Here is a 56,548-nt window from a genome sequence, read left to right on the forward strand (position 1 = left end):
CCATCAGCAGCGAACCGATGGCCAGGGTCTCGCCCATGCCCCAGTCGATCGTGCCGTTCTCCACCGAGGCGGCGCGGCGCTGCATCTGCGGGAGCCGAAGCCGGGGCGGTGCCACCCCTCGTCATGCTGCCGGGCGAGTCGCCTTGAGCGAGTACATCAAGGGGATGCGAGGGCGGTCCGGCGGGTAACGGAAGAAGTCGTCCGCGCCGCGTTTCAGAACCGGGAAACGGGCGAAGAGTGAGGCGTCGTGCTCGTGCAGGAACTCGATCCGCAGGCCCGCCGCGGCCAGCGCGGACACCACACTGCCCACCGGGTGCTGCCACTCGACGCTGCGGTTGTGGACGGTCGGAGCGTCGAAGTCCGCGTACGTGCCGGGCGTCTCGTCCACCCATGCCTCGCGGCTGAAGTAGTCGTGCACGATCCGCGAGCCCGTCTCGTCGTCGAGACAGTCCGTGAGCGGATGGAACTCCGCCAGGTAGAGGAAGCCACCCGGCGCCACCAGTGAAGCGGCCGTCTCCGCCCAGCGGTCGATGTCGGGCAGCCAGTTCAGCGCGCCGACGCCCGTGTAGACGATGTCGTACGAGGAGTCCGGTACGGCTTGGGCCGCGTCGTACACGTCGGCGGCGACGAAGGCCGCGCGGTCGGGGCCCAGCCCCAGGTCCTGGGCGAGGGCGCGGGCGGTCTCGACGGCCGGTTCGGAGAAGTCGAGACCGACGACCTGAGCCGCACCGTGCCGCGCCCAGGAAAGCGTGTCGAGTCCGATGTGGCACTGCAGGTGCAGCAGCGACCGGCCGGTCACATCGCCGACCTCGGCCAGCTCGAAGGGCCGCAGGGCGTCCTTCCCCGCGCGGAAGGCGTCGAGGTCGTAGAAGTCGCTGCCTGCGTGGATGGGCACACGCTCATCCCACATCCTGCGGTTGGCTTCGCGCCAGTCGGACGGTATCGGAGCGGTGGACATGTCGGCGAGGTTATCCACAGGCTGCGGACGAAGCGAACGGATTGTCGGGCGTACGACGCAGAATGGGGTCATGACTGAGGCAACTGGTTCGTCGACGACCGCATCCGTACCGGTGTGGGAACAGCGTTTCCGGGCTCCCCGGGTGTCGCTGCCCGACTGGGCCGAGGAGGCACCGGACCGCGCGTTGTTCGTGTCCAACGCGACGGGCACCTACGAGTTGTACACATGGGACCGGGCGACCGGTGAGCAGCGACAGGTGACCGACCGGCCGAACGGGACGACGGACGGCGTGCTGACGCCGGACGGCGAGGCCGTGTGGTGGTTCGACGACACCGACGGGGACGAGTTCGGGTTGTGGATGCGCCGGCCGTTCCACGGCGGGGTGGACGCGGTGACCGAACCGGCCGCCCCCGGCCTCGGACCGTCCTACCCGGCCGGCCTCGCGATCGGCCGGGACAACACGGCGGTGATCGGCCGTTCGACGGACGAGGACGGCACGACGGTCCACGTCGTACGGCCGGGCGCGCCCCCCGTCGAGATCTACCGCCACCGCGAGTCGGCCGGGGTCGGCGACCTCTCGCACGACGGGACGCTGATCGCGCTGGAGCACACCGAGCACGGGGACGCGATGCACTCCGCGCTGCGCGTGGTGCGGCCGGACGGGACGACGGTGGCGGAGCTGGACGACACAGAGGGGGGTACGAAGGAGCTGGGCCTCGCGGTCCTCGGGTTCGCACCGGTCGCCGGGGACACCCGGCTGCTGGTCGGGCACCAGAGGCGCGGGCGCTGGGAGCCGATGATCTGGGACCCGGTGGCGGGGACGGAGACGGACCTGGCCATCGATCTGCCGGGAGATGTGGGCGCCGAGTGGTATCCGGACGGCTCGGCGCTGCTCATCGAGCACGGCTTCGAGGCCCGCAGCGAGCTCTGGCGGTACGAGCCCGCCACGGCCGAGGGGAGGCTGGTGCGGGTGGAGACGCCCACCGGTACGGTCTCGGGTGCCACGGCCCGGCCGGACGGGACGGTGGAATACCTCTGGTCGTCGGCGGCCGAGCCGCCCGTCGTCCGGTCCACGACCGGTGCGGTGGTGCTCGATCCGCCGGGCGCCAAGGCTCCGGGGTCGGTGCCGGTCGAGGACGTGTGGGTGGACGGGCCCGGCGGCCGGATCCACGCGCTCGTCCAGCGTCCGCCCGCCCCCGCCGAGGGGCCGTTCCCGACGGTCTTCGAAATCCACGGCGGCCCGACCTGGCACGACAGTGACGCCTTCGCGGCCGGCCCCGCCGCCTGGGTGGACCACGGTTACGCGGTCGTCCGGGTCAACTACCGCGGCTCGACCGGTTACGGACGGGCGTGGACGGACGCGCTCAAGCACCGGGTCGGGCTGATCGAGCTGGAGGACATCGCGGCGGTGCGGGAGTGGGCGGTGAAGTCCGGCCTCGCGGACCCGGCCGCTCTGGTCCTGGCCGGCGGCTCCTGGGGCGGTTACCTCACCCTGCTCGGCCTCGGTACGCAGCCCGGCGACTGGGCCCTCGGCCTGGCCGCGGTCCCCGTCGCGGACTACGTCACGGCGTACCACGACGAAATGGAGGCCTTGAAGGCGATGGACCGCACACTGCTGGGCGGGACACCGCAGGAGGTGCCCGAGCGGTTCGAGGCATCGTCACCCCTGACGTACGTCGACGCCGTGCGGGCCCCCGTCTACATCTCGGCCGGCGTCAACGACCCGCGCTGCCCGATCCGCCAGGTCGAGAACTACGTGGACCGGCTGAAGGAACGCGACGCGGTGCACGAGGTCTACCGGTACGACGCGGGGCACGGCTCGCTCGTCGTGGAGGAGCGGATCAAGCAGGTCCGGATGGAGCTCGACTTCGCCCGGCGCCATCTGGCGGGGCTCTCGCCCGCAGGGCCCGCCGGCCCGGCCGGTCCGGGTGAGGGGACGCCGGCCGGCGGGTAGGGGCCGGATAAAGGGTGGCTTTCCGGGTGCCCCCGCTCCGGCCGAGCGGAGCGGGGACCGTACCGTGGAGGGGTGTACCGGTTCCTGCTGACCCCGCGATGGTGGGGGATCAACCTCTTCGTCGTACTGGCCATTCCGTTCTGCGTGTTCATGGGCACCTGGCAGCTCGGCCGCTTCGAGGACCGCGTGCACACGCACGACGCCGCCGAGAAGCAGCCCGCGCCGGGCACCCGGGCCGCCAAGCCGCTCGACAGTTTGCTGCCCGTCGACACGAAGACCTCCGGCCGGCCCGCCACCGCGACCGGACGGTACGCGGACCGCTTCCTGGTACCCGGCCGCGAGCTGGACGGCCGGAAGGGCTTCTACGTCCTGGACATGCTGCGCACCGACACCGGCAAGGCCCTGCCGGTGGTACGCGGCTGGCTGCCCGGGAAGCCGGGACAGACCCGGGTGCCGCCCGCGCCTTCCGGCCGGGTCACGGTGACCGGCGAGCTCCAGGCTTCGGAGAACGCGGGCACCGCCGGGGTCGGCGCGACGGGCGGGCTGCCGGACGGTCAGGTGGGCATGATCAGCGCCGCATCACTGGTCAACCTCGTGCCGTACGACGTGTACGACGCCTGGGTGACGCTCCCGAAGAGCGACGCGGACGGCTCCGAGAAGGCCGCGGGCGCCTCGGGCACCTCGGCGGACGCGGCCGGTGATGCCGCCCGGGCCGGCACGACCGCGCTGCGCCCGGTTCCGGCCACCGCACCGGAGGGCAGCGGACTCGACCTCAAGGCCTTCCAGAATCTCGGCTACACGGGTGAGTGGTTCGTCTTCGCCGGGTTCGTGGTCTTCATGTGGTTCCGCCTGCTCCGCCGCGAGGCCGAGGCCGCCAGGGACCTGAAGCTGGGACTGGTCCCCGACACGGAGAACCCTTCCGGGGCGTGAGCGAGGAGCTCAGGGACCCACCGGGCAGCGGTCCCGGCCCGCGGTTCGTCCCAGGCCGGGCTCCCGGGCCTGCACTCCGGTCCGGTCGGCTGTGCCGGCCGGCCCCGGCCCCGGACCTGCGCTCCCGGCATGCCTCGCCCGGCCCCCGCTCCTACGACGAAGGTTCCAGGACGCCCGTCCGGTAGATCGTGCCCGCGCAGGCATTGTCGATCTTCGTCGCGGCGACCGGTGCCCCGGGCTCCGGGGTGTGCTGCACAGAGATGCTGCCCGGTGCGGTGCCCGCGCCGTCGGCGGTGCCGAACTGCGTCTCCGTACCCGTCTCGCTCTCCTCGGTGCCGCCGGTCGCCGCGGTCCCGGCGGAGGAGCCGCCGTCGCCGGCGCCCTCCGCGCCGTCCGTCGGCGTCGGGGAGGGCGAGCCGCCCGTGGAGGGGCAGGTGTCCTCGGGGACCCAGGCGAACTGCACCTCGTAGACCATGTCCGGCTTCAGCAGGACGGTGGCCTCCTCGGTGTCGGGGTCGGGCAGACCGGATGCCGGATCGCCCTCGGTGTGCCGGACGACCTCGATCCGGGTGGGGTCGGCGGCGCCCATCGCCTCGAAGCCCACGGTGCCGCCGCTGCTCACCGAGCAGTCCGTGCCGGACACATTGGCGATGCGGAAGGCCCCGTACACCGTGCCGTCGGCACCCGCGGCCCCGGCCGTGGCCGCCTTCACGCCGAGCTGCCCCGGGTCGCACGCGGGCAGGTCGCCCTCCGCGCTGACGGTGGGATCGGGGGACGCGCCGGTCGTGTCGCCGTCCTGCCTCTGGCCGGTGCTGCCGGTCGGGCTCACGGTGCTCTCCGGGAGCCCCTGGCCGCCGTTGGGGTGTCCGCCGCCGCTCTCGCCGCCGCTCCCGTTGCCGGAGTCCGCGCCGTGGGGGTCGCCGTTGCCGCCCTGCGTCTGTTCGCCGTGGCCGGCGATGGCGGGGCTGGCGGTGCTCGCTCCCCCCGAGTTGGCGACGTGGACGAACGCGGGGATCGCGGTGCCGACCAACAGGACGGCGGCCGCCGCACCCACCAGGGCCTGCCGTCGCCGGGCCCGCCGTGCGGGCACCGCCCGCTGCAGCCGGTCGAGGCTGCCCTCGCTCGGTTCCAACCCCTGCACGACGCCGTGCATCATGCGGCGCAGCGCATCCTCGTCGACGCCGTTACCGTCGTCGTCGAGGGGGCCGCTCCCGCCGGACGAGCTGCCACCACCGAACGGCCCGTCGCCGAACAAGTCGGCAGGGGTCGTGAAGCCCACGGTGTCGCCGTCCCCTGCGCCCCGGCCGCCGTGCAGCGGGTCCTGTTCATGATCGTGATCGTGGTGGTCGCCACGCCGGCTCATACCTGCGCCTCCATCACCACGCGCAGGGCCGCGATGCCGCGGGACCCGTACGCCTTCACCGAGCCCAGGGAGATCCCCAGCGTCTCGGCGACCTGGGCCTCGGTCATGTCCGCGAAGTAACGGAGGACCAGCACCTCGCGCTGGCGCCTCTGCAGACCGCGCATCGCCTTGATCAGCGCGTCCCGCTCCAGCTGGTCGTACGCGCCCTCCTCCGCGCTCGCCATGTCCGGCATCGGCTTCGAGAGCAGCTTCAGCCCGAGGATGCGGCGGCGGAGCGCGGAACGGGAGAGATTGACGACGGTCTGGCGCAGGTACGCGAGAGTCTTCTCGGGTTCGCGGACCCGGTTGCGCGCGGAGTGCACGCGGATGAACGCCTCCTGCACGACGTCCTCGCAGGACGCCGTGTCGTCCAGCAGCAGGGCCGCGAGGCCGAGCAACGAACGGTAGTGGGCACGGTAGGTTTCGGTGAGATGGTCGACGGTGGTTCCGGCTGCCACCCTCTCCTCAGCGCCCTCGCGCTGCGAAGGCAGCCCCGTCCGACGCGCGGCGGGCACGGGCGCGATCACCGGCATGCCGCCGGCTGCACGGGTCCGTCGGAGCGGTCGCACCGAAGCGCCGCGCAAGGGGCCCACCACTGTGATATCGAGAACCTCTGCCACGCCAGTTGGACACGCTTCCCCCCGTCAGGGTTGTACGCATACGGCACCGCGTTTGAGGCCCTGCGATATGCCTTCATACGTACCCGCTCTTCCCCAGATGCCCCGCACATGCGCCCCGCCGCGCAAGAAGTGACCGCTTAGACGCCTGGCGCCCGACCCGCGGTTGCAACGAACCGAAAAGGTCATCGTCGGTTACGGCGACTCCCCAGCTCAAGAGGTTCAGACCAGCAAGTTGCTCACAGGCCGTTCACAGAACGTACAAAACTGGCTCGATCCGGGCCTCGTGACCGTGCCCGGTCAAGGCCGGGGAAATTCGGCGGCCACCGATTCGGCGATCTGCGCCACGTTGAGTGCCGCGCCCTTGCGGAGGTTGTCGCCGCAGACGAAGAGCTCCAGCGCCTGCGGATCGTCCAGCGAGCGCCGGACCCGGCCGACCCAGGTCGGGTCGGTGCCCACCACGTCGGACGGGGTGGGGAAGTCACCGGCGCCCGGACTGTCGTACAACACCACTCCGGGAGCCGTCGCCAGGATCTCGTGGGCCCGGTCGACCGCGACCTCGTTCTCGAAGCGGGCGTGCACGGACATCGAGTGCGCGGCGACGACGGGCACGTAGACGCAGGTGGCTGTCACCCGCAGGTTCGGCAGGCCGAGGATCTTGCGGCATTCCTCACGGATGGCCAGCTCCTCCGACGACCAGCCGTCTCCGGCGTCCGTTCCGGCCCACGGGACGACATTGAGCGCGACCGGCGCGGCAAACGGGCCACCATGCGTGTCACCCACGATGCGGCGTACGTCGCCCGGCTTCGTACCCAGTTCCGTGCCGGCCACCATCGACAGCTGTTCGCGCAGCACGGCGACTCCGTCGCGTCCGGCGCCGCTGACGGCCTGGTACGAGGAGACGACCAGTTCGCTCAGGCCGAATTCGGCATGCAGGGCACCGACCGCGACGATCAGCGCCAGCGTGGTGCAGTTCGGGTTCGCGACGATGCCGCGCGGTCTCATCCGTACGGCATGCGGGTTGATCTCGGGCACGACGAGCGGAACGTCGTTGTCCGTACGGAAGGCCGCGGAGTCGTCGATGACGACGGCGCCCTTGGACGCGGCGATCGGGGCCCAGCGCGCGGAGACATCGGCGGGCACCAGGAAGAGCGCCACGTCGATGCCCTCGAAGACGTCCTCGGTGAGTTCGAGGACCTCGCTCGCCTCACCGCGTACGACCAGCTTGCGGCCGGCCGAGCGCGGTGAGGCGACGAGTCTGACCTCGCCCCAGACGTCCGCGTGCTGCGAAAGGATCTGGAGCATGACGCCACCGATCGCCCCCGTCGCGCCAACGACCGCGAGCGAAGGGCGGCGTACGGTCATCGGCCGGTGCCGCCGTACACGACTGCCTCGTCGGAGTCGCTGTCGAGGCCGAAGGCGGTGTGCACGGCGCGCACCGCCTCGTTGACGTCGTCCGCACGGGTGACCACCGAGATGCGGATCTCGGACGTCGAGATCAGCTCGATGTTCACGCCGGCGTCGGACAGTGCCTCGAAGAAGCCCGCGGTGACGCCGGGGTTGGTCTTCATACCTGCGCCGACCAGGGAGATCTTGGCGATCTGGTCGTCGTAACGCAGCGAGTCGAAGCCGATCACACCGCGATTGCGCTCCAGAGCGTCGATGGCCTTGCGGCCCTCGGACTTCGGGAGCGTGAACGAGATGTCCGTCAGGCCGGTCGACGCGGCGGAGACGTTCTGCACCACCATGTCGATGTTGACCTCGGCGTTCGCGATCGTACGGAAGATCGCGGCGGCCTCGCCCGGCTTGTCGGGCACGCCGACGACGGTGATCTTGGCCTCGGAGACGTCATGGGCGACTCCGGAGATGATCGCGTGCTCCACCTGCTGGTCCCCTTGCGGCTCGTTGCTGACCCAGGTGCCGCGCAGTCCGGAGAAGGACGAGCGGACGTGGATCGGGATGTTGTAACGGCGTGCGTACTCGACGCACCGGTGCAGCAGCACCTTGGAGCCGGACGCGGCCAGCTCCAGCATGTCCTCGAAGGAGATCCAGTCGATCTTGCGGGCCTTCTTCACGACCCGCGGGTCGGCGGTGAACACGCCGTCCACGTCGGTGTAGATCTCACAGACCTCGGCATCCAGCGCGGCCGCGAGCGCGACGGCAGTGGTGTCGGACCCGCCTCGGCCGAGAGTGGTGATGTCCTTCTTGTCCTGGGACACACCCTGGAACCCCGCGACGATCGCGATGTTCCCCTCGTCCAGCGCCGTACGGATACGGCCCGGCGTCACATCGATGATGCGCGCTTTGTTGTGGACCGAGTCGGTGATGACGCCTGCCTGGCTCCCGGTGAACGACTGGGCCTCGTGGCCCAGGTTCTTGATCGCCATGGCCAGCAGCGCCATGGAGATCCGCTCTCCCGCGGTCAGCAGCATGTCGAACTCACGCCCGGCCGGTATCGGGGATACCTGCTCGGCGAGATCGATCAACTCGTCCGTCGTGTCGCCCATCGCTGACACCACGACAACCACCTGGTTGCCGTTCTTCTTGGCATCGACGATTCGCTTGGCGACGCGCTTGATGCCCTCGGCATCGGCTACGGAGGAGCCTCCGTACTTCTGCACGACAAGGCCCACGTGCGCTCCTCGCTCAGTCCATTACTGCGGTCAGCTCAGTTTAACGAGCAGCCGGGAAACGCCCCGCTGATACCGCATGCTGAGATATCCCGCTCACCACGTGATCACCGACGTGTCGCCCCGAACCCCTCGTGCCCGACTGCTGCCCACCGGACACGTACGCATTCCCCTTTGTGGCCCAGCCCACACGTGACCGGGCCACGGGTTCCTGACCTTCGTGGCGCTCAGGTGCCGCAGGTGTAGCAGACGTCGGTGCCCCACTCGAGCTGCCCCACGTCGCCCTCGCTCAGCGCACCGGAGAAGACCTGTACCTCGTCGAGCGCACCGTGGAAGTACCCCCCCAGCCGTCAGCCGTGTGCCCGCGTCCCACCTGGAGCCCTCCCGTACTGGTCCACGCCGAACGGAAAGCCGTGTCGGACGCCATGCCGTCCACGTACAGCGTGACCCGGTCTCGGCTCGCGTCGTGCACGACGGCGATGTGGCTGCCGTTCCCGCTGCTGGACGCCGCCTCTTGGCGGCCGACCACCGTCTCGTCCGTTCCTTGGGCGTCCGCGTGGCCCATCACCAGCTCGAACGTGTGCGTGGAAGGCACGTAGCGCACCTTGAACGCGTCGCCGTGTTCCCCGCCCTGCGAGAGCACGGTCATCGGATGCGCGGGTTCCTGGTCCGCGAAGCGGACCAGGGCACCGAAGGTGAAGCTGTCACCGGTGTCGACGGCCGGGCCGTCCGTGGCCGCGTACCCACCGGCGCCGTCCAGCTCCAGGTGCCCGGAGCCGACAAGAGCATCGGCGCCACTCGACAGGGGGTCGCAGCCGGGGTCGGCCGCCGGGTCGCACGGCTGGGCGGGCCGCGTGTAGATCGAGGCGCCCGGCGCGAGCCTCAGCGACTCCCCACCGTGGACATCGGGGCTGAGTCCGTCGGCCGTGCCCTCCAGGGCCCAGTGAGCGCGCTCCTGCGGGGCACGCATGGCGAGCTCCGCAGCCTCCTCGGGCACGACGACCCGGTCGTACGCACGGACGTCACCGATCTCGCCCTGCCGGCGGTCCCGGTACCCGGCCTTGCCGCGTGCCCGGCCGATCTGGAAGTCCCCGGGGCCGTCGAGGGCGCGACCTCGGCCGGGGCACCCGTCTCCTCACCGTTCACGTAGAGGTGCGCCTTGCCCGTCTCGGCGTCGTACACACCGAGCACGTACAACCACTCACCCACCTCGGGACGGGCGCCGCTCACCTGCTCGCCATCGGTGCCGAACGACCAGACCGGAACGAAGCCCGTGATCATCACAGACTGTGAGGGAGGCTAATAGCGAGCACTGAGAACGTCGGTGACGTTGGGGGAACCACCTGGCCGGATGGACCGAGCACCCGCTACTTCACCGGCCGCAGGCCCAGCGGCCCCGCGATCTCCTCGACCATGACACGGCCCGCCTCCTCCGCGAGGTCGACGTCGGCGGCGTCCTGGTCGGTGTCCAGGCCGTCCAGCTCCTGGAGGGGCTGGTTGAGGCGGATGTGGGCGATCAGGGACTGGAGGGCGCGCAGGGTGGCGGAGGCGGTGGAGCCCCAGTTGGAGAAGTAGGAGAACTGCCACCACCACAAGGCCTCGGTGGTCCGGTCCTCCTCGTAGTGGGCCAGGCCGTGGCGCAGGTCGGTGACGAGGTCGGCCAGGTCGTCGGAGATGCGGGCCGCGACCGGGGCCTTGCGGGGCTCGTACGGGTCGAAGACCTCGGAGTAGACATCGATCGGCTCCAGGAGGACCGCGAAACGCTCGCGCAGGCCGTCGGCATCCGGCTCGGCGCCCAGATCCGGCTCATAGCGGTCATCGGGGACGATGTCCTCGTACGCGCCGAGCCTGCCACCGGCCAGCAGGAGCTGGGAGACCTGGAGGAGCAGGACCGGAACGGCCTCTTCCGGCTCCTCGACCCTGGATACCTCGGTGACCGCGACGATGAACGTCTTGATCTGGTCCGCGATCTGGACCGCGAAGTCGCCGGGGTCCTGCGTGACGGTGTTCAGCGTGGCGTCAGACATCGAAGAGACCTCCCGTGTGCACGGTCGGAGACGGTGAGTAGAAGATAACCGCGCTGAGCGTAAAGCCGTCGTGAGATGCGGGGGCAAAACCGTCAGACATCCAGCAGTCGCCTCCCCTCGAAAGCGCGGCCGAGCGTGACCTCGTCCGCGTACTCCAGGTCGCCTCCCACCGGCAGGCCGCTGGCCAGCCGGGTGACGCGGAGCCCCATCGGCTTGACCATCCGCGCCAAATACGTCGCGGTGGCCTCGCCCTCCAGGTTGGGGTCGGTCGCCAGGATCAGTTCGGTGATGGAACCGTCGGCGAGGCGGGCCAGCAGCTCGCGGATGCGCAGGTCGTCCGGCCCGACGCCCTCGATGGGACTGATCGCCCCACCCAGCACGTGGTAGCGGCCACGGAACTCACGGGTCCGCTCGATCGCGACGACGTCCTTGGGCTCCTCGACCACGCAGATGACCGACCGGTCGCGGCGCTGGTCGCGACAGATGCCGCACTCCTCCTGCTGGGCCACATTGCCGCAGACCGCGCAGAAGCGGACCTTGTCCTTGACCTCCAGGAGGGCATGAGCCAAGCGCCGTACGTCCGTGGGCTCCGCCTGCAGCACGTGGAAGGCGATCCGCTGCGCGCTCTTGGGACCGACGCCGGGCAGCCTGCCCAGTTCGTCGATGAGGTCCTGAACCACGCCTTCGTACAACGGAACGCCTTCCTGACTGAGTCGGCTGAGTCCTGATACGTACCGTAGGGGGTACGTACGGTCTTGGGTATGCGGCCGGTCAGAACGGCAGGCCGGGCATGCCGCCGCCCAACCCCTGGGTCAGCGGGCCGAGCTTCTGCTGCTGAAGCTGCTGGGCGTTCTCGTTGGCCGCCTGGACCGCCGCGACGACGAGGTCCGCGAGGGTCTCGGTGTCCTCCGGGTCCACCGCCTTCGGATCGATCACCAGGCCACGCAGCTCGCCCGAGCCGTTGACCGTCGCTTTGACCAGGCCGCCGCCCGCCTGACCGTCCACCTCGGTCCTGGCGAGCTCCTCCTGGGCCTGGGCGAGCTCCTGCTGCATCTTCTGGGCCTGCTGCAGCAGCTGCTGCATATTGGGCTGACCACCACCGGGAATCACGGTCACTCCAGGCATTTCGACGACAGATGTTTCGGTACGCCGAGCCTACGTTGTCCCCGGGCGACGCGCCCCACCCGCCGAGGAGCAACTCTTTCGGGTGAGATCGGGAGAGCGGTGCCGAGACTCCTATACCTGACCAGAGGCCGTATGCACCCGGGAATACCGCGATTTCGACCCCACGGCCCACCATTCGGCGGTAGGAAGGGCATGCGTCCCGATACGCACGCGCATACCCCTTGTCACGCATGGTTACGCACGGGGGACTGCCCGTTGTGTCCGGACGCATGGAGCAGCCAGGGAGCAGAGCAGAGATCCGCCCCGTCGTCGAGTACGCGGTCGTGAGCACGCGTCGCTATGCAGCATGCAGAGGAGTACCCCGGTGAGTCAGCCGGAGATGCAGCCCGAAGTGCCGCCCCGCAAGTCCGGCGCGTCCGGTCCGGCGGGTGCGGCCGCTCCTTCCGATACGGGCTCCGGCGCCGAGGGCCGTGCGGGGCGGGGCCGTGACCTGACCGGGGAGCCGTTCCCGCTGGGCGACTGGGGAGAGCCCGCCCAGCGGCTGGACGAGCTCTACCGGTGGCTGGAGGCGGACGCGCTGCGCACCGCCGACTGGTATCTGAACGACCGGCTGTGGAAGCGGCGCGGGGCCAGGGCGCTGCGGATGGGCACCGCGGCCGGGGTGGTCGCGGGCGCCGCCCTGCCGCTGCTCGACCTGACCGGCGCACTGCACGGCGCGGCCGGCTGGGGGTATCTGTCGTTGCTGCTCGGCGCCGCGTGTATGGCGTGCGACCGGTACTTCGGCCTGACCTCGGGCTGGATAAGGAACCTCGCGACCGCGCAGGCCGTGCAGCGGCGACTCCAGGTGCTCCGGTTCGACTGGGCATCGGAGTGCGTACGGGAGGTGCTCGGCCCGGCCGAGGGCACGGCGAGCGAGGCGACCGAACGGTGCCTGGGGGTGCTGCGGCGCTTCTCCGAGGACATCACGGAACTCGTACGGTCGGAGACCGCCGACTGGATGGTGGAGTTCCGGGCCGGCCCGGCGCCACTGGGTATGCAGGCCCTGGTCTCCGGTGGCTCCGGGAACGGGCGGCCGGAGCCGGGGACGGCACCCGGACGCTTCCCGCTCCAGTCGATGGGCCGGCCGAACATGCCGCGGCAGCGGCCGCCGGAGTCCCCGCGCTGACCGGTCTGCGGCCGGTGCGGGGACTCCGGCGAAAGGCGCCGGACCACCTCAGCTGAAGACGATCATCGATCCCTGGGCGAGGCTGCGGGTGGCCGCGGCGTGCAGGCCGAGCCAGACGTGGCGCTCCCGGGCGAAGGGGTTGTCGTCGTACGGGACGGAGTTCGCCGGTTCCTCCAGTTCGGTGGGTGCGGCGGGCGGCAGGGGTGCGGCCGGCGGGTTCGCCGGGTCGATTCCGATGGCCGGTGCGACGAACTCCAGCTCCCGCAGCAGCCCGTGCGCCGAACCGAGCGGGCCGCCGGCCACCAGCAGCTCGTCGGTGGAGACCGGGGCGGCGAAGTCGAGCGGTACGTACGCCCCCGCGTGGTCGAAGTGCCACACCAGGTGCGACTGCCGGGCCGTCTGCTCGAACATCTCCAGCAACTGCTCGTAGTCCCCGCCCAGCTCGTCGACCGGGGTGACGGCGAGGCCGCTGAGCTGGAGCAGGTAGGCGCGGCGCAGGAAGTGCAGGGCGTCGTAGTCGAAGCCCGCGACCGGGGCGACGTCTCCGGTCAGTCCCGGCATGTACGCGTAGACAGGGACGGACGGCAGGCCAGCCTCGCCCAAGGCCTTGTCGTAGAGGGCGATCTCTTCGGCGAAGGGGTTGTCGGGGCTGTGGCACAGCACATCGACAAGGGGGACCAGCCACAGGTCACAGGCCACGAAGTCTCGCTCTCCAACGGGGGCGTGCAGTGGTCGGGACAGCGTAATGCGGCAGGCTCCGCACGCACAGTGGCCGCTCACGCCCGGTCCGGTGCGGGGGCGGCGGCCGGTACCCGCCGGGGTCGGGGCATCCCCGACCATCGTCAGGGGCGCCCCCAGGCATCCCCCGCGGCCGGTCCCGGATCGGCGAGGCGGTCGGCCCAGCTCAGCGCGTGGCTGTTGTAGCCGTCGATCGCCGCGCGCAGGGCCTCGCGGTCGCGGTGCGTGATTGCGGCGACCAGTTCGACGTGGCCGTTCCACAGCCAGTCCCGCAGCGCGGCGTCGCCCCGCAGGTACGGCACGGCGAACACCCATGCCTGGATCCGCAGCCGGTGCAGGAAGTCGCTGATGTAACCGTTGCTGATGAGGCCGCCCAACTCACGCCAGAAGCGCAGGTCGTAGCCGATGAGGATGTCCAGGTCCCCGCAGCGCGCGGCACGGGCGGCCTCCTCGGCACGGCGGCGTACGGACACGAGCGCGTCCCGGTAGTCGGTACGCCGCTCCGGGGCCGGATCGTGGAAGACGCCCCGGAGGACCCCGTCCATGACCAGGGCGCGGGCCTCCACCATCGCCCGGTAGTCCGCGACCGTGAACTGGTGCACCCGGAAGCCGCGGTGCTGATCGGATTCGAGGAGCCCCTGGGCGGACAGGTCGAACAACGCCTCGCGGACGGGCGTCGCGGACACCCCGTACTGCTCGGCGATCTGCTTGACGGTGAACTCCCGCCCAGGCAGCAGGCGCCCGGCGAGCACCTCGTCACGCAGCGCGTCCGCGATCTGCTGCCGCAGGGTGCTGCGGGTGACGGCTCCGCTCGCGCACATGGCGCCCCTCCCCGATTCGGTTCCGGGTCACCTTAGACCGGCTCCGGATCGGCCCGGAGCCCCGGAGGGCCCCGAGTGGACGAAGCGCGCCGCTATTCTCGTCCCCGTCCGGCGTGTTGTCGTACGGGGGAGGCCGCACACCATGGAGAAGCTCGGGTCCACCGATCCACAGCGCATCGGCGCGTACCGCGTGCTGGAGCGCCTCGGCGCGGGCGGCATGGGTCAGGTGTATCTGGCCCGTTCCGACCGCGGCCGTACGGTCGCACTCAAGCTCGTACGCGAGGAACTCGCCGCTCAGCAGGAATTCCGCGACCGGTTCCGCCAGGAGGTACGGGCCGCCCGCCGGGTGGGCTCCACCTGGACCGCGCCCGTGCTGGACGCCGACACCGAGGCCGACGTGCCGTGGGTCGCCACTGGATATGTGGCGGGGCCCTCCCTCCACGCCACCGTATCGGGCAGGCCGGGCACCGGCCCCGGCCCGGCCCCCGGCACGTACGGCCCCCTGCCGGAACGGTCCGTCCGTATTCTCGGCGCCGGTCTCGCACACGCCCTGAAGGCCATCCACACGGCCGGCCTCATCCACCGGGACCTGAAGCCCTCCAACATCCTGCTCACGATCGACGGTCCGCGCGTCATCGACTTCGGAATAGCCAGGGCCCTGGACACCGTCACCGACGGCGGTCTCACCCGCACCGGTGCACTGGTCGGCTCGCCCGGTTTCATGTCGCCGGAGCAGGTACGGGGCGAGCGGGTGAGCGCGGCGAGCGACGTGTTCTGCCTGGGGTCGGTGCTGACGTACGCCCTGACCGGGCGGCTCCCCTTCGGGGCCGCGGCCAACGAGATGCACGCCCTGCTGTTCCGCATCGCGCAGGAGGACCCGGACCTGACCGGGGTCACAGCGGGCCTCGACGACCTGATCCGGGGCTGCCTCCACAAGGACCCGCAGGCCCGGCCGTCCACGGACGACATCCTGGCCCTGCTGGCGGACGACGACAACAGCACGGAGCCCTGGCTGCCGGGCGCGCTCATCGCCCAACTCGGCCGCCACGCCGTGGAACTGCTCGACTCCGAGGACCCGGAGGACGCGGGGCCGGTCGATGCAGTACCGGGCGCGGGGCCGGTCGATGCAGTACCGGACGGGGGGCCAAAAAACGGGAAGCCGCAGGGCGCGGTGCCCCTCACCAAACCGGCCGCCTCCGATGCCGCGGCGACCGACACCCCCTCCGACCCCAGACCCGAGCCCTCTTCCGAGCCGACGACCGAGGTGTTCGGCGCCCCCACTGGGCCGACCGCCCCGCTCCCCTCCTCCGAGCAGCCCGGGGCCGGCCCCGTTCACGTGCTCCCTGCAGGAGCCGCCTGCGCCGCCGGGACCGTTCCCCCGCCGAGCGGGCACCCGGCCACGACGCCCCCGCCCGGTTACGGCTACCCGCACCAGCCGGCCCAGCCGCAGCCCGTCCAGGGCTACGGCCACCCCCAGCAGCCCAACCACGGCCAAGCGTACGGCTATCCGCAGCAGCCGAGCCCGGACCACGGTTACCCGTACGGCTACCCGCAGCAGCCCGGTCACGGAGCCACTCCCCCGTACGGCCCCGGCTACCTCACCGGCACCCAGCACCCGGCCCCCGCCCCGGAGCCGGCCCGCAGGAGCAACGGCTCCACCATCGCCCTGGTGGTGGTCGCCCTGCTGGTCGCCATAGGGGCCGGCGGGTCCGTCTACGCGCTCATGAACGACAAGGGCAACACCCCCACGGCGAAGCCCACTCTCTCGGCCGGTCCCTCCCCCTCGCAGGCCATCGAGGGCTCTCCCTCCCCCGCCGTCTCCCCGGACCCCTCGCCCAGCGACGACGGGGCCAACGGCGAGGAGGGCGGTGTCCCCGAGGGCTACCTGGGCTCCTGGTCCGGCAGCATCGACAACGACACCGGCCACTCCACCCGTGAACTGGTCATCCGCCAGGGCGAGGCGGGCGACACCGTCCTCACCCTGACCGCCGAGGGCCCGCTCGCCGGCGGCGGCAGCTACCGCTGCGTCTTCGAGGCGCCCCTGACGGCCGAGGCCGTCGAGGGCGAGGCCGTCCGCATCGGCCCGTCCACCGTGACGGAGGGCGAACCGGCGGCTTCCTGCACCCCAGGCGCGCCGACCACGCTCACCCTCCTCCCGGACGGCAGCCTCAGCCGGGAGAACACGTCCAGCGGCGAGAAGCTCACCTACACGAAGACCGGCTGACGGACCGGGCCGAATGGGGCCGCCATGGCTTGCCGGGCAGCCCTCCGGGCCCGGCCCCGCCTCCGTTTTCACTGGACCAGCGGGCGGACGGACATGAGCAGGTGCTGGTGGACCGTGTCCCCTGCCCCGTCCGCCGCGGCCGCCGCGTCCTCGTGGTCCCGGTGCCCGGTGATCATGGCGCGCTGGCCCTGGCCGATGAGCTGGAACCGGACGACCGGAGTATCGAAGGAGGCCAGCGCGTCCATCAGGTACGAGGGGTTGAACGCGACGGTGATCTCGTCGGCGCCCAGAAGCCCGGCGGGCAGGCGCTGGGAGGCCACGTCGTCCTCGTAACCGGCCTGGAGCAGCACGGAGCCCTCGGCGAAGGCGAACTGGAGCGGGCTGTCGCCGTCCGCCACCACCGCGACCCGCTTCACGGCCTCGACCAGCGGCTCGCGCTCGGTCACCGCCTTGACCGGCCCGTCCAGCACGAACAGCTTGTCGTGGCGCGGCAGCCGGCCGTCGAGCAGCCGGACCGTGGTACGCATGCCCTCGCGCTCGAAACCCGCCGAACCGCTGTCCAGGGCGAGGCGGACCGTACCGGGGCGGGCACCGACCGAGCGGGCGATCTCGCTGAGCCGACGGGCCGAGACGACGACGTCGGCCGTCACGCCGCGCGTGGCGGGCCGCCAGTCGAGCGTACGAACCGCGAAGCGGTAGCGGTCCGTGGCTGCCAGGGTCATCCACTCACCGTCGAGCCCCAGGCGGATACCGGTGAGCGTGGGCAGGGTGTCGTCCCGGCCCGCGGCCACCGACACATCGGCGACGGCTGCCGCGAACTCCTGCCCGTCGACCTCGCCAAGGACCTCCGGCAGCGGAGGCAGCGCGGGATAGTCATCCAGCGGGAGGACCGACAAGCCGAATCCCGCGCCGCCGCCCGTCACTGTGAACCGTGAGCCCTCGACCGCGCACTCCACCGGCCCGTCGGGCAGCACCTTGCACACGTCGAGCAGGCGGCGGCCCATGACCAGAACCTTCCCGGGCCGTTCGGTCCGGGCCTGGATCTCGATGCGTGCGGACGCCTCGTAGTCCAGGCCGGAGATGCTCAGTGTGCCGTCCGCCGCCTCCAGCAGCAGCCCGCCGAGGACGGGTACGGGCGATCTGGTGGGCAGCACGCGGGCGGCCCAGGCCACGGCGTCCGTCAGCTCGCCGCGTTCGATCCGGAACTCCATCGTGGTGACCTCTCCTCGTACGCCGACCGCCTGCGGTCCCGACGATTTCGACGCTAGAGGCCACCACTGACAACGAGGTGGGGGATGCCCCCGGCCGCAAGGCCGGAGGCATCCCCCACACGTGTGAATTCGCCGGATGAAAGCGCTGGTCAGCAGCTGAGGTTGGATCCGGGCGCGGCGCCGAGGATCTGCACGAACGCCTGGTACCTGTCGATGCGGTTCTGGACCTGGGCGGGGCTGCCGCCGTTGCACTCCAGCGAGCCGTTGATGGAGCGGATCGTCTCACCGAAGCCGGCACCGTTCACCATGGCGTTGTGGGCGGTCATGGTGCCGGGGCCGTTCTGGGTGTTCCAGTACCAGAGACCGGTCTTCCAGGCCACGGCGGCATCCCGCTCGACCAGATAGGGGTTGCCCAGCAGGTCGATGCCGAGCGCGTCGCCCGCGGCCTTGTAGTTGAAGTTCCAGCTGAGCTGGATCGGCCCGCGTCCGTAGTACGCGGCCCGGCCCGCCGGGCAGCCGTACGGCTGGCTGCTGTCGCAGTAGTGCGGGTAGTTGGCGGTGTTCTGCTCGACGATGTACACCAGGCCGCCGGTTTCGTGGCTGACGTTGGCGAGGAAGGCCGCGGCCTCCTGCTTCTTGACGGTGTCGCTGCCGGTGTTGGCGAAGGCCGGGTAGGCGTCCAGGGCGGCGACCAGCCCGCTGTACGTGTAGAAGGAACTGCGGCCGGGGAACATCTGGTTGAACTGCGCCTCGCTGACCACGAAACCGGAGGAGGAGCCCGGGTCGCCCGGGTCCGTGCCGCCGCCGCTTCCGCACGCGCCCTGGTCGGCCCAGACATCGGAGCCGCCGGGCCTCTCGTTCTGCGTCCACCACTTGGCGGTCCAGTTGTGCCCGTTGTACGAGGCGGTGCCGCCGCCGGTGTACACGGACGAGGCGTTCCAGGCGGCCGCACAGCCGGCGGCCGAAGCGGTGGTGGCGGGGAGTACGACGAGCCCTGCCACAACCGCGCCCAGCGCGGCGAGCAGGCCCATGACACGTCGGAACATCTGCACACTCCTTCGGCGCGGTGCACCGGTCGTCGCGGTGCACCGCTGTGGGGGGGGTACCCGCCACTCAAGCGTTGTTGGTCTGGACCTGTCAAGGCCTAGACCAATCCCGGGAACTCGCCGAGAGAGAACCCCGGGGTCCGCCCACCAGGCGGCAGGGCGGGGCCCCTGAGGTTTGAACTGACGTCAGCAGGTAAGCCCTGAACCCGGATCGACGCCGATGACGTCCGTGATGTGCTCGTACTTGGCGACCCGCGCCTCCACCGAGCCGGGATTGCCGCCGTTGCACTCAAGCGAGCCGTTGAGCGAGCGGATGGTCTCGCCGAAGCCGGCACCGCCGACCATGGCGTCATGGGAGGTCATGCTCCCGGGGCCGTTCTGGGTGTTCCAGTACCAGAGCGCGGTCTGCCAGGCGACCGACGCATCGCGCTCCACCAGCCACGGGTCGTTGAGCAGGTCGAGGCCGAGCGCGTCCCCCGCCGCCTTGTAGTTGAAGTTCCAGCTGAACATGATCGGACCCCGCCCGTAGTACGCGGACCGGCCGGCCGGGCAGCCGAAGGGCTGGCTGTAGTCGCACTTGATCCAGTAGTTGGCCTCGTTGATCTCCTTCACGTACCGCAGGCCGACCGACTCGAAGTCGGCGTGCGTCAGGAACGCCGCAGCCTCCCGGCTCCTGGTCGCCTCGGTCCCGGTGTTCGCGAAGCGGGGGTATGCGTGCAGCGCGTCGATCAGGCCCTGGTACGTGTAGAAGGGGTCGCGCGCGGGGAAGATCTCGTCGAACTCCGCCTCACTGATGACGAAGTCGGAGGCCCCTCCCACACAGGCGCCCGCATCCGCCCAGACAGGGGTGGCGCCCGGGTTCTCGTTCCGCGTCCACCACTTCGCCGTCCAGTTGCGGCCGTGGTGCGAGACCGCGCCGCCGGCCGAGTAGGCGGCCGAGGAGTCCCACAGGGGTGCGCACGAGGCGGATCCGCCAGGGCCCGAGGTGGCAAGGGCGGCGGTGGCGACGCCGGGCAGAAAGGCCGCCGTCGCGACGACTGCGCTCAGTACGGTCAGGATGCTCTTGATGCGGTTCAGCGCTGCTCACTCCTTCGACAAGGACGGGCATGGCTCGCAGCACACCTCAGCGGACGGGCCGTGCGGGCATTCCCGCACCCAATCGCCGCTGGCCTGGACCTGTCAAGGTCTAGACCAGAAGGGGTCGCTGAGAACGCACATGGGTGAGGGCCGGGGCTCAACCACCGCCCCGGCCCTCCCGCACACCCGCGTATCTACAGGAACGAGTTGATCTCGATGGTCTCGGTACGGCCGGGGCCGACACCGATCGCGGAGATCGGGGCGCCGGACATCTCCTCCAGCGCCTTCACGTACGCCTGGGCGTTCTTCGGCAGATCGGCGAACGTCTTCGCCTTGGTGATGTCCTCGGACCAGCCCGGGAGCATCTCGTACACCGGCTTCGCGTGGTGGAAGTCGGTCTGGCTGTACGGAAGCTCCTCGACGCGCTTGCCGTCGATCTCGTACGCCACACACACCGGGATCTGCTCCCAGCCGGTCAGCACGTCCAGCTTGGTGAGGAAGAAGTCGGTGAGGCCGTTGACCCGGGTGGCGTACCGTGCGATGACCGCGTCGAACCAGCCGCACCGGCGGTCACGGCCGGTGGTGACACCGCGCTCGCCACCGATCCGGCGCAGCGCCTCGCCGTCCTCGTCGTGCAGCTCCGTCGGGAACGGGCCGGCGCCGACACGGGTGGTGTACGCCTTGAGGATGCCGATGACCCGGCTGATCTTGGTCGGACCGACGCCGGCACCGGTGCACGCGCCGCCCGCCGTCGGGTTCGACGAAGTGACGAACGGGTACGTGCCGTGGTCGACGTCGAGCAGCGTGCCCTGACCGCCCTCGAAGAGGACGACCTTGCCCGCGTCGATGGCGTTGTTCAGGACGAGCGTCGTGTCGGCGACATAGGGCTTGATCTGCTCCGCGTACTGGAGCATGTCCTCGACGACCTTGCCGGCTTCGATGGCGCGCCGGTTGAAGACCTTCGCCAGAAGCTGGTTCTTCTGCTCCAGGGCCGCCTCGACCTTCTGCTCCAGGATCGACTCGTCGTAGAGGTCCTGGACGCGGATGCCGACCCGGTTGATCTTGTCGGCATACGTCGGGCCGATACCGCGCCCCGTGGTGCCGATCTTGCGCTTGCCGAGGAACCGCTCCGTCACCTTGTCGACGGTGACGTTGTACGGGGTGATCAAATGAGCGTTGCCGCTGATCAGCAGCTTCGACGTGTCCACGCCGCGGTCGTTGAGCCCACTCAGCTCGGAGAGCAGGACCGCCGGGTCGACGACCACACCGTTACCGATGACCGGGATACATCCCGGTGACAGGATGCCGGAGGGGAGGAGATGCAGTGCGTACTTCTGGTCGCCGACGACCACCGTGTGGCCGGCATTGTTACCGCCCTGGTAGCGCACCACATAGTCCACGGATCCACCGAGGAGGTCGGTGGCCTTTCCCTTGCCCTCGTCACCCCACTGAGCGCCGAGCAGCACAAGTGCGGGCACAGGCGTACACCCCTTCCGGGCGGGGCATGTCCAAGGTCAGGGGGCGTACGAAAACGCCGTACATGCCGTACGTCGTTGTACGGCACAGTCCGAACCGTCGAACCGGGTGCCCCGGAATAGACGAAACCCCTGGCGCAATAGCGCAAGGGGCTCTTGCACAAAGATGCTACCCGAGGAAGGTCCGAGGTGTCGGCTGCCCAGCCCTCCGGTAACGGCGCGCCCCATCTGCTGGTGGTGATCGATCCGGTCGCCCGCCGCACGGACGGCGAGTCCGTACGCATCGCGAAGGACGTGCTGAGCGCGGGCGCACACGCCAAGATATGCCTCCCGGACAGCCCCGGTGAGTTCGCCCGGGCCCTCTCCCGCCGGGGCGGCCGACGGCCTGTGGTGATCGGCGACGACCGGGCGCTGCGGCGCGCGGTGTCCCTGTTGCACCGGGAGCGGGAACCCGCCATGAGCGCGCTCTCACTCGTCCCGGTCGGCGCGTCGGAAGCCCTGGAACTCGCTCATTCGCTCGGCGTGCCGTCCAGCGCCGTAGCGGCGGCACGCACGGCGCTGGACGGGGCGGTGCGCCGCCTGGACCTGCTCGTCGACGACAGTGATGGCGTGGTCCTGGGCGCGCTGCGCATCCCCGCCCTGAACGGCGCCCCGGGGACAGGGGCCGACCGCTCGGGCATGACCGCTGTCTGGGACACCTGCCGCTCCCTGGTCCGCACCCTGGTGCGTCCCTCGCCCCCGGAACCGCCCGCCGTACCTCCGACACACCGGTTGCGCGTGGAGGCCGACGGCATCGTGCTGAACGACCTGGACCGCCCGGTCACCTCGGTGACGGTGACCTCCGGATGCGGTGACGACGGCATGGCGGCCGTGACGATCGACGCTCCGGACACCGCCCCGGTCACCACGGAGGCCAAGGCCGTCACGGTCTCGGGGGCGGATTTCCGCTACCGGGCGGACATACAGGTCGCGGGTCCGGTGCGGACGCGGACGTGGACGGTACGGGCGGGAGCCTGGGGGCTGATACTTCCTGCGGGATAGCGGGGCGGGCTGGACCCGGCCGACGGGTGCGGCGCCGGGCGCGCCAGTGGTCCGGCGCGGGCGGCGCCGGATGCTCAGGCGTTCGCGGCCGGCCTGCCCGTCGGCAGATCGAGGGTCTTGCGGCGCTCCTCCCAGCGATCCATCAGTCCCTCCAGTTCCACCTGAAGGAACTCGAAGAACGCCGCCGTCTCGGCGATCCGGGCCCCGGCCGGGGTGTGCTCTCCGAGCGTGCGTGCGCCTTCCTTGAGGGTTCGCTCCCAACGAGTGAGCACCTGATCGCGGCTGGCGAAAGTGGTGTACCAGATCTCGTTGTGCAGCCGGTAGCGGTCGCGGCGCGAGCCCGGTTCGCGTTCGCGGCCGACCATGCTGACCTGGGTGAGGTAGTTGATCGCGCCGGACACGGCGGCGGGGCTGATCTGCAGGGCCAGAGCGAGCTCCGCCGAGGTCATGGAGGCGTCGTCGTCCGCGAGCAGGGCGGCGAAGACACGCGACGCCATGCGCTGCATCCCCGCCTCGGTCATCTCGGACGCGAACCGTTCGACGAAGCGCGCGACCGCCTCCGCGTCCCGGTCGTCCCGCCCCCGGACCGCGCCCTGCGGGGCGCTCTCCTCCACGGATTCGCCGCTCATCCCGCTCCTCTTCCTCGATGCCCCACTGCCTGTCACTCCTTCGAGTTTATACGGTTCCTTAACTTCACAACTTCATGAAAGTAGCGTATGTTCAGAATCATGACGAAGGCAATCGCCGTGGTCGGACTGCGCAAGAGGTTCGGCCGGACGCAGGCTCTGGACGGCCTCGACCTGGCCGTCGAGACGGGTGAGGTCCATGGCTTCCTCGGCCCGAACGGGTCGGGGAAGTCCACCACCATCCGAGTGCTGCTGGGGCTGCTGAGAGCAGACTCCGGCGCGGCTCGACTGCTCGGCCGGGACCCCTGGCACGATGCGGTCGGACTGCACCGGCGCGTGGCCTACGTCCCCGGGGATGTCACGTTGTGGCGCAATCTCTCCGGCGGCGAGGTGATCGACCTGTACGGGCGGCTGCGTGGCGGTCTCGACGAGACCCGACGCGCGGACCTCGTCGACCGCTTCGAGCTCGACCCGACCAAGAAGGGACGGACGTACTCCAAGGGCAACCGGCAGAAGGTGGCTTTGGTCGCCGCCTTCGCCTCGGACGTCGACCTGCTGATCCTGGACGAGCCGACCAGCGGGCTCGACCCGCTGATGGAAGAGGTTTTCCAGAGCTGCGTGGCCGAGGAGCGTGAACGCGGGCGGACGGTCCTGCTCTCCAGCCACATCCTGAGCGAGGTCGAATCGCTCTGCGACCGGGTCAGCATCATCCGCCAGGGCCGGACGGTGGAGACCGGTTCACTGGCGGACATGCGTCATCTGACGCGAACGAACATCAGCGCCGAGCTGATGCGCGATCCGGTCGGCCTGGCACGGCTCCCCGGCGTCCATGACCTCGACATACAAGGGCGGCGGGTCTCGCTCCAGGTCGACACGGACCGGTTGGACGCCGTCCTCAAGTCGCTCTCCACGTCCGGCGTCCGGACGCTGACGAGCACCCCGCCCACGCTGGAGGAGCTCTTCCTTCGCCACTACACAGCGGACGCCGGACATGCACCGGGGGTGGCGCGATGACCGCCGTGCCCCTGACCGCGACGGCCGATGCGCGACGGCAGGCCGGCACCGGGCAACTCGCGGGGACCCGGGCCCTCCTGAGGCTCGCCCTGAGGCGTGACCGCATCGTCGTCCCCGTCTGGGTGCTCGTGCTGGGCGGGTCGTTCTCCTCCGTCGAAACGTCCATCTCCTCGCTCTACGGAACACCCGCTCAGCGAGCCGAGCTCGCCGCGTCGATGAACGGCAACAGCTCCGTGCGCGCGATGTACGGACCCGTCTTCGACGACTCCGTGGGAGGGCTCGTCAGCTGGCGCATGCTGGCCTTCGGCGCCGCTCTGGCCGCGGTGATGAGCCTGGTCGTCGTCGTGCGCCACACCCGGGAGGAAGAGGAGTCGGGTCGTCAGGAGATGCTCTCCTCGGCGATGGTGGGCCGCCGCGCCCCGCTCACCGCCGCACTGCTCGCGGCCCTGATCGCCAACGCCGCCCTGGCCCTGGTGATCGTGGCCGGGATGGCCGGCTCGGGTGCGGGGAGCGCGGGGGCGGTGGCGCTCGCGTCGACCGTAGCCGGGGTGGGTGTGCTGTTCGCCTGCACCGCCGCGATCGCCGCGCAGTTCACCGAGAGCGCGCGCCTCGCGAAGGGGCTCACGGCGGCGGTGGTGGGTGCGGCGTTCGTCCTGAAGGCGGCGGGTGACTCGGCGGCAGACGACGGCTCTTCCCTCCTCATCTGGCTCTCTCCGCTCGGCTGGGCCGAGAACGTCCGGCCGTACGCGGACGAACGGTGGTGGGTGCTCCTGGTGGTCGCCGGCGCGGTGGCCGTGCAGTGCGCCGTGGCGTACGCGTTGGCCGGGCGCCGGGATGTCGGCATGAGCTTTCTGGCGGCACGGCCGGGACCGGCCCGGGGCCGGATCACCACCGCCTCGGGTCTCGCGATACGCCTTCAGCGCAGTGCGCTCCTGGGATGGACGGTGTCCTTCGCGGTGGTCGGCTTCGTCTTCGGCGGCCTGGCCGATGGGGCGGCGGATCTGGTGGGGGACAACGAGAAGGCCAGGGAAATCTTCGAGCGAATGGGCGGTCAGTCCGGACTCACGGACGCGTTCCTCGCCTCGATGGTCTCCGTGCTCGGCACGGTGGCCGCCCTGTACATCGCCGCGTCGGTGCTCCGGCTGCACGGCGAGGAGACCGCCGGACGCGCGGAGCCAGTGCTCGCGGGCGGCATCAGCCGGCTCGGCTGGGCTGCCGGCCATCTGCTCATCGCCTTCGGCGGCGCGGCCCTGATCATGACGGTCGGCGGTCTCGGTCTGGCGGCGGGATACGGGCACGCGCTTCCGGCCGTGCTCGGTGCCTCACTGGTGCAACTGCCCGCCGTCTGGCTGCTGGGCGGGGCCACGGCTCTGCTGTACGGGGCGATACCGAAGGCGGCCCCGGCGAGCTGGGGTCTGGCAGGTCTCTGCCTGGCGCTCGGCTGGATCGGGCCCGCCCTCGACCTGCCACAGCCGGTGATGGACATGTCTCCGTTCACGCATCTGCCGAGGCTTCCGGGGGCGGGGATGGAGTGGGGACCGGTGGTGCTCCTCACCGCGCTGGCGGCAGCGCTGGTGGCCGGCGCTTTGGCGGCATTGCGCCGCCGCGACCTACTGGTCTGAGGGGGCCGGGTGTCGGAAGCCGGTCCAGGGCCGGGGCCGACGGACCGGGTGGAGCGGGCGCCCGCCAAAGTCCGCTCTCCCGCCGCCTCACACCTCGGCCCGCAGCTCTTTCAGGCCCCTGATGACATAGCCCGAGTTCCACTCGGGTTCAGTGACCAGCCGCAGGCCGGGGGCCTTGCGCAGCAGCTCACCGAAGGAGGCGGCCAGCTCGGCACGGGCCAGCGGGGCGCCCAGGCAGAAGTGGATGCCGGCGCCGAAGGTGATGTGCGGGTTCTCCCGCCGGGTGAGGTCGAGTGTGTCCGGGTCCGCGAAGCGGGCCGGGTCGCGGTTGGCGGAGCCGAAGAGCAGGGCCACCTCGGAACCCCGCGGAATGACCGTGCCATCGATCTCGATGTCGTCCAGGACCCAGCGCTCGAACATCTGAAGGGGGGTGTCGTACCGCAGCAGCTCTTCCAACGCCGTGGGCAGCAGACCGTGATCGGCACGCAGGGCGGCCAGTTGCTCGGGGTGGCGCAGCAGCGTCCACCATCCGTTGACCGTGGTGTTGACGGTCGCCTCGTGCCCGGCATTCAGAAGGAGGACGCAGGTGGAGACCATCTCCTGCTCGGTCAGCCGCTCGCCCTCGTCGTGGGCGGCGACGAGGGCCGAGATGAGGTCGGGGCCCGGGTCCGCCCGCCGCTCGGCAATCAGCTGGCGCAGATACGCGGAGAATTCGAGGGAGGCACGGACGGCGGCGCGGGCGGTCTCCTTGGACGGGTTGAGCTCGAACATCCCGCAGATCGCGGCGGACCAGGGCCGCAGCGGGGCGCGGTCGGACTCCGGGATGCCGAGCATCTCCGCGATCACGGCGACCGGCAGCGGCTCGGCAACGGCCGAGAGCAGGTCGCCCCCGCCCTGCTCGACGAAGTCGTCGACGAGTCCGGCGGCCAGCCGTTGGACGGTGGGGACGAGGTGCTCGACGGTGCGCGGGGTGAACGCCTTGGACACCAGGCGCCGGATACGGGTGTGGTCCGGCGGTTCGAGGTCCAGCAGACCTTGTCCGTTGAGCGTTTCGAACGGCTCGTGCTCCGGGGGCGGCGGCGTCCGGCCGAATTCCTCGTGCGTGAATCGGTGCAGATACGTGCGCCCCAGCCGCCGGTCACGCAGCAGGGCCGACACGTCGGCGTAGTGCGGGACGAGCCACTGGTCGGTGGCCTCGAAGTAGTGCGCCCGGCCGGTGGCCCGCAGCTCGGTGTAGGAGGGGTACGGATCAGCGACGAACTCCGCCGACCAGGGGTCGAACGGGGCGGAAGAGGTGCTGGGCTGTTCCATGGCCCGACGCTAACCGGCCACCCACAACCGGGCCAGCCCGGCGGGGGCGCGCAGTGGGTGGGGCCGGCCGTGCCGGAACCGCGTCCGGGCGAGACCAGCCCTGACACGTAGCCGCGCCTGAACGGGGCCGGCCCTACCGAAGCCGCGCCTGGGCGGAGCCGCCGCCCGGAAGCGGGAAATCCGGCCTCGCCCGGCAGTTCACGCCGTCCGCCTCGCCCGGCAGTTCACGCCGTCCGTCTCGCCCGGCAGTTCACGCCGTCCGCCTCGCCCGGCAGCTCACACCGTCCCGCGAGCCGACCTCGCCCGGCCACCTCCTCCCGTAACCGAGCCGGCGTCCGCCCGTCGTCACCGAGCCCGCGTCCGCCCGTCGTCACCGAGCCCGCACCACAGCCGCCCGCCCGCCCCGCAGCCTCGTACCACCGCCCGCACCTACCACCGTGCCCACCACCACCGTGCCCACCACCACGCGCACTGCCGTCATGCGCACTGCCGCCATGCGCCGCCCCGCGCTCAGGAAGGGGTGACCAGGCGGGCCTCGTAGGCGAAGACGGCGGCCTGGGTGCGGTCTCGGAGGCCGAGTTTGACCAGGACGCGACTCACGTGGGTCTTGATCGTCGACTCGGCGACGACCAGGTGCGCGGCGATCTCCGCGTTCGACAGGCCCTGCGCGATGAGGACGAGTACCTCCGTCTCACGCTCGGTGAGGTCGCCGACCCGGGCGAGGGCAGAAGGGCGGGGGGCCGACGCCATTTTGGAGAACTCGGTGATCAGGCGCCGGGTGACCGTGGGGGCCAGCAGCGCCTCGCCGGAGGCGACCACACGTACTCCGTCGGCGAGTTGACGGGCCGAGGCATCCTTGAGGAGGAAGCCGGAGGCACCCGCGCGCAGCGCCTGGTAGACGTACTCGTCGAGGTCGAAGGTGGTGAGAACCAGGACCTTCGCGTCCCTGTCTGCGGCAACGATCTCGCGGGTCGCCTCGATGCCGTTGAGCTCCGGCATGCGGATGTCCATCAGCACCACGTCGGGGCGGAGTGCGGCGACCTGGGAGACGGCCTCGCGGCCGTTCACCGCCTCGCCGACGACCTCGATGCCCGGCATGGCGTTGAGCAGGACCGAGAAGCCCTCACGGACCATCATCTGGTCGTCGACGATCAGGACCCGGATCTGTGCGACGGGCGGCGTCGTCATACCTGCTCCACGGAAGCGCCGGACACAGCGGAAGCGCCGACCGGGCCAGAGGCTCCGAACCCGGTGGGCTGGGCGGGGATGAAGGCCGTGACCTCGTAACCGCCCTCCGCTGTGGCCTCGGCGGTCATCTCGCCGTTCAGCATCGCGACCCGCTCCCGCATCCCGGTGATCCCGTGCCCGGCTCCCGGCGACGGCTTCACCGGAGCGGTCGGCGGCCCGTTGACGACGCGCAGGCCGAGCCCGCCCAGGACATAGCCGATCTCGACCCTCGCGGTGGCTCCCGGAGCGTGCCGCAGGCTGTTGCTGAGCGCTTCCTGGACGATCCGGTACGCCGACAGCTCGACGCCCTGCGGCAGTTCGCGCACCGCACCGGTCACCGCCTTCTCCGTCACCAGGCCCGCATCGCCGACATTGGCGAGCAGCCGGTCGAGGTCGGCGAGGGTGGGCTGCGGCGCATCCGGCGTCTCGTAGTCGTCGGCCCGGACGACGCCGAGCACCCGGCGCAGTTCGGTGAGCGCGGCCACGGCGTTCTCCCGGATCGTGACGAAGGCCTGCTCCAGCTCCGGCGGCGGGTTCTCCACCCGGTACGGGGCGGCCTCGGCCTGGATGGCGACGACGGACATGTGGTGGGCGACCACGTCGTGCAGTTCGCGGGCGATCGTGGTGCGCTCCTCCAGCAGGGTGCGCCGGTCGCGCTCGACGGCGGTCACGGTGCGCTGCACGGTGACCTCGCGTTGTGCCTCCCGCCGGACCTGCACCAGGCTCACCACAAGCAGCGCGAACGCAGAGGCCACCGCCATGCCCGCGGTGTTCGGCCCGCCGGCCCCGCCGCTGACGACGCCCTCGACGACGAGGCCCAGCAGCAGCGTGAGCACCCACATCCAGGCGGCGGTGCGCGGCCGGTTCCTGGCCGCGACGACGAACAGCACCACCAGATGGGAGAAGAAGGTGCTCGGCCCCCACGGTTCGTCCCCGCCGCCCACGACCACGCCCAACGGCACCAGCGCCATCGATATCCAGAACGCCCCGACCGGCCTGATCAGCGTCATCGCCACACAGAGGGCGGGAAGCAGTCCCGAGAGCAGGACGCCGGCGTTTCCGGCACCGGTGAACCCGGCCATGAAGGTGATCAGGGCGGTGCCCAGCACCGCAGCGTGCGGAGTCCACGCGACGCCCGCCCCGAGCCGTTCCGGCAGCCGCCGGGTCAGTGGCCCGTCGGTGCGCATCGGAGCCATCGGCCGGTAGGCGAACGCGTCCTGGAAGAGGTCCTGCCGCAGGTCGTCGATCGCGCCCGCGGCGAGCCGGAGCTCCGGGCTTCTGGTCTTGGTCTCGGTCACACCTTCACGGTAGGCGGGGCGGCGGGCGGGGTCGTCAGCACCGATACGGATTCCCGGCCGTCCGTCGCAAGTACTACGCGCCTACGGCGCAAGCGCCGTCCGGCTGTGGCGCCGCCGCACGGCCTACCAGGCGAGCTGGGCGATCTCCTCGGCGACGACCGCGCACGCGTCGGCGGCCGGGTCGATCAGCGGGAAGTGGCCGACGTCCGGCAGCAGCGTCAGCCCCACCATCTCCCCCTCCTGCGCCGCGGTGTCCACGAACGCCTCGGAGACGGCCGCCGGCACCGTGAGGTCCGTCGTGCCCTGCACGACGACGGTCGCGATGCCGGTGGGCAGCAGCCGGGCGGGATCGGCGTACGCGCTCCGCTCGGCGAAGTCCTTCTCCGGCCCCAGGAGTTGCCCGACCGCCCCCGAGCACACGTCGAACGCGACCGCCGAGGTGAAGTCCGCGATCGGCGCGAGGGCCACCACGCCGCGCAGCGCGGGCGGTCTCGGCAGCCGCCACGGCGCCCCCTCCGGCAGGACGTGCCGGGCTGCGGCCCACAGGGCCAGCTGCCCGCCCGCGGAGTGCCCGGTGACGACGATCCGGCGGCTGTCCGCCGTCGGCAGCTCCCGGGCCAGCAGCTCCGGCAGGGCGTCCATCGCGGCGGCGACGTCGTCGAAGGTCTCCGGCCAGCGGCCCGCGACCGGTTCGGTCCCGCGCTGCTGCGGAAACTCACTGCCGCGCCGGTACTCGACACTGGCGACGGCGAACCCGCGACGGGCCAGGAAGTCCGCGAACGGCGACGTATGGGCCCGGTCGTAGGGAGCCCGCCACGCACCGCCGTGCAGCACGACCACGACGGGCGCGCCGGCCTGACCCCCGCGCGGGGCGTAGAAGTCGATGACCTGGTCCGGGTGGCTGCCGTAGGCGGCGGACGCGTCGGGGGCGACGGCCGGATGCGCGAAGGCCGATTCGGTCTCGGCGGCGTCCCGCTCACGCGCGGCAGAATCCGACATCCCGCTCCCACTCTCCTGTCACCCGGACCAACTGGCCTGACCTGCGGGGACGGTACCAGTACGGGAATCGGGACCGGATATCCCGGCGCACGACAGCAAAGCGGCCGCCCTCCACGACCCGTACGGAACCGGGCACGGCGCCGTCCGGTGACCGGGGCGAGCCGGTCACCGGACGGATTCGGCAGCCTACGCCGCCGAGGCGCCCAGAACCTCCGCGAGCACGCGCGCCGCGCGTTCGACGTCGGCGAACCCCACGTACAGCGGTGTGAAACCGAACCGCAGCACATCGGGCCGGCGCAGATCCCCGACGACACCGCGCGCGATCAGCTCGGCCATCACGGGCTCGGCGTCGTCGCACCGCAGCGCGACCTGGCTACCGCGTTCGGCGTGGGCGGCCGGGGTGACCGAGGTGACCCGGCCCTCGGGGGCGTACGCCTCGACGCACTCCAGGAAGAAGTCCGTCAGCGCCAGGGACTTGGCCCGGACCGCGTCGATCCCCACCCCGTCCCAGACGTCGAGGGACGACTCCAGGGCCAGCATGGACAGGATGTCGGGCGTGCCGACCCGGCCCCGGAGCGCACCGTCGGCCGGGGTGTAGCCGGGTGTCATCGCGAACGGGTCGGCGTGCGACGTCCACCCCGGCAGGGGTGAGTCGAAGGCCGCCTGGTGGCGCTCGGCGACGTACAGATAGGCGGGCGAACCGGGCCCGCCGTTGAGGTACTTGTACGTGCAGCCCACCGCCAGGTCCACGCCGTGCTCGTCCAGGCCGACCGGGAGCGCGCCCGCGCTGTGGCACAGGTCCCAGACGGCGATCGCACCCGCGGCCCGCACCGCGGCGGTCAGCCCCGGCAGGTCGTGCAGCCGGCCCGATCGGTAGTCGACGTGGTTGAGCAGGACGGCGGCGGTCCGCGGGCCGAGGGCGGCCGGCACCTCGGCGGGGGCGACCGGGACGATCCGGTGGCCGGTCATCCGGGCCGCCGAAGCGGCGATGTAGCCGTCGGTGGGGAACGTCTGCGCGTCGACCAGGATCTCGTCGCGGCCCTCCGGTGCCAGCCGGGTCGCGGCGACGAGGGCCTTGAAGACGTTCACGCTCGTCGAGTCCCCGACGACGATCTGGCCGGCCGCCGCCCCGACGATCGGGGCGATGCGGTCACCGATCCGTTCCGGCGCCGTCCACCAGCCGCTCTCACCCCAGGACCGGATGCGCAGCTCGCCCCACTCCCGGGTGAGGACCTCCTGCACCCGGGCGGGCACGTGGCGCGGCAGCGCGCCGAGCGAGTTGCCGTCCAGGTAGACGGTGTCGTCGAGGGTGAACAGCTCGCGCAGCGGCGCGAGGGCGTCCGCCGTGTCGAGCGCCTGTGCACGCTCCTGCAGGTCAGACATGGCTACGGGCCGTCCAGAGCTCGGGGAACACGTTCTTCGTGGCGCGCTTCTCCAGCCAGGCCACGCCCGCCGAGCCGCCGGTGCCGGTCTTGGAGCCCATGGCCCGCCGGGTCGCGAGCAGATGGTCGTTGCGCCATCGCCACACCAGCTCGCCCACATCGGTGAGTACCTCGCCGAGGCGGACCAGCTCGTCGTTCTGGTCCGGGTTGGCGTAGATCTCCGCCCAGACGGCCTCGACCTCGGGCGAGGGCTCGTACTTCCGGGTCAGGTCCCGGCCGAGCACGGCCTCGGGGATCGCGTGCCCGCGCCGGGCGAGCAGGGCGAGGGCCTCGTCGTACAGGCCCGGCTCCGCGAGTGCCTTCTCCAGCTCCGCGTGGACACGGGGCGCGCCCCGGTGCGGCACCAGCATGGACGCGGACTTGTCGCCGAGCAGGAACTCCATCCGCCGGTACATCGCCGACTGGAAACCGGAACCCTCGCCGAGCGAGGACCGGTAGGAGTTGAACTGGGCGGGGGTGAGCTGGGCGAGCGGCGTCCAGGAGGCGTTCAGGGCCTCCAGCTCGCGCAGGGACCGCTTCAGCGCGTCCTGCGCGACGTCCAGGCGGTCCTCGCGCATCGCGTGCGCGGCGGTTTCCCACTCATGGACGATGACGGTGAACCACAACTCCATGACCTGGGTGGTGACCAGGAAGACCATCTCGCCGGGATCGTCCGAGCGGAGGTGCTGGAGGTGGGTCAGGACATCCGCCTGGACATAGTCCTCGTACGGAGTCGTGCCCTCGAAGTCGAGGTGCGGGGTCGCCGCACCGGTGGCTTCGGGGTCGGGGTGAATCGTCGACATCGCTGTCTCCTCGACACGAGCTTCCGGGTAGCGGTCCGCCCCTTCCATGAGGAAGTGGAGCTCCGGTCCCCTGTTCGCATCCTAAACGCCACCCCCGAAGACACGCAGGCCCCGCAGTCGCGGATGCGGAACTGCGGGGCCTGCGGTACGGCGTCGGCTAGCCGAGGGTCTTGGCGGCGGTCGGCGAGGAGTCGCGCAGGAACGTCGAGCAGCGCTCGTACTCCTCCTGCTCGCCGATCGACTGCGCGGCCCGCGCGAGGGCGTGGAGGGCACGCAGGAAACCGCGGTTCGGCTCGTGCTCGAACGGCACCGGGCCGTGGCCCTTCCAGCCGGCCCGGCGCAGCGCGTCGAGGCCGCGGTGGTAGCCGGTGCGGGCGTAGGCGTACGACTCGATGACCCGGCCGCCCTCGAACGCCTCGTCGGCGAGCTGTGCCCATGCCAGCGAGGAGGTCGGGTACTTCGCGGCGACGTCGGCGGGCGCGGTGCCGGCGGCGAGCAGTTCGCGCGGCTCCGGGTCGTCGGGCAGGTGGGTCGGGGGCGGGCCCCCGAGCAGGTTCTCGTGGATCGACATGCTCCCAGTGTGCCTGGCACCGGCGCCCTGCGGGCACCCCGTCGAGCCCTTCCGGCGATCGGGGAGCGGGGACCCGGGGGAAGTGCCCCCGAAACCGGCCGGCCCCGCGCCGCTACGCGGCGGCCCGTACCGCCTCCACGCCCCGGATCAGCGCCGCGAGCCCCGCCTCCACCTTGCTCCGCCCACACCCCACGTTCAGGCGCACGAAGCCTTCCGCCCCGTACGTGCTGCCCGGCATCACCGCGACGCGCTCCTGCTCGATCAGCACGCGCTGCAACGCCTCGTCTTCCTGGACGCCCGCGCGCCGCAGGTCGATCCAGGCCAGGTACCCGGCCTGCGGCGGCTCCCATTCCAGGGCCGGGAAGGCGGTGTTCAGCCGCTCGGCGACCAGGGCCAGGTTCTCCGCGACGTACGCACGTACCGCGTCGAGCCACGGCCCGCCCTCCCGGTACGCGGCGATGTGCGCGGTCAGCGAGAGCACCGCCGGCGAGGCGAGGCCCTCCGCGGTCTCCATCCGGCGCAGGTACTCGGTGCGGTCCTCCGGCCGCCCGATGAGCCCGTACGAACCGGTCAGCGCGGGGAAGTTGAACGACTTCGAGGCCGAGGTGACGACCGCCCAGCGCTCGTCCCCGCCCACCCGGGTCCACGGCACGTGCGGGCGTCCGTCGTGAACGAAGTCCGCGTGAATCTCGTCGCTGATCACGGCCACCCCGTGGCGTGCGGCGAGCGCAGCCATCCCGGCGAGCTCCGCCTCCGTCCATACCCGCCCGGACGGGTTGTGCGGGGAGCACACCACGAGGACCTTGCTGTCCGGCCGCGCGAGCTCACGCTCCAGCGCGTCCGTGTCCCCGAGCGGCACTCCGCGCAGTTCCCGCCCCAGCCCGTGGATCGCCTTGCGGAAACCGTCGTACGTGGGGGTGTGCAGGACCACGCCGTCGCCCTCGGCCGTCCACATCTGGAGCAGTTGGGAGAGCTGGTTGAGCACGGACGGCCCGTAGACCAGCTGTCCGGTGTCGATCGTGGTGTCGTACCGGGTCGCGTACCAGTGGGCGATGGCCGACCGGAAGTCGTCCTGCCGCCAGTCCGTGTAGCCGAACACGCCGTGGTCGAGCCGCGCCCGGAGAGCGGTCAGGACCTCGGGGGCCGTCTCGAAGTCCATGTCGGAGATGGTGAACGGCAGCAGCCCGTCCACCCCGAAACGGTCCGCGACCCCGTCCCACTGGACACACCACGTTCCGCGGCGGTCAATCACGGTGTCGAAGTCGTAGGACGTGCTCACAGCTGTTTCCTCAGATCGTGCGTGCCGGGTCGGGACATGCCGTGGGCCCGGCTCCCCGAGGGGTGCCGGGCCCACACCGCACATCCGTACGGGATTACTTCAGCTTGGTGCCGGTGGAACGCAGGCTGGCGCAGGCCTCCGTGACGCGCTTGGCCATGCCGCCCTCGGCGGACTTGCCCCAGCTGCGCGGGTCGTAGACCTTCTTGTTGCCGACCTCGCCGTCGACCTTCAGCACGCCGTCGTAGTTACGGAACACGTGGTCCACGATCGGGCGGGTGAAGGCGTACTGGGTGTCGGTGTCGAGGTTCATCTTCACGACGCCGTTCTCCAGCGCGGTGGCGATCTCCTCGGCGGTGGAGCCGGAGCCGCCGTGGAAGACGAAGTCGAACGGGGAGGTCTTGCCGTACTTGGCGCCGACGCCCTCCTGGAGGTCCTTGAGGAGCTCGGGGCGCAGGACGACGTTGCCCGGCTTGTAGACGCCGTGCACGTTGCCGAAGGACGCGGCCAGCAGGTAGCGGCCCTTCTCGCCCAGACCGAGCGCCTCGGCGGTGCGCAGCGCGTCGTCGACGGTCGTGTAGAGCTCGTCGTTGATCTCGTGCGTGACGCCGTCCTCCTCGCCACCGGTCGGGGTGATCTCGACCTCAAGGATGATCTTGGCGGCGGCGGCCTTGGCCAGCAGCTCCTGGCCGAGGGCCAGGTTGTCGGCCAGCGTCTCGGCCGAGCCGTCCCACATGTGGGACTGGAACAGCGGGTTCAGACCCTTGGCGACGCGCTCCGCGGAGACGTCGATCAGCGGACGGACGTACGTGTCCAGCTTGTCCTTGGGGCAGTGGTCGGTGTGCAGCGCGACCGTGATGTCGTACTTGGCGGCGACGATGTGCGCGAACTCGGCGAGGGCGACGGCGCCCGTGACCATGTCCTTGTTGTACTGGCCGCCCAGGAACTCCGCGCCGCCGGTCGAGATCTGCACGATGCCGTCGCTCTCGGCCTCCGCGAAGCCGCGCAGCGCAGCGTGCAGGGTCTGCGTCGACGTCACGTTGATGGCCGGGTAGGCGAACTTGCCTGCCTTCGCCCGGTCGAGCATCTCGGCGTAGACCTCGGGGGTTGCGATGGGCATCTGTCCGCTCCTTGGGATGTGCGGGTGTGCGTTGCTGGTTCCCTGACCTGGGGGCGACGTCATCGTCGCCCCCATCTTCCCAGACTCTGGTTCCGGCTCCACCCGGCGGTGCCCCCAGGATGAGCGGTTCCCGTCCGCAGGGAGTACGGCAAAGGCGGTCGGTTTCACGTGAAACCGACCGCCTTCGGAGAAACCCGCAGGTCACGCCAGGTCGAGGTCCGGAACCGTGTAGACGTGGACGTACGGGAGACCCGCTTCGGCGATGGCCGGAGCGGCACCGCGCTCCACGATCACGGCCACGGCGACCACCTCGCCGCCGGCCTCGCGCACGGCCTCGACGGCGGTCAGCGGTGAGCCGCCGGTCGTCGAGGTGTCCTCGACGACGAGGCAGCGACGGCCCTTGACGTCCGCGCCCTCGATCCGCCGCTGCATCCCGTGGGCCTTCTGCGCCTTGCGGACGACGAAGGCGTCCAGCTCCTGACCGCGGGCGGCGGAGGCGTGCAGCATCGACGTGGCGACCGGGTCGGCACCCAGCGTCAGACCGCCCACGCAGTCGTAGTCCAGCTCCGCCGTCGCGTCGAGCATGACCTGCCCGACCATCGGAGCGGCCTTGCCGTCCAGCGTGATGCGGCGCAGATCGATGTACCAGTCGGCCTCCAGGCCGGAGGAGAGCGTCACCTTGCCGTGAACCACGGCCTTGTCCTTGATCTGCTGGAGCAGCTCAGCACGTACGTCAGTCATGGCTACGAGGATAAGGCGCGCGTTTCCCAGGGACGCTCGCGCCGGATCCGGCGCTCGCCCGTCGGCCGGGGCTCCGCGCTCAGAGCCGGCGCCAGCTCCATGTGGTGGCGATCTCCAGCGGCTCGATCGGGGTGACGTAGCGCGGCTGGGTGTTCAGCCCGTTCGGCGGGCCCGACTGCGGCTCCACGCAGACCGCCTCGTCCTGCTCGTCGTAGATCACGACCCACTCGGACCGGCTCTTCACCGTCAGCTCCAGCTGCTGCGGCCAGGTGAGGGTGACATCGACGCCGTCCGGCATCCCGAAGCAGTCGTCCCACGGACCGGCCAGGGGAGGGATCCGGCGGCCGGTCGGCAAGTGGTTCTCACCGCGCTCCTCCTGCCAGGCGGCGTCGAAGTCGATACGGACCTCCTCGCCGCCGTCCAGGCTGCGGCGGAACCACGGGTGCCAGCCCGCCTGCGCCGGGAAGGAGTCCCCGTACGTCTCGATGCCGAAGGCCAACGTGAGGGAGTCCTCCGCCAGTTCGAAGGTCTGGGTGACCCGGCCCGAGTACGGCCAGGGATCGGCCAGGTCGTAGTAGAACGACGCCTGCGTCCCGCTCTCCAGAGCGGTGTGCCACGCCGTGTCGCGGCCGGTGCCGTGGATGGCGTGCGGCGGAGCGGTCAGCGGCAGCTGGTGGAGGACGCCGCCGTCGCGGAACTGCCCCTTCTCGGTCCGCCCGCACCACGGCACCATCGGGAAGCAGCCGTACCGCTCCCCCTGCCGCAACAGTTCGGTACCACCGATCCGCAGGCTGCTGATACGGCAGCCGTTGACGGGGTTCACGGTCATCTCTGTGTCGCCGACGGAGAGCCGGACGTCCTTCTCGCTACTGCTCACGGGACGACCCTACTGGCGCCGCTACCGTCGGCGCCGCAATGCCCGGCTGACGACCACCGCCGAGGCGAGGGCGAGCGCGGCCGCCGGGGCGACCCAGCGCAGCGTGGCGCCCGCACCACCCGAATCGGGCGAGGGCACGGGGGCGTACCGGCCGCGCGGCGGGGCGTGGTCGACCTCCTCCGCGCTGCGCCCGATCATGGTGCGCCGGGCGTGCGCGGCCTCGGCCGGCGGTCCGTCCGGGACGGTGAACTCGATCCCGGCGACCGGGTCCAGCGAGGACGGCGGGACGGGCGCGTCGAACAGGGAATCCCCGTCCGACGACTGCTCCCCGCCCGGCTGCCCCGGCTCCCCCGGCTCCCCCGGCTGCTCGGCGCCCGGCGCCTCGTCGGGGGCGGCCTCGTGCGTGGGCGGCGTCTCGTCGGCGCCGCTGAGCGGGCCGGAGCCGCTGAGCGGGGAGCCGGCCGCGGGCTCGGGGCCGGTCTGGTCCGCCTCCTCGGCGGCCTCTTCGAGCGCCTGCTCCACGGCTTCCCCGACCGCCAGCTCATCGGCGGAGACCTCGGCGGCACCCGGCTCCCCGCGGGAAGCCCCGCCGCCCGGCTCATCACGAGAAGCCTCGCCACCGGAAGCCCCGGAAGCCCCGGCCGCACCGGCCGCGCCCGAAGCACCACCCCCCGGCGCCACCCCGCCGCCCCATGCCTCGTCGGCCGCGCCCTCCCCCTGGGCGGCCAGGGACTCCGTCACGAGCTGCTGTGCGAACCGGTCCAGCAGGCGGTGGGCCGTCGACAGCGCCGCCGCCGGTTCGAGGTCCCGCAGGCGCCCGTCGCCGTTCACCGTGCCCTCGAAGGCGATCGACGTGCCCTCGTCGCCCTCCGTCAGCCGGAGGTTCAGCGACAGCTTCGCCGAGCCGCCGCCCCGGGCCTCCGCTCCCTCGCCCTCCACCAGGACGGCGTACACGGAGTCCACGTCCGGGTCACCCGGCAACGGGGTGAGGCGCAGCGCGCCCCGGTAGGTGATGGTGTGGCCGCCGGCCCGGATTCTGAGCCGGCCCGTCAGGGGACCCGCCGACGTGTCGGCGTCCTGCTGGAACCCCGGTACGCAGCGGGCGACCCGGACGGGGTCGCCCAGCGTCCGCCGCAGGGCCGGGACCGGAACCGGTACGAACACCTCATGCTCCATGGTGAACGAGCCTACTCAGCCCCGGCCGTCCCGTCAGCGCTTCCGTACCCGGCAGCAGCCCCGGGACCGTCCGCCGCACCGCCTCACCGCTCCTCCCAGTACCGGGGGTGCACCAGCGTCGAGGGCTCAAGGCCCGACAGCCGCCCGGCCTCCGCCCGCCGCCCCGCGTCCAGCAGCCCCGGCACGTTCAGCGAGCGCAGCGCGGGCGCATCCGGTGCCAGGCCGAGCGTGGGCCTCATGGCCGCACCCGCCAGCAGGAATCCCCAGCCGCGGTCCCCGTCCGCGCCGCCCCCGGCCCGGTCGGGACCCACCACGGAACCCGAAGGGTGCCCGCTGATCCGATAGGGGCGCGAGGGCAGTCCGGCCGCCCGCATGGACGCCTCGACCGTCCAGTACGTGCGGGGCCGGCCGAGAGGCGGTCCCGCGTGCACCACCACCCGGCCGTCCGGTGCGAGGGCCTCGGCGACCAGGCCGTAGAACTCCGCCGAGTAGAGCTTCGTGCTCGCCGAGATCCCTGGGTCGGGCAGGTCGGAGACCACCACGTCGTAGCGGCCGCGAGCGGTCCGTAACCAGGTGAACGCGTCACCGGTCACGGCCGTCACGCGGGGGTCGTCCAGCGCGTGCGCGTTCAGCGCGGAGAGCGCGTGGTCCGTCCGGGCCAGTCGGGTGACGGTGGGGTCCAGCTCCACCAGGGTCACGCTCCGCACGTCCGGATAGCGCAGCACCTCCCGCGCCGCGAGCCCGTCACCGCCGCCCAGGATCAGCACCCGGGCGTGCGGCCCGTTCATCGCCGGGTGCACCAGCGCCTCGTGGTAGCGGTACTCGTCGTGCGCGCTGACCCGCAGCCGCCCGTCCAGATAGAGGTCCAGGGAGCTGCGTCCGGCCCCGGTCAGCACGACTTCCTGCACATCGGTCTGCACGGCGACCCGCACCTGGTCCCCGTACACCGCGCGTCGCGCCGCCCGCTCGAAGTCGTCGGCCAGCAGCGCGGCCGTCGCCAGGACGGCGATCACCGAGACGTTGGCGGCGACCAGCAGCCACCGTGCCCGGGGCGTGACGTCCCGCCGGAACACCCACAGCACCAGGACCCCGCCCGCCGCGGCGTTGACCGCGCCGGTCAGCAGCGCGCCGGTGAGCTGGCCGAGCATCGGCAGCAGCAGGAACGGAAACGCGAGGCCGCCGACGAGCGCCCCCACGTAGTCCGCCGCGAACAGATCGGCGACGGCCCCGCCCGGGTCCTGCCGGTCCACCCGCTGGATCAGCGTCATGAGCAGGGGGATCTCCGCGCCGATCAGGACGCCGATCGTCAGCGAGAACCCGACCAGCGCGTACCTCGACTCGCCGAACCAGGCGAACGACGCGTAGAGCACCAGCGCGGAGAAGCCCCCGACCAGGGCGAGCGCCGCCTCGATCAGCCCGAAGCCCACCGCCGCCCGACTGCGCAAACGCTTCGCGAGGAGCGAGCCGATCCCCATCGCGAACACCATCACGGAGAGCACGACGGACGCCTGGGTGACCGAGTCGCCGATCAAGTAGGAGGCCAGGGCGACCAGTTCGAGCTCATACACCAGCCCGCAGGCGGCACATACGAAGACGGCGGCCAGCACGAGATACCGGCCGGTCCTCGGCCGGACGGGAAGCCGCGCCGCGCCCCCTCGCAGCGACACCTGCTGGTCGATCATGCCGCGAACGCTACGTCACCGATCGCTCGCCACTTGTCACCCACACGGGTGCAACTGGCGCACCCGAGGCGCAGTCGGTTTCCGTCACAGCGCCACTGCCGGCATGCGCACACCCACCCGGGTCCGCGTCACCACCAGCTGCCCCTCCTGGGGGTACGCGTGCCAGGTCCGCCACCGCACCTGGTCCTCGGTCCGCTGGGCGAGCATGGCCGTGAAGGCGTGCGGGCTGCCCGGGAAGGTCCCGGCCAGGCCGTGCGGGTGGTCGGCGACGAGCGCCAGCAACTCCTGGGCCCGGCCGGCGAAGGAGCCCGCGCCCAGCGTCTCGACGCGCGCCGCGAACTCGTACTCCCAGTCACCGATCCGCTTGGCGACGCCCAGGGGCAGCGGGGTGCTGCTGCCGGGCATGCAGGCGACGGTCTCGGAACAACTGCCGCGCTCCTCCTCCAGAAGGACCTGGTGGGAGGCGCCGAGCAGCCGCAGCTGCATGGTGGCGCCGGCGAGCTCGAGGTCGAGGACGGCCAGCGCCGGGAGCGGTTCGCGCCCCAGCGCCCAGGCCAGATCGGCGGCACGGGTGTCGGAATAGGCCGTATGAAGGGTCGTCAGCATGGGTCGGCTCCGCAAACACGTGTGGACACGTGGACAGGGGACGCCCCCGCGTCGTACGCGTGGGGGGAGGGAAGCGCCCGATCAGGTCCAACTGGGGTCCGAGGGCTGAATGTTCTCTCCATCGAGGGAATCACGAACTACGCCGCACCCACAGCGTTTTTGCCCAACTTGCCGGGGTTTCCATCCCCTCGGGGGCCTCCCGTTCACCTGTTCACCGAAGACCCACCGCAGGGCTCAACAAAAAGGTGCCCGGCGGGACTTGGCGCTTGCACCAGTGTCCCGCCGGGCCTCGGGGCGGCTCCCGTGACATGCCCTCGCGGACCAACTGCCCCGTGTCAGCTGCCTCCGCCGCATCCGCCTCCGCCTCCGCAGGAGGAACCCCCGCCACAGGAGGAACCCCCGCCGCAGGAGTGGCCGCCCGAGTGCCCGCCTCCGCCGCCCGAGTCCCCGCCGCTGCCGCAGGACGATCCCCCGTCGCCGCCGCCACCGCCGGCCCACCAGCTGCCCCCGGCCGCCGAGCCGCCCGCCGTGCTGCGCCCCCTGCTGCGCGACGACGCGAGCCCGCCGACCCTCGCCAGTATCACGACGAGGACCACGACCAGCACGGCCAGAATCACCCAGACCCGCACCCCACCCATAACCTCACGTCCTTCCGTCCCCCGAAGCGAGACCCCCCGCTCCTCGCCCGTTGCGGCGTGCAGGGGAGATGCCCCCGTCCCCGTACGGCCAAAGCAGACTTGAGCAACTCCAGAGCTTGCGCGCAGGATGGCAGCCATGACACAGGGACGACCGCTGCTCAACCGCCGCCTCGCCGAGTTCGGCACGACGATCTTCGCGGAGATGTCCGCGCTGGCCGTCCGCACCGGCGCCATCAACCTCGGCCAGGGCTTCCCGGACACCGACGGCCCCGAGGAGGTCCGCGAGGCCGCGGTCCGTGCCCTGCGCGCCGGGCACGGAAACCAGTATCCGCCCGGGCCCGGCGTCCCCGAACTGCGCACTGCGATCACCGGTCACCAGCAGCGGCGCTACGGCCTGGCGTACGACCCCGACACCGAGGTCCTGGTCACCGCGGGTGCCACCGAGGCCATCGCCGCCTCCCTCCTGGCGCTCCTGGAGCCCGGCGACGAGGTCGTCGCGCTGGAGCCGTACTACGACTCGTACGCCGCCTGCATCGCCATGGCGGGCGCCACGCGCGTTCCCGTCACCCTGCGTCCCGACACCTCCGCCGGCGCCTATCGGCTGGATCTCGACGAACTGCGTGCGGCGGTCACGCGGCGCACCCGGCTGCTGCTGATCAACACCCCGCACAACCCCACCGGCACCGTCCTGAGCCGCGCGGAACTGGGCGCGATCGCCGAGCTGGCGTGCGAGCACGACCTGCTCGTCGTCACGGACGAGGTCTACGAGCACCTGGTCTTCGAGGGCGAACACCTGCCGCTGGCAGGCTTCCCGGGTATGCGCGAGCGCACGGTGACCATCTCGTCGGCCGGCAAAACATTTTCGTACACCGGTTGGAAAATCGGCTGGGTCACCGGGACCGCCGAGCTGGTGACGGCGGTGCGCTCGGCGAAGCAGTATCTGACGTACGTCTCCGGCGGCCCCCTCCAGTACGCCGTCGCCGAGGCGCTGCGGCTGCCCGACAGCTTCTACGAGGAACTGCGCGCGGACCTGCGCGCCAAGCGGGACCTGCTGTGCGCGGGGCTCACGGAGGCCGGATTCGCGGTGTACCGGCCGGCCGGCACGTACTTCGTCACCACCGACATCCGCCCGCTCGACGCGACCGGCGACGGCATCGCGTTCTGCCGGGCGCTGCCGGAGCGGTGCGGGGTGGTGGCCGTCCCCAACGCCGTCTTCTACGACTACCGGGACCAGGGCGCGCCCTTCGTCCGTTTCACCTTCTGCAAGCGGACCGACGTGCTCCAGGAGGCCGTCACCCGGCTCAAAGAGCTGTAGCGCCGTGCCGACCCGCCGGCGAGGAGGCCCGCCCCCGCGCCAGGGGCCTTCTCGCTGTCGGCGATGGTTCGGAAGGACTCGCACGCGGTGTCGTGGACCTTGCCGGTCACCCGGTTGCCGTCGGTCCCGCAGCCGTGGACCGTCCCCGTCGGCCCGGCCCCCGTGGTCGTCGCGGCCGGGCTGTCGGGGTGAGGGCGGGCGGCCACCCGGGCCCGCCGCGTCCAGGACGAGACCGGCTTCCGCGACGCCCCGGCATGACGAAGCCCGGCGGCGGGGGTCGCCCGCACCGGGCTTCGTCAGGTGAACGGGCGCTCAGGCGTCCGGAGCGGCCTGCTCCGTGTCCTCCGCGCCGTCCGCGGGCTTCTCCGGGGCCAGGCCCAGGCGCTCCAGCAGCCACTTGTCGAACTCGATGGACGCGCGCACCCAGCTGACCGTCGAGGAGACGAAGTGCTCCAGCGAGACGCCGGTGCCGATGAGCATCTGCGCCTCACCGATCAGCCGGACCGAGGTCTCGGTGTCCTCGGAGCCCTCCTCGGGCTCGTGGGTGTGCGTGTAGACCTTGGGCCACAGGGTGCGGCGGTTCCAGTCGTCGATCGCGTCGAGCAGGACCGGGCGCTGGTCCGCGGCGTGCGGGCGGTCGTAGAACGTACGGACCGAGAAGACCTGCTGCTCGCCCTCGCCGCGGAACATGAAGTACGTGCGGAATTCCTCCCACGGCGCGGCGAGGTCGCCCTCGTCGTCGACGACGTACTTCAGCTCCATCTGGTCCAGCAGCTGCTTGACGAGGTCCTGGTCAGGGACGACGGGGCCCTCCGGTCCTGCCGCCTGCGGTTCGGGCTGAGCCCCGAAGTGGGGAATCGAGGACGGGTCGATAGACATCGCTGGGTACTCCTGTGGATCGCGCGTGGTTTCCTGCCGATGACCCTAACCGCGTTTGGCGGCCGTGGCGTAGACCGGCCGGGGCTACGCCTTTCCGGGAACCATCTCGGCCCCGGTGCCCCGGGCCCGGGCCCAGGCGGTGGCGGCCAGGACGGCGCAGACCACCCCGAGGAGCCCGGAGGCCCCGATGGTGTTCGCCGAGGAGCCGGTCAGCTCGGTCACCGCGCCCCCGGCCGCCACACCGATGCCCTGCATGGCGGTCACCCCCGACCGGGCGAGCCCCAGTGCCTGCCCCCGCCGGTCGGCCGGGGTCAGCAGGACGAAGGTGGCTCCGGCGGTGATCTGGTACGCCGAGCACACCCCCGCGAGGAACAGCAGGAGCATCGCCGCTTCCGGACTGGGATCGAACAAGTAGACGACAAGCGGCAGATTCGCGGCGACTGCCAGCGGGCCGAGCAGCCGGCGCCGGGTCTCGTCCCCGACCCCGGCCCGTCCCAGCAGGGCCGCCCCCAGCACCATGCCCGCCGGATGCGAGGCGAGCAGCAGCCCCACCGCGTAGGCCCCGCCCCCGGCCTCGTCCGCGAACGGGGCGGCCAGCCCCTCCGGCAGGACGACGAAGCCCGCGAGCCAGCCCAGTGCGAGCAGCGAGCGGAGCCGGCGGTCCGACCAGATCAGCGCGGCGGCACCGCCGACCTGGGCGCCGAGCTTCGCCGTACGGGCCTCGGCGCTCGTCACCGGGCGGGCCTTCACCCCGAACCGGATGAGGGCCGCCGAGAGCAGGAAGGTCAGCGCGTTCACCGCCAGCGAGCGGTGGCTGCCCAGCCACGCGGCCAGCAGCCCGCCCCCGGCGAAACCGGCCAGCTGGCCCACCTGATGGGTGATCTGCATGATCCGCTGGCCCCGCTCGTAGCGCTCGACGCCGAGCACGGTGGGCAGCAGTGCGCCCTGGGCGGCGCCGAAGGGCGCCTCCGCCAGCTGCGCCAGCACCAGCAGTCCGGCGAGCAGCGGCAGCGGCATCCCCGGCAGAGCCATCAGCCCGACCAGCACCATCCGGGTCAGGTCGCAGCCGACCATGACGGTGCGCCGGGGGAACCGGTCGGCCAGACCGGAGAGCAGTACCCCGGACAACAGGGTCGGCAGGGTGGTCAGGGCGTAGGTCGCCGCGGTCCATCCCGGGGAGTCCGTACGTTCGAAAACAAGCAACGACAGCGCCACACGGGCCAGCTGGTCGCCCAGGATCGACTGAGCATAAGCAGCCCAAAGGGTACGGAATTCGCCAAGGTGAAAGAGATTGTCGGATCTGGGCTTCTGGGGCCCGTTGCTTATCTCATCGCCTATCCGCTCGTTCATGCGGGCACGCTACCGGCCGCCCGTTTCGACCTCTAACCACAGCCGCGGGCAGGTGGCCGCAGGTGAAGCGCGGTGTCCTGTTTATGCTCCCGGCCCGGACCGGACGGCATACCTTCATGCCCCGAACTCCCTTGCCAGAAGCGGCGTACGGGGGTCGCGGCAGCTTCCGGGAAGGAGTCCACGCACGGAGGGCCGGGCAGAATATTTGGCGCGATACCGATGTTGGGGAACGGGTCGCACCGGGTGGGAGACGTCTCTCCGTTCTTCCGGAATCACCGTATTCTCCGCGTCCGCGAACCGGCGGCGGATCTGCCCCTCGCGCAGGGGAATGTGACACCCGGACCCGCGGGTGTCACATTCCGGCCGGCGGCCCCTGGCGCGCTTTCTCAGACCGCCGGACCGACGAGCAGGCCGTCACCGGCCCGGTCGACGCGGACCGTGTCGCCGTCCTTGATCTCGCCCGCCAGGATCTCCTTCGCGAGCCGGTCGCCGATCGCCGTCTGGATGAGGCGGCGCAGCGGCCGGGCTCCGTACGCCGGGTCGTTGCCCTCCTCGGCCAGCCAGGCCAGCGCCTCCGGGGTGACGTCCAGGGTGAGCCTGCGGTCGGCCAGGCGCTTGGCGAGCCGGCCGATCTGGAGGCCCGCGATGTGCGCCAGCTCGTCGCCGGACAGGGCGGAGAAGACCACCAGGTCGTCGAGCCGGTTGAGGAATTCCGGCTTGAAGGAGGCCCGTACGACCTCCAGGACCTGCCGCTTCTTCTCCTCCGGTTTGGTGAGGGGATCGGTCAGGAACTGACTGCCGAGGTTGGACGTCAGGATCAGGATGGTGTTCCGGAAGTCCACCGTCCGGCCCTGTCCGTCGGTGAGCCGGCCGTCGTCGAGCACCTGGAGCAGGATGTCGAAGACCTCGGGGTGGGCCTTCTCGACCTCGTCCAGCAGGACGACGGTGTACGGGCGGCGGCGGACCGCCTCCGTGAGCTGGCCGCCCTCCTCGTAACCGACGTATCCGGGCGGGGCGCCGACGAGGCGGGCGACGCTGTGCTTCTCGCTGTACTCGCTCATGTCGATGCGGACCATGGCCCGCTCGTCGTCGAAGAGGAAGTCCGCGAGGGCCTTCGCCAGCTCGGTCTTGCCGACCCCGGTCGGGCCGAGGAACAGGAACGAGCCGGTGGGGCGGTCGGGGTCGGCGATGCCGGCGCGGCTGCGGCGTACCGCGTCCGAGACGGCCTGCACGGCCTCGGTCTGCCCGATCAGGCGCTTGCCGAGTTCCGACTCCATGCGCAGCAGCTTCTGCGTCTCGCCCTCCAGGAGGCGGCCGGCCGGGATGCCGGTCCAGGCGCCGACGACGTCGGCGATGTCGTCCGGCCCGACCTCTTCCTTGACCAGGGTCTCCTTGGGCTCGCGGGCGGCCTCCTGCTCGGCCTCGTCGGCCTCGGCCAGTTCGCGTTCCAGGGCGGGGATCTCCCCGTACAGCAGCTTGGACGCGGTGTCGAAGTCGCCGTCGCGCTGGGCGCGTTCGGCCTGGCCGCGCAGGTCGTCGAGGCGTTCCTTGAGCTCACCGACGCGGTTGAGGCCCTGCTTCTCCTTCTCCCAGCGGGCGTTGAGGCCGCGCAGCTCCTCCTCCTTGTCGGCGAGGTCGCGGCGCAGCTTCTCCAGGCGCTGCTTGGAGGCGGCGTCGGCCTCGTTCCTGAGGGCCAGCTCCTCCATGTGCAACCGGTCGACGGAACGCTGGAGTTCGTCGATCTCGACGGGCGAGGAGTCGATCTCCATGCGGAGCCGGGAGGCCGCCTCGTCGACGAGGTCGATGGCCTTGTCGGGGAGGAAGCGGGAGGTGATGTACCGGTCGGACAGGGTCGCGGCGGCGACCAGGGCCGCGTCCGCGATCTGCACCTTGTGGTGGGCCTCGTAACGGCCCTTGAGGCCGCGCAGGATCGCGATGGTGTCCTCGACGGACGGCTCCGCCACCAGGACCTGCTGGAAGCGGCGCTCCAGGGCGGGGTCCTTCTCGATCCGCTCGCGGTACTCGTCGAGCGTGGTCGCGCCGACCATCCGCAGCTCGCCGCGGGCCAGCATCGGCTTGAGCATGTTGCCCGCGTCCATCGCGGAGTCGCCGCCGGCGCCCGCGCCCACGACGGTGTGCAGCTCGTCGATGAACGTGATGATCCGGCCGTCGCTCTCCTTGATCTCGGAGAGGACGGTCTTCAGGCGCTCCTCGAACTCGCCGCGGTACTTCGCGCCCGCGACCATGGCGCCCAGGTCGAGCGAGACGAGCCGCTTGTCCTTCAGGGACTCGGGAACGTCGCCCTTGACGATGCGCTGGGCGAGCCCCTCGACGACGGCGGTCTTGCCGACGCCGGGCTCACCGATGAGCACCGGGTTGTTCTTGGTGCGCCGCGAGAGCACCTGGACGACGCGGCGGATCTCCTGGTCGCGCCCGATGACCGGGTCGAGCCTGCCCTCGCGCGCGGCGGCGGTGAAGTCGGTACCGAATTTCTCCAGGGCCTTGTACTGGCCCTCCGGGTCGGGAGTGGTCACCCGGCGCCCTCCCCTGCTCTTCTCGAACGCGTCCAGCAGCCTCTTCGCGCCGGCCCCCTGTCCGTCGAGGATCTCACCGGCGCGGCCGCCCTTCGCGGCGATCCCGATCAGCAGGTGCTCGGTGGAGACGTAGTCGTCGCCGAGCTCCTTGGCGCGCTGGGCGGCGTCCGCGATGACGGCGAGCAGCTCGCGGTTGGGCTGGGGCGGTGCGACGGTCGCCCCGGTCACGCTGGGCTGCGCGGCCAGGAGGCGTTCGGTCTCGGTGCGTACGGCGATCTGGTCGGCCTCGACGGCGGCCAGCAGATCGACGAGGTTCTCGTTGTCCTCACCCGAGAGCAGCGCGAGCAGCAGGTGCCCCGGGGTCAGATCCGGGTGCCCGTCCTTCACGGCCCTGCTGGTGGCCGCGTTGATGGCGTCCCGGCTCCTGTTGGTCAGCTCGGCGTCCACGTGCGCTGTCTCCTCCTTGCGATGACGAGTCCGTCCTCACTACTGACACGGTCAACGTGCACAAAGTTGAGTCTATTCCACTCAAGGTCGATCGCGGCCGGAGTTGAGCGCTTTCCACCCAAGGCGAACGCGGCCACGCCCCCTCCTCCGAGTGAACCGGCCGCCGCGGGCACCCGCCACCGCGCCCCGCCTACGCTGGGGCCATGGCAGTCGACGTACACCAGCCCGGCCCCGAGTACCTCGCGTTCTGGCGCGAGAACCACGTATGCACGCTCACCACGGTCCGCCCGGACGGCACCCCGCACGTGGTGCCGGTCTGCGTGACGTACGACCCCGAGGCCGGCCTCGCCCGGGTGATCACCAACAAGCACAGCCGCAAGGTCGCCAACATCCTGGCCGCGGGTCCGGACGGCGCCCGCGTCGCGGCGTGCCAGGTGCACCGCCGCCGCTGGGCGACCCTGGAGGGCGTGGCCCGGATCAGCACGGACCCGGAGAGGGTCGCGGAGGCCGTACGCCGCCACACCGAGCGCTACGACCGGGTGCCCTCCCCCAACCCCGACCGGGTCGTCATCGAGATCACCCTGGACCGGGCGCTCGGACGCGGCTGAGCGCGGGTGCCCGGACACAGCACAACGGCACCACCGTGTTCAGGTCACGGTGGTGCCGTTGTGTGGGGGAAGTGACTGAGCGACGTGGAACGACGGGGGATCGCTCAGGCACTGCGGGGGGTGGCGGAAATGGCTTCTGGTTCGAACAGCTGATGGTCGCGCTGCGCGAGATTCACAAAGATCATGTCGTACCGGATGGCACAGCGCACCGGCTGCGGCGCGCCCCGCGGCTTGCGCAGGCAGCGGTAGGCGCGGACCTCGCCGTCGTCCTCGCGGGCGACGACGACCGGGTCGCCGAACAGAGTGACCATCAACGAGTCACCACGGTGGGGCAGCGCCGTGACGAGATCGATGAAATGCCACCCTGACCGGTAGGCAGTCGCCATCTCACGCCGGAAGGTCCGGTCGTCCGGCGGGGTGGTCATGTCAGGCGCCCGCCTGGCTCAGCGCCGCGTTCCAGCTGATCTCATTCGGTGCGACCGTTATCGGGGAGAGCCAGCTGATCTCACCGGATGAGTCAACAGCCTCGACGCTCCAGCTGATCTCACTGGGGCCGGTGGTCTTCTCGGCACCCGTACTGATCTCGCCGACGCCACCCAGAACGCCGTAGCCCAGGCCAGCGACGAACGAGGCGGCAAGCGCCGAGCGAAGCATTCGCTTATACATAGTCAGCTTCGTCCTCACTTGTGGATTCTTCTCCCCCGCACCTAAGACGATGTCTCACCTGGGCACACGAACACCACCGAGTCGATGCATCATGTTCCTGCATGTTCAGGAACCTGGGGGGTGCAGATATGGCCACAAGTGACTCAAAGGGGACACATCACCACGGGATCACCGATCTCTGCGCCGACGGAGGGCGTCTTTACGCCAGCGCGTTGCGCTCGGGGCGCATCTCCCGGGCGGAAGCGATTTCCGCCCCCTGCCTGATGGACTTCGCCCTCCTCCAGCCTGACCCCGACGACCCGGACTGGCTCCGGCCGCTTCCGCCGTCCACAGCGCTCGCCCAGCGTCTTCATCCCATCGAACGCGAGATCCAGGAACGCCGGCGCCGCTCCCTCGAACTGACCGAGTCGTTCGAGCCTTTCATGGACATCAGCGCCCAGGTCCCCCCCACCACCCACGCCATCACCGTGCTGGAGGGGAAGCACCGGATCAACGCCGCCCTCGACCTGGCCACCGCGGAGTGCCGCACGGAGGTCCTCACCGTCCAGCCAGGAGGCGATCGCGGTGAAGACCGCCTCCGGGAAGGTCTGGAGCGCGCTCTGCTGGTGGTTCACCGGGGAGTGAGCATGCGCACCCTCTACCAGCACACCGTCCGGCACAGCCAGGGGACGCTCGCCTACGCCGAACGACTGGCCGACGGCAAGGTGGAGATCCGCACCCTCGAAGAACTCATCGCCCGGCTGATCGTCTTCGACCGGACAGTAGCCTTCATTCCCGCGAGAAGCGACGACCAGGTCGCCCTGGAGTTGCGCCACCCCGGACTGGTCGAGTACCTGATCAAGGTCTTCGAACAGCTCTGGAGCCGCGCGTCCCCCCTCCTGGGCGAGCTTCCGTACACCCCGGCCCCCAAAGGCATCAGCGGGGTGCAGCGCTCCATCGCACAACTCCTCGTAGAGGGACACGTGGACGAGGCCATAGCCCGCCGCCTGGGCATGAACGTCCGCACCTGCCGCGCCCATGTGGCCAAGCTGTCCGTCGTCCTCGGCAGCAACAGCCGCGCCCAGCTCGGCTATCTGATCGCCCGGTCAGGAATCCTCGATCAGGACTCCTGACCGCTTCGGCCCGGAAGCCCCGTACCGCGGCACACGGCGACGCGGCCCGCCACCCCGGAGACAACACCGGGGCGACGGGCCGCGTGAGCGAGGAGTGCGGGGCGCTCAGTCCTTCGGGCGCTTGGGGCGCCAGACCACCAGGGCGCTCGTCTGCTGCACGTCCTGGTACGGGACCAGGTCGCGCCGGTACGAGGCGTGGACCTGGGCCTCGCGCTGCCGCATCGCCGCCGCGGCCCCGTCCACGGCCGCCGAGAGTTCGGCGACGCGCTGCTGGAGCGCCGCGACCTGGTTCTCCAGCTCGATGATGCGCTTGATGCCGGCGAGGTTGATGCCCTCGTCCTGCGACAGCTGCTGCACCGTACGCAGCAGCTCGATGTCGCGGGCCGAGTAGCGCCTGCCGCGCCCGGCCGTGCGGTCGGGGGAGACCAGCCCGAGGCGGTCGTACTGGCGCAGTGTCTGCGGGTGCAGGCCCGAGAGCTGGGCCGCGACCGAGATCACGTACACCGGGGACTCGTCGGTCAGTTCGTACGGATTGCGCCGTCGGCCGTCCACCTCAAGCTCCCTTCGCCGCCTGGAACAGCTCCGCCCGCGGGTCCTGGTCCGCGGTCGCCTCGCGGTAGGCCTCCAGCGCGTCCCTGGCCTCGGCACCGAGGTCGGTGGGCACGGCCACCTCGACGGTGACCAGGAGGTCGCCCCGGGTGCCGTCCTTGCGGACGGCGCCCTTGCCGCGGGCCCGCATCGTACGCCCGTTCGGTGTACCGGCCGGAAGCTTCAGCGTCACGGACGGCCCGCCGAGCGTCGGCACCTTCACCTCGCCGCCGAGCGCCGCCTCCGTGAAGGTGACGGGCACCGTGACGGTGAGGTTGTCGCCCTTGCGGCCGAAGACCGGGTGGGTGTCGACGTGGACCACGACGTACAGGTCGCCGGCCGGTCCGCCGCGCTCGCCCGGCGCGCCCTTGCCGCGCAGCCGGATGCGCTGCCCGTCCGAGACGCCTGCCGGAATCCGCACCTGCATGGTCCGCGAGGAGCGGGCCCGGCCGCTGCCCTTGCAGACGTCGCAGGGATCCTGGGCGATGAGGCCGCGGCCCTTGCAGTCCACGCACGGGTCGGTGAGCGAGAAACCGCCGCCGCTGCCGCGCGAGACCTGTCCGGTGCCGACACAGGTCGGGCAGACCCTGGGGGTGCCGTTCCTGTCGCCGGTGCCGGAGCACGCCTTGCAGGGGGCCTGGCTGGACATCCTGAGCGGGACCGTGGCCCCGTCGACCGCCTCGGTGAAGCTGAGGGTCACCTCGGACTCGATGTCCTGGCCGCGCCGCGGCTGCACCCTCGTGCTGCCGCCGCCGCGGTTGAAGAGGCCGCCGAACACGTCGCCGAGGCCGCCGCCGAAGCCGCCGGCGCCCTGGCCCCCGCCCGGGGCGCCTCCGAAGAGGTCCCCCAGATCGAAGTTGAAGTTGCCCTGGGCGCCGCCGGGACCGGCGCGGAAGCCGCCGTTGCCGAAGAGGGCGCGCGCCTCGTCGTACTCCTTGCGCCTCTTGGCGTCGCCGAGGACGTCATTCGCCTCGGAGATCTCCTTGAAGCGCTCCTCCGCCTTGTCGTCGCCCTTGTTGGCGTCCGGGTGGAACTCGCGGGCGAGCTTCCGGTACGCCTTCTTGATCTCGGCGTCGGTGGCGTCCTTGGGGACGCCGAGAACCTTGTAGTAGTCCTTCTCGACGAAGTCCTTCGTACTCATCGACGTCCCTCCTTCCGGACGACCGGCCGGGAGCCCCCCGTCCGGGCGGTGCCGGGCCCGCAGGCCCTGGCACGGCCCGGACGGGGGGTCCTGGTGGCCGGGCGGTGTGCTGCCAGGTGATCGGACGGAATGTCAGACCTCCTCGCCGCCACCGCTCTCCTCGTCGTCTGTCTTCTCTTCCTTCGCGGCCGCGGGGGCCGCCCCCGGCTGGGGCTCGGCGACCGCGACCCGCGCGGGACGGATGGTGCGCTCGCCGATCCGGTACCCGGGCTGCAGGATCGCCACGCAGGTGGTCTCCGTGACGTCCGGCGCGTAGCTGTGCATCAGGGCCTCGTGGACCGTCGGGTCGAAGGGCTCGCCCTCCTTGCCGAACTGCTGGAGGCCCAGCTTCGCGACGACCGTCTCCAGCGATTCGGCCACCGACTTGAACCCGCCCACGAGCTCGCCGTGCTCCCGGGCCCGGCCGACGTCGTCGAGCACGGGCAGGAGCTCGGACAGGAGGTTCGCGACGGCGATCTCCTTGACCGTGACCCGGTCCCGCTCCACGCGGCGGCGGTAGTTCTGGTACTCGGCCTGGAGCCGCTGGAGGTCCCCGGTGCGCTCGTCGAGCGCGCTGCGGGCCTGGTCCAGCTGAGCGGTCAGGGCCGTGGTCTCGTTCGCGTCCCCGGCCGGGGCCGACGCCTCCTCCTCGGAGGGGGCGTCGGCCTTCGACTCGGCGTCGTCAGAGGTGGCGCCGGAGGGGACGTCGGGCTTCTCCTCGAAGCCCGGAGTCTCCTCGGTCACGCCGCACCGCCCTTGGAGTCCTTCTCGTCGTCGACGATCTCGGCGTCCACGACGTCGTCCTGCGCGTCGCCCTGGGCCTGCTCGGCACCCGGCTGCGCGGCACCCTGCGCGCCGCCCTCGGCCTGGGCGTTGGCGTACATCGCCTGGCCCAGCTTCTGGGAGACGGCCGCGACCTTCTCGGTGGCCGTGCGGATCTCGGCGGTGTCCTCGCCCTTGAGCTTCTCCTTCAGCTCGGTGAGCGCGGTCTCCACCTCCGTCTTCACGTCGCCGGGGACCTTGTCCTCGTTGTCCTTGAGGAACTTCTCCGTCTGGTAGACGAGCTGCTCGCCCTGGTTGCGCGACTCGGCGGCCTCGCGGCGGGCGTGGTCCTCCTCCGCGTACTTCTCGGCCTCCTCGCGCATCCGGTTGACCTCGTCCTTCGGCAGCGAGGAGCCGCCGGTGACGGTCATCTTCTGCTCCTTGCCGGTGCCGAGGTCCTTCGCGGCGACATGCATGATGCCGTTGGCGTCGATGTCGAACGCGACCTCGATCTGCGGGACACCGCGCGGGGCCGGCGGCAGACCGGTCAGCTCGAACATCCCGAGCTTCTTGTTGTACGCCGCGATCTCGCGCTCGCCCTGGTAGACCTGGATCTGCACGGACGGCTGGTTGTCCTCGGCCGTCGTGAAGATCTCGGAGCGCTTGGTCGGGATCGTGGTGTTGCGCTCGATGAGCTTGGTCATGATGCCGCCCTTGGTCTCGATGCCGAGGGACAGCGGGGTGACGTCGAGGAGCAGGACGTCCTTGACCTCACCCTTGAGGACACCGGCCTGGAGCGAGGCGCCGATGGCGACGACCTCGTCCGGGTTCACACCCTTGTTGGCCTCCTGGCCGCCGGTCAGCTCCTTGACGAGCTCGGCGACGGCCGGCATGCGGGTGGAGCCACCGACGAGAACGACGTGGTCGATCTCGGAGAGCTGGATGCCCGCGTCCTTGATGACGTTGTGGAACGGGGTCTTGCAGCGGTCCAGGAGGTCCGCGGTGAGCTGCTGGAACTGCGAGCGCGTGAGCTTCTCGTCCAGGTGCAGCGGGCCCTCGGCCGACGCCGTGATGTACGGCAGGTTGATCGAGGTCTCCGTCGAGGACGACAGCTCGATCTTCGCCTTCTCCGCGGCCTCGCGAAGACGCTGGAGAGCCATCTTGTCCTTGGACAGGTCCACGCCGTGCCCGTTGGCGAACTGCTTCACCAGGTAGTCGACGACGCGCTGGTCCCAGTCGTCACCACCGAGGTGGTTGTCACCGTTGGTTGCCTTCACCTCGACGACGCCGTCGCCGATCTCCAGGAGGGACACGTCGAAGGTGCCGCCACCGAGGTCGAAGACGAGGATCGTCTGGTCGTCCTTGTCGAGCCCGTACGCCAGCGCGGCGGCGGTCGGCTCGTTGACGATGCGCAGGACGTTCAGGCCCGCGATCTCGCCGGCCTCCTTGGTCGCCTGACGCTCGGAGTCGTTGAAGTACGCCGGGACGGTGATGACCGCGTCGGTGACCTTCTCGCCCAGGTACGACTCGGCGTCGCGCTTCAGCTTCTGCAGGATGAAGGCGCTCATCTGCTGCGGGTTGAAGCTCTTGCCGTCCAGGTCGATCTTCCAGTCAGTGCCCATGTGGCGCTTGACGGAGCGGATGGTCCTGTCGACGTTGGTCACCGCCTGGCGCTTGGCGACCTCGCCGACCAGAACCTCGCCGTTCTTCGCGAAGGCGACGACGGACGGCGTGGTCCTGGCGCCCTCTGCGTTGGTGATGACGGTGGGCTCGCCGCCTTCGAGAACGCTGACGACGGAGTTAGTCGTGCCCAGGTCGATGCCGACCGCACGTGCCATTTCGATTCCTCCAACTGACTACTTGAGTGGATCTGGCTCAAGGATGCACGACTCCCGTCACGGAGTCAACAGACCTGAGTCCCCATGACTCAACTTACGTGCACCCACCTCGCGCCACCGGCGACACCAGGCGCCTCCTGCGCCGCGCAGCCCTCCCCCATCATGGCCACATGGGATCGTTCTGTCACAAAATGCTGGGAGCAGCGCAAAACCGACATCCGATCCGCCGATTCCAGGCAGGTGCGAACGATGCGTACACAGGGACAGTGGGGAAGAGGACCCCGGCCGCGCCCCTGGCGCCCGCCACGGACCTCCCGCCCGGCGACCGCACGCGCCTCCCCGCGGGCCGCGGCCCCCACCCCCCTTCCCCGCCCGACCGCCAAACGCACCCTCGACCTGGCCCTGGGTTCGGCCCTGCTGCTCCTGGCCTCCCCCTTGCTGGCGGCCGCCGCCCTGGCGCTCGCCGTACGGGGCCGGCGCGTGACGAGCCACTCCCCCCGCACCGGGCTGCACGGCACCCCCTTCGTCCTGCGCTCCCTGCGCACCCGGTGGCTGAAGCTGGACGTGCTCTCGCGGCTGCACCACGTGGTGCGGGGCGAGCTCTCCCTCGTGGGGCCGGCGCCGCTCGCCCCGGGCGACGCACGGAACGGAACCGGCGGCGCGCGACACTGGCGGCTGGAGCTGAAGCCCGGCCTGACCGGCCTGGCCCAGGTACGGCACCGCTCGGCGATGCCGTGGGACGAGGCGGAGCTCCTGGACCAGCACTACGCCGAACACCAGGGGCTGGGGCTGGACCTGGCGATCCTCGCCGAGGCGGTACGCGTACCCCTGCGCGAGGCGGCCCACGCCCTGCCGTGGCGTGACAAGGCACACCCGAGCGACACAGATCACCGCCTGCCCGGCTACAGGACGGCGGAATAAGTGGATAGGGTCAGCACAGACTGATTAAGTTACTGCTTAGTAGTAGCGATACTCGTAGTCCCGGCGCTCACTGGAAGACGCTGTACTCGCCAGTAGACGCTGGATCGATCCCACCCTCGCAGGCCCGAGGAGCCCCCAATGCAACTCGCCGCGATCATCGTGTCGCTGGTGCTGACCGTGGTCGGCGTTGCGCTCATCGCCCGAGCCGTCGCGCAGATCTACCGGTTCGTCACGCTCGGACAGCCGGTCCCGGCCGGCGGTCGCACCGACAATCCGAAGCAGCGCACGATCACCCTGGTCAGGGAATTCCTCGGCCACACCCGGATGAACCGGTGGGGGATCGTCGGCTTCGCGCACTGGTTCGTCGCCATCGGCTTCCTGACCCTGCCGCCGACGCTGCTCCAGGCGTACGGGCAGCTCTTCAAGGCCGACTGGGTCCTGCCGGTCATCGGTGAATGGCTGCCGTTCGAGCTGTACATCGAGTTCATCGGCCTGATGACGACGGTCGGCATCCTCGTGCTGATCGCCATCCGGCTGCTGAACCTCCCGTCCCGGGCGGGCCGCAAGTCCCGCTTCGCGGGCTCGAAGGCCTGGCAGGCGTACTTCGTCGAGTACGTCATCCTCGTCATCGGCCTGGCGATCCTGACCCTGCGCGGCCTTGAGGGCGCGATCCACCACGTCGACGGCTACGAGGCCGCGTACTTCGTCTCGTACCCGCTGGTCCTCGCCTTCAAGGGACTGGCGCTCGGCACGCTGCAGAACCTCATCTACTTCACCGCGATGGTCAAGATCGGCGTCTCGCTGATCTGGATGATCACGGTCTCGCTCAACACCAACATGGGCGTCGCCTGGCACCGCTTCCTGGCCTTCCCGAACATCTGGTTCAAGCGGAACGCCGA

52 protein-coding genes (1 of these 52 cut by a window edge) are annotated in these 56,548 nt (G+C 71.1%); 12 read left to right on the top strand and 40 right to left on the bottom strand.

All coding sequences use genetic code 11. The features are described from left to right. Positions 1–121: 121 nt before the first annotated feature. Positions 122–958, bottom strand: a complete 837-nt coding sequence (locus ABZ564_RS24730) for a methyltransferase domain-containing protein (protein WP_360860472.1) — start codon at positions 956–958, stop codon at positions 122–124. Between the two features lie 70 nt (positions 959–1,028). Here ABZ564_RS24730 and ABZ564_RS24735 point away from each other — a divergent pair, with 70 nt between their 5' ends. Together ABZ564_RS24735 and ABZ564_RS24740 are read left to right on the top strand one after the other, a co-directional pair. Further along, entirely contained in the window at positions 1,029–2,912 is a 1,884-nt protein-coding gene (locus tag ABZ564_RS24735) for a prolyl oligopeptidase family serine peptidase (RefSeq protein WP_360860475.1), read from the top strand. Between the two features lie 72 nt (positions 2,913–2,984). After that, a complete protein-coding gene (locus ABZ564_RS24740) occupies positions 2,985–3,842 on the top strand; it encodes an SURF1 family protein (protein WP_360860478.1) in 858 nt (285 codons plus the stop codon). A gap of 151 nt (positions 3,843–3,993) precedes the next feature. Here the strand turns inward: ABZ564_RS24740 and ABZ564_RS24745 are convergent, their stop codons facing one another. From ABZ564_RS24745 to ABZ564_RS24785, 9 genes are all read right to left on the bottom strand, one after another. Continuing rightward, positions 3,994–5,205 (bottom strand): hypothetical protein, encoded by a 1,212-nt coding sequence (locus ABZ564_RS24745; RefSeq protein ID WP_360860481.1) that lies wholly within the window; start codon positions 5,203–5,205, stop codon positions 3,994–3,996. Next, a complete protein-coding gene (locus tag ABZ564_RS24750; RefSeq protein WP_360860484.1) occupies positions 5,202–5,777 on the bottom strand; it encodes a SigE family RNA polymerase sigma factor in 576 nt (191 codons plus the stop codon). Before ABZ564_RS24750 ends, ABZ564_RS24745 begins: the two co-directional genes overlap by 4 nt. A gap of 384 nt (positions 5,778–6,161) precedes the next feature. Further along, positions 6,162–7,226, bottom strand: coding sequence for an aspartate-semialdehyde dehydrogenase (locus ABZ564_RS24755; protein WP_360860487.1), 1,065 nt, complete (start codon positions 7,224–7,226; stop codon positions 6,162–6,164). Further along, positions 7,223–8,494 (bottom strand): aspartate kinase, encoded by a 1,272-nt coding sequence (locus ABZ564_RS24760; protein ID WP_360860490.1) that lies wholly within the window; start codon positions 8,492–8,494, stop codon positions 7,223–7,225. Before ABZ564_RS24760 ends, ABZ564_RS24755 begins: the two co-directional genes overlap by 4 nt. Positions 8,495–8,780: 286 nt before the next feature. Continuing rightward, the gene (locus tag ABZ564_RS24765) at positions 8,781–9,461 is read right to left on the bottom strand and encodes a hypothetical protein (protein ID WP_360860492.1); all 681 of its coding nucleotides are present in this window, start codon (positions 9,459–9,461) and stop codon (positions 8,781–8,783) included. After that, the gene (locus ABZ564_RS24770; protein WP_360860495.1) at positions 9,374–9,772 is read right to left on the bottom strand and encodes a LamG-like jellyroll fold domain-containing protein; all 399 of its coding nucleotides are present in this window, start codon (positions 9,770–9,772) and stop codon (positions 9,374–9,376) included. Before ABZ564_RS24770 ends, ABZ564_RS24765 begins: the two co-directional genes overlap by 88 nt. A gap of 86 nt (positions 9,773–9,858) precedes the next feature. Beyond that, the gene (locus ABZ564_RS24775; RefSeq protein ID WP_360860498.1) at positions 9,859–10,518 is read right to left on the bottom strand and encodes a DUF5063 domain-containing protein; all 660 of its coding nucleotides are present in this window, start codon (positions 10,516–10,518) and stop codon (positions 9,859–9,861) included. Between the two features lie 92 nt (positions 10,519–10,610). After that, on the bottom strand, positions 10,611–11,210 hold the full coding sequence (recR, locus tag ABZ564_RS24780) for a recombination mediator RecR (protein WP_018514171.1): 600 nt from the start codon (positions 11,208–11,210) through the stop codon (positions 10,611–10,613). A 79-nt stretch (positions 11,211–11,289) separates the two neighbouring features. Then, on the bottom strand, positions 11,290–11,628 hold the full coding sequence (locus ABZ564_RS24785) for a YbaB/EbfC family nucleoid-associated protein (protein ID WP_360860614.1): 339 nt from the start codon (positions 11,626–11,628) through the stop codon (positions 11,290–11,292). A gap of 394 nt (positions 11,629–12,022) precedes the next feature. Here ABZ564_RS24785 and ABZ564_RS24790 point away from each other — a divergent pair, with 394 nt between their 5' ends. Then, positions 12,023–12,808, top strand: coding sequence for an SLATT domain-containing protein (locus ABZ564_RS24790; RefSeq protein WP_360860617.1), 786 nt, complete (start codon positions 12,023–12,025; stop codon positions 12,806–12,808). A gap of 48 nt (positions 12,809–12,856) precedes the next feature. On the opposite strand, the gene ABZ564_RS24795 is transcribed toward ABZ564_RS24790, so the two are convergent. Together ABZ564_RS24795 and ABZ564_RS24800 are read right to left on the bottom strand one after the other, a co-directional pair. Further along, positions 12,857–13,507 (bottom strand): hypothetical protein, encoded by a 651-nt coding sequence (locus ABZ564_RS24795; protein WP_360860501.1) that lies wholly within the window; start codon positions 13,505–13,507, stop codon positions 12,857–12,859. Between the two features lie 143 nt (positions 13,508–13,650). Beyond that, a complete protein-coding gene (locus tag ABZ564_RS24800; RefSeq protein ID WP_360860504.1) occupies positions 13,651–14,367 on the bottom strand; it encodes a GntR family transcriptional regulator in 717 nt (238 codons plus the stop codon). 142 nt (positions 14,368–14,509) lie between these two features. On the opposite strand from ABZ564_RS24800, the gene ABZ564_RS24805 reads away from it, so the two are divergent. Next, positions 14,510–16,591, top strand: coding sequence for a protein kinase (locus ABZ564_RS24805; protein WP_360860506.1), 2,082 nt, complete (start codon positions 14,510–14,512; stop codon positions 16,589–16,591). Between the two features lie 68 nt (positions 16,592–16,659). On the opposite strand, the gene dnaN is transcribed toward ABZ564_RS24805, so the two are convergent. The 4 genes from dnaN to ABZ564_RS24825 form a co-directional block, all read right to left on the bottom strand. Then, positions 16,660–17,802, bottom strand: coding sequence for a DNA polymerase III subunit beta (dnaN, locus tag ABZ564_RS24810; RefSeq protein ID WP_360860509.1), 1,143 nt, complete (start codon positions 17,800–17,802; stop codon positions 16,660–16,662). A 149-nt stretch (positions 17,803–17,951) separates the two neighbouring features. Then, a complete protein-coding gene (locus ABZ564_RS24815) occupies positions 17,952–18,848 on the bottom strand; it encodes a glycoside hydrolase family 19 protein (RefSeq protein WP_360860511.1) in 897 nt (298 codons plus the stop codon). A 186-nt stretch (positions 18,849–19,034) separates the two neighbouring features. After that, positions 19,035–19,865 carry a glycoside hydrolase family 19 protein gene (locus tag ABZ564_RS24820; RefSeq protein ID WP_360860620.1) on the bottom strand — a complete coding sequence of 277 codons (831 nt, stop codon included), beginning with the start codon at positions 19,863–19,865 and terminating at the stop codon, positions 19,035–19,037. 254 nt (positions 19,866–20,119) lie between these two features. After that, complete coding sequence (locus tag ABZ564_RS24825; RefSeq protein ID WP_360860514.1) at positions 20,120–21,403, bottom strand: adenylosuccinate synthase; 1,284 nt, start codon at positions 21,401–21,403, stop codon at positions 20,120–20,122. Positions 21,404–21,589: 186 nt separating this feature from the next. Between ABZ564_RS24825 and ABZ564_RS24830 the strand changes: the two genes are divergently transcribed. Then, positions 21,590–22,441, top strand: a complete 852-nt coding sequence (locus ABZ564_RS24830; protein WP_360860517.1) for a diacylglycerol kinase — start codon at positions 21,590–21,592, stop codon at positions 22,439–22,441. 74 nt (positions 22,442–22,515) lie between these two features. Here the strand turns inward: ABZ564_RS24830 and ABZ564_RS24835 are convergent, their stop codons facing one another. Beyond that, positions 22,516–23,070: a MarR family transcriptional regulator gene (locus ABZ564_RS24835; RefSeq protein ID WP_360860520.1), complete on the bottom strand. Its 555-nt coding sequence runs from the start codon at positions 23,068–23,070 to the stop codon at positions 22,516–22,518. Positions 23,071–23,169: 99 nt separating this feature from the next. On the opposite strand from ABZ564_RS24835, the gene ABZ564_RS24840 reads away from it, so the two are divergent. Next, entirely contained in the window at positions 23,170–24,081 is a 912-nt protein-coding gene (locus ABZ564_RS24840) for an ABC transporter ATP-binding protein (RefSeq protein ID WP_360860523.1), read from the top strand. Further along, a complete protein-coding gene (locus tag ABZ564_RS24845; RefSeq protein WP_360860526.1) occupies positions 24,078–25,703 on the top strand; it encodes an ABC transporter permease in 1,626 nt (541 codons plus the stop codon). The genes ABZ564_RS24840 and ABZ564_RS24845 overlap by 4 nt, the downstream gene beginning before the upstream one ends. A gap of 87 nt (positions 25,704–25,790) precedes the next feature. Here ABZ564_RS24845 and ABZ564_RS24850 read toward each other — a convergent pair whose 3' ends face one another. From ABZ564_RS24850 to ABZ564_RS24915, 14 genes are all read right to left on the bottom strand, one after another. Then, positions 25,791–27,014, bottom strand: a complete 1,224-nt coding sequence (locus tag ABZ564_RS24850; RefSeq protein ID WP_360860529.1) for a cytochrome P450 — start codon at positions 27,012–27,014, stop codon at positions 25,791–25,793. A 510-nt stretch (positions 27,015–27,524) separates the two neighbouring features. Beyond that, positions 27,525–28,202 carry a response regulator transcription factor gene (locus ABZ564_RS24855; protein ID WP_360860532.1) on the bottom strand — a complete coding sequence of 226 codons (678 nt, stop codon included), beginning with the start codon at positions 28,200–28,202 and terminating at the stop codon, positions 27,525–27,527. Next, positions 28,199–29,539 carry a histidine kinase gene (locus ABZ564_RS24860; RefSeq protein ID WP_360860535.1) on the bottom strand — a complete coding sequence of 447 codons (1,341 nt, stop codon included), beginning with the start codon at positions 29,537–29,539 and terminating at the stop codon, positions 28,199–28,201. The genes ABZ564_RS24855 and ABZ564_RS24860 overlap by 4 nt, the downstream gene beginning before the upstream one ends. A 123-nt stretch (positions 29,540–29,662) precedes the next feature. Beyond that, positions 29,663–30,538: an alpha/beta hydrolase gene (locus ABZ564_RS24865; RefSeq protein WP_360860538.1), complete on the bottom strand. Its 876-nt coding sequence runs from the start codon at positions 30,536–30,538 to the stop codon at positions 29,663–29,665. Between the two features lie 186 nt (positions 30,539–30,724). After that, positions 30,725–31,921 (bottom strand): kynureninase, encoded by a 1,197-nt coding sequence (gene kynU / locus ABZ564_RS24870; RefSeq protein WP_360860541.1) that lies wholly within the window; start codon positions 31,919–31,921, stop codon positions 30,725–30,727. Continuing rightward, positions 31,914–32,762, bottom strand: a complete 849-nt coding sequence (locus ABZ564_RS24875) for a tryptophan 2,3-dioxygenase family protein (protein WP_360860544.1) — start codon at positions 32,760–32,762, stop codon at positions 31,914–31,916. The genes kynU and ABZ564_RS24875 overlap by 8 nt, the downstream gene beginning before the upstream one ends. A 157-nt stretch (positions 32,763–32,919) precedes the next feature. Then, positions 32,920–33,333 (bottom strand): DUF3151 domain-containing protein, encoded by a 414-nt coding sequence (locus tag ABZ564_RS24880; protein ID WP_360860546.1) that lies wholly within the window; start codon positions 33,331–33,333, stop codon positions 32,920–32,922. A gap of 112 nt (positions 33,334–33,445) precedes the next feature. After that, positions 33,446–34,612, bottom strand: a complete 1,167-nt coding sequence (locus ABZ564_RS24885; RefSeq protein ID WP_360860549.1) for a MalY/PatB family protein — start codon at positions 34,610–34,612, stop codon at positions 33,446–33,448. A 94-nt stretch (positions 34,613–34,706) separates the two neighbouring features. Continuing rightward, on the bottom strand, positions 34,707–35,729 hold the full coding sequence (fbaA, locus tag ABZ564_RS24890; RefSeq protein WP_360860552.1) for a class II fructose-bisphosphate aldolase: 1,023 nt from the start codon (positions 35,727–35,729) through the stop codon (positions 34,707–34,709). A gap of 201 nt (positions 35,730–35,930) precedes the next feature. Then, positions 35,931–36,470 carry an orotate phosphoribosyltransferase gene (gene pyrE, locus ABZ564_RS24895; RefSeq protein WP_018102092.1) on the bottom strand — a complete coding sequence of 180 codons (540 nt, stop codon included), beginning with the start codon at positions 36,468–36,470 and terminating at the stop codon, positions 35,931–35,933. Between the two features lie 79 nt (positions 36,471–36,549). Then, the gene (locus tag ABZ564_RS24900; RefSeq protein ID WP_360860555.1) at positions 36,550–37,347 is read right to left on the bottom strand and encodes an aldose 1-epimerase; all 798 of its coding nucleotides are present in this window, start codon (positions 37,345–37,347) and stop codon (positions 36,550–36,552) included. Between the two features lie 21 nt (positions 37,348–37,368). Further along, complete coding sequence (locus ABZ564_RS24905) at positions 37,369–38,511, bottom strand: SRPBCC domain-containing protein (RefSeq protein WP_360860623.1); 1,143 nt, start codon at positions 38,509–38,511, stop codon at positions 37,369–37,371. A gap of 95 nt (positions 38,512–38,606) precedes the next feature. Further along, positions 38,607–40,205 carry a polyamine aminopropyltransferase gene (locus tag ABZ564_RS24910; RefSeq protein WP_360860558.1) on the bottom strand — a complete coding sequence of 533 codons (1,599 nt, stop codon included), beginning with the start codon at positions 40,203–40,205 and terminating at the stop codon, positions 38,607–38,609. An 84-nt stretch (positions 40,206–40,289) separates the two neighbouring features. Continuing rightward, a complete protein-coding gene (locus tag ABZ564_RS24915) occupies positions 40,290–40,811 on the bottom strand; it encodes a DUF2617 family protein (protein WP_360860561.1) in 522 nt (173 codons plus the stop codon). A 774-nt stretch (positions 40,812–41,585) separates the two neighbouring features. Here ABZ564_RS24915 and ABZ564_RS24920 point away from each other — a divergent pair. Then, positions 41,586–42,764, top strand: a complete 1,179-nt coding sequence (locus tag ABZ564_RS24920) for a pyridoxal phosphate-dependent aminotransferase (RefSeq protein WP_360860564.1) — start codon at positions 41,586–41,588, stop codon at positions 42,762–42,764. Positions 42,765–43,076: 312 nt separating this feature from the next. Here the strand turns inward: ABZ564_RS24920 and ABZ564_RS24925 are convergent, their stop codons facing one another. The 3 genes from ABZ564_RS24925 to clpB all read right to left on the bottom strand — a co-directional run bounded on the left by ABZ564_RS24925 (position 43,077) and on the right by clpB (position 47,974). After that, a complete protein-coding gene (locus ABZ564_RS24925; protein ID WP_360860567.1) occupies positions 43,077–43,643 on the bottom strand; it encodes a YbjN domain-containing protein in 567 nt (188 codons plus the stop codon). Positions 43,644–43,727: 84 nt separating this feature from the next. Then, positions 43,728–44,993, bottom strand: a complete 1,266-nt coding sequence (locus ABZ564_RS24930) for an MFS transporter (protein WP_360860570.1) — start codon at positions 44,991–44,993, stop codon at positions 43,728–43,730. Between the two features lie 386 nt (positions 44,994–45,379). Further along, positions 45,380–47,974: an ATP-dependent chaperone ClpB gene (gene clpB / locus ABZ564_RS24935; protein WP_360860573.1), complete on the bottom strand. Its 2,595-nt coding sequence runs from the start codon at positions 47,972–47,974 to the stop codon at positions 45,380–45,382. A gap of 203 nt (positions 47,975–48,177) precedes the next feature. On the opposite strand from clpB, the gene ABZ564_RS24940 reads away from it, so the two are divergent. Then, on the top strand, positions 48,178–48,582 hold the full coding sequence (locus tag ABZ564_RS24940; RefSeq protein ID WP_360860576.1) for a TIGR03618 family F420-dependent PPOX class oxidoreductase: 405 nt from the start codon (positions 48,178–48,180) through the stop codon (positions 48,580–48,582). A 104-nt stretch (positions 48,583–48,686) separates the two neighbouring features. On the opposite strand, the gene ABZ564_RS24945 is transcribed toward ABZ564_RS24940, so the two are convergent. After that, positions 48,687–49,007, bottom strand: a complete 321-nt coding sequence (locus ABZ564_RS24945) for a hypothetical protein (RefSeq protein WP_018522262.1) — start codon at positions 49,005–49,007, stop codon at positions 48,687–48,689. A gap of 1 nt (position 49,008) precedes the next feature. Beyond that, positions 49,009–49,266 (bottom strand): hypothetical protein, encoded by a 258-nt coding sequence (locus ABZ564_RS24950; protein WP_360860579.1) that lies wholly within the window; start codon positions 49,264–49,266, stop codon positions 49,009–49,011. A 110-nt stretch (positions 49,267–49,376) separates the two neighbouring features. On the opposite strand from ABZ564_RS24950, the gene ABZ564_RS24955 reads away from it, so the two are divergent. Then, complete coding sequence (locus ABZ564_RS24955; RefSeq protein ID WP_360860582.1) at positions 49,377–50,360, top strand: helix-turn-helix transcriptional regulator; 984 nt, start codon at positions 49,377–49,379, stop codon at positions 50,358–50,360. A gap of 105 nt (positions 50,361–50,465) precedes the next feature. Here ABZ564_RS24955 and ABZ564_RS24960 read toward each other — a convergent pair whose 3' ends face one another. The 4 genes from ABZ564_RS24960 to dnaK form a co-directional block, all read right to left on the bottom strand. Continuing rightward, on the bottom strand, positions 50,466–50,912 hold the full coding sequence (locus ABZ564_RS24960) for a helix-turn-helix domain-containing protein (protein WP_360860585.1): 447 nt from the start codon (positions 50,910–50,912) through the stop codon (positions 50,466–50,468). A gap of 1 nt (position 50,913) precedes the next feature. Then, a complete protein-coding gene (gene dnaJ, locus ABZ564_RS24965) occupies positions 50,914–52,089 on the bottom strand; it encodes a molecular chaperone DnaJ (protein WP_360860588.1) in 1,176 nt (391 codons plus the stop codon). Positions 52,090–52,221: 132 nt separating this feature from the next. After that, complete coding sequence (gene grpE, locus ABZ564_RS24970) at positions 52,222–52,872, bottom strand: nucleotide exchange factor GrpE (protein ID WP_360860591.1); 651 nt, start codon at positions 52,870–52,872, stop codon at positions 52,222–52,224. Further along, positions 52,869–54,728 (bottom strand): molecular chaperone DnaK, encoded by a 1,860-nt coding sequence (dnaK, locus tag ABZ564_RS24975; RefSeq protein WP_360860594.1) that lies wholly within the window; start codon positions 54,726–54,728, stop codon positions 52,869–52,871. The genes grpE and dnaK overlap by 4 nt, the downstream gene beginning before the upstream one ends. A 249-nt stretch (positions 54,729–54,977) precedes the next feature. On the opposite strand from dnaK, the gene ABZ564_RS24980 reads away from it, so the two are divergent. Beyond that, positions 54,978–55,649 (top strand): sugar transferase, encoded by a 672-nt coding sequence (locus tag ABZ564_RS24980; protein ID WP_360860597.1) that lies wholly within the window; start codon positions 54,978–54,980, stop codon positions 55,647–55,649. A 138-nt stretch (positions 55,650–55,787) separates the two neighbouring features. Then, positions 55,788–56,548 carry the 5' portion of a (Fe-S)-binding protein gene (locus ABZ564_RS24985; protein ID WP_360860599.1) on the top strand. It continues 1,507 nt past the right edge of the window, so 761 of the gene's 2,268 nt are visible here — the first part of the coding sequence; its start codon is at positions 55,788–55,790; its stop codon lies beyond the right edge, outside the window.

It is taken from the genome of Streptomyces sp. NPDC019224, from assembly GCF_040632605.1.
Taxonomy (GTDB): domain Bacteria; phylum Actinomycetota; class Actinomycetes; order Streptomycetales; family Streptomycetaceae; genus Streptomyces.

What these genes read in the sequence shown, in the direction of transcription:
- ABZ564_RS24730 (WP_360860472.1), bottom strand. Translation starts at nt 958, where the DNA reads ATGTCCACCGCTCCGATACCGTCCGACTGGCGCGAAGCCAACCGCAGG.
- ABZ564_RS24735 (WP_360860475.1), top strand. Translation starts at nt 1,029, where the DNA reads ATGACTGAGGCAACTGGTTCGTCGACGACCGCATCCGTACCGGTGTGG.
- ABZ564_RS24745 (WP_360860481.1), bottom strand. Translation starts at nt 5,205, where the DNA reads ATGAGCCGGCGTGGCGACCACCACGATCACGATCATGAACAGGACCCG.
- ABZ564_RS24750 (WP_360860484.1), bottom strand. Translation starts at nt 5,777, where the DNA reads ATGCCGGTGATCGCGCCCGTGCCCGCCGCGCGTCGGACGGGGCTGCCT.
- ABZ564_RS24755 (WP_360860487.1), bottom strand. Translation starts at nt 7,226, where the DNA reads ATGACCGTACGCCGCCCTTCGCTCGCGGTCGTTGGCGCGACGGGGGCG.
- ABZ564_RS24765 (WP_360860492.1), bottom strand. Translation starts at nt 9,461, where the DNA reads ATGCGTGCCCCGCAGGAGCGCGCTCACTGGGCCCTGGAGGGCACGGCC.
- ABZ564_RS24770 (WP_360860495.1), bottom strand. Translation starts at nt 9,772, where the DNA reads ATGATCACGGGCTTCGTTCCGGTCTGGTCGTTCGGCACCGATGGCGAG.
- ABZ564_RS24775 (WP_360860498.1), bottom strand. Translation starts at nt 10,518, where the DNA reads ATGTCTGACGCCACGCTGAACACCGTCACGCAGGACCCCGGCGACTTC.
- ABZ564_RS24790 (WP_360860617.1), top strand. Translation starts at nt 12,023, where the DNA reads ATGCAGCCCGAAGTGCCGCCCCGCAAGTCCGGCGCGTCCGGTCCGGCG.
- ABZ564_RS24800 (WP_360860504.1), bottom strand. Translation starts at nt 14,367, where the DNA reads ATGTGCGCGAGCGGAGCCGTCACCCGCAGCACCCTGCGGCAGCAGATC.
- ABZ564_RS24805 (WP_360860506.1), top strand. Translation starts at nt 14,510, where the DNA reads ATGGAGAAGCTCGGGTCCACCGATCCACAGCGCATCGGCGCGTACCGC.
- dnaN (WP_360860509.1), bottom strand. Translation starts at nt 17,802, where the DNA reads ATGGAGTTCCGGATCGAACGCGGCGAGCTGACGGACGCCGTGGCCTGG.
- ABZ564_RS24815 (WP_360860511.1), bottom strand. Translation starts at nt 18,848, where the DNA reads ATGTTCCGACGTGTCATGGGCCTGCTCGCCGCGCTGGGCGCGGTTGTG.
- ABZ564_RS24835 (WP_360860520.1), bottom strand. Translation starts at nt 23,070, where the DNA reads ATGAGCGGCGAATCCGTGGAGGAGAGCGCCCCGCAGGGCGCGGTCCGG.
- ABZ564_RS24840 (WP_360860523.1), top strand. Translation starts at nt 23,170, where the DNA reads ATGACGAAGGCAATCGCCGTGGTCGGACTGCGCAAGAGGTTCGGCCGG.
- ABZ564_RS24845 (WP_360860526.1), top strand. Translation starts at nt 24,078, where the DNA reads ATGACCGCCGTGCCCCTGACCGCGACGGCCGATGCGCGACGGCAGGCC.
- ABZ564_RS24850 (WP_360860529.1), bottom strand. Translation starts at nt 27,014, where the DNA reads ATGGAACAGCCCAGCACCTCTTCCGCCCCGTTCGACCCCTGGTCGGCG.
- ABZ564_RS24855 (WP_360860532.1), bottom strand. Translation starts at nt 28,202, where the DNA reads ATGACGACGCCGCCCGTCGCACAGATCCGGGTCCTGATCGTCGACGAC.
- ABZ564_RS24865 (WP_360860538.1), bottom strand. Translation starts at nt 30,538, where the DNA reads ATGTCGGATTCTGCCGCGCGTGAGCGGGACGCCGCCGAGACCGAATCG.
- kynU (WP_360860541.1), bottom strand. Translation starts at nt 31,921, where the DNA reads ATGTCTGACCTGCAGGAGCGTGCACAGGCGCTCGACACGGCGGACGCC.
- ABZ564_RS24875 (WP_360860544.1), bottom strand. Translation starts at nt 32,762, where the DNA reads ATGTCGACGATTCACCCCGACCCCGAAGCCACCGGTGCGGCGACCCCG.
- ABZ564_RS24880 (WP_360860546.1), bottom strand. Translation starts at nt 33,333, where the DNA reads ATGTCGATCCACGAGAACCTGCTCGGGGGCCCGCCCCCGACCCACCTG.
- fbaA (WP_360860552.1), bottom strand. Translation starts at nt 35,729, where the DNA reads ATGCCCATCGCAACCCCCGAGGTCTACGCCGAGATGCTCGACCGGGCG.
- pyrE (WP_018102092.1), bottom strand. Translation starts at nt 36,470, where the DNA reads ATGACTGACGTACGTGCTGAGCTGCTCCAGCAGATCAAGGACAAGGCC.
- ABZ564_RS24910 (WP_360860558.1), bottom strand. Translation starts at nt 40,205, where the DNA reads ATGATCGACCAGCAGGTGTCGCTGCGAGGGGGCGCGGCGCGGCTTCCC.
- ABZ564_RS24915 (WP_360860561.1), bottom strand. Translation starts at nt 40,811, where the DNA reads ATGCTGACGACCCTTCATACGGCCTATTCCGACACCCGTGCCGCCGAT.
- ABZ564_RS24920 (WP_360860564.1), top strand. Translation starts at nt 41,586, where the DNA reads ATGACACAGGGACGACCGCTGCTCAACCGCCGCCTCGCCGAGTTCGGC.
- ABZ564_RS24925 (WP_360860567.1), bottom strand. Translation starts at nt 43,643, where the DNA reads ATGTCTATCGACCCGTCCTCGATTCCCCACTTCGGGGCTCAGCCCGAA.
- ABZ564_RS24930 (WP_360860570.1), bottom strand. Translation starts at nt 44,993, where the DNA reads ATGAACGAGCGGATAGGCGATGAGATAAGCAACGGGCCCCAGAAGCCC.
- ABZ564_RS24940 (WP_360860576.1), top strand. Translation starts at nt 48,178, where the DNA reads ATGGCAGTCGACGTACACCAGCCCGGCCCCGAGTACCTCGCGTTCTGG.
- ABZ564_RS24945 (WP_018522262.1), bottom strand. Translation starts at nt 49,007, where the DNA reads ATGACCACCCCGCCGGACGACCGGACCTTCCGGCGTGAGATGGCGACT.
- ABZ564_RS24955 (WP_360860582.1), top strand. Translation starts at nt 49,377, where the DNA reads ATGGCCACAAGTGACTCAAAGGGGACACATCACCACGGGATCACCGAT.
- dnaJ (WP_360860588.1), bottom strand. Translation starts at nt 52,089, where the DNA reads ATGAGTACGAAGGACTTCGTCGAGAAGGACTACTACAAGGTTCTCGGC.
- dnaK (WP_360860594.1), bottom strand. Translation starts at nt 54,728, where the DNA reads ATGGCACGTGCGGTCGGCATCGACCTGGGCACGACTAACTCCGTCGTC.
- ABZ564_RS24980 (WP_360860597.1), top strand. Translation starts at nt 54,978, where the DNA reads ATGCGTACACAGGGACAGTGGGGAAGAGGACCCCGGCCGCGCCCCTGG.